Below are 55,518 nucleotides of genomic sequence, written 5' to 3'. Positions count from 1 at the left end.
GAACTGCTGGACGTCCTGGTGCGCGCTTTTCCTACGCCGGCTGAGCGCGGGGTCCCGACAGCCACGGACCTCGACGGCGTGGCCGCCGGCCCGCTGGCCTGTGACCCCGAAGGGCCGCTGCTCGGCGAAGTGGTGCGCACGACGATCGACCCATTCCTCGGCCGGGTCTGCCTGGTACGCGTCTTCTCCGGCGTCGTGCGGGAGGACACCGCCATCCACGTGGGCGGCCGCGGCATGGCGGCCCGCGGCCACGAGGACCACGATAGCGACGAGCGCATCACGCACCTGTACTCGCCGCTCGGATCTGGTCTGCGGCCGGTAGCGTTCTGCGTGGCCGGGGATATCTGCGCGCTGACCAAACTGGGCACCGCGGAGACCGGCGACACGATTTCGGCCAAGGAGTCGCCTTTGCTTGTCGCCGCCTGGGACATGCCGGATCCGCTCATGCCGGTGGCCATCGAAGCGGCCACGCACGGCGATGAGGACGTCCTGGCCAGGAACCTGGGCAAGGTCATCGCCGGGGACCCTACGCTGCGGGTGGAACGCAACGCCGAAACCCACCAGCTGATCCTGTGGTGCATGGGCGAGGCCCATGCCGACGTCGTCCTGGGCAGGCTGCGGGACCAGGGAGTGAACCTGCAGACCGTCCCGGTGGTCACCCCGCTGCGCGAGACGTTCGCCGCGCCGGCGGCCGGCCACGGGCGGTATGTCAAACAATCCGGCGGCCACGGCCAGTACGCCGTGTGCGACATCGAGGTGGAGCCCCTCGAGCGCGGCGCCGGATTCGAATTTGTCGACAAGACGGTGGGCGGGGTGATTCCCGGGCCCTTCATCGCCTCGGTGGAAAAAGGCGTGCGGGCGCAGATGCAGAAAGGCGTCTCCGCCGGATTCCCCGTGGTGGATATCCGGGTGACGCTGGTTGGCGGCAAGACCCACAGCGTGGACTCCTCCGACGCGGCCTTCCAGGCGGCCGGTGCACTGGCCCTTCGCGAAGCCGCAGCGGCCACCCGGATTCAGTTCCTGGAACCGGTCTCGGCTGTGACCATCAGCGTTTCGGAGGACCACGTGGGCGCCGTGATGAGCGACTTGTCCTCCCGCCGGGCGCGGCTGACGGGAACAACGTCCGCCGCGGACGACAGCACCGAGATCAGCGCCGAGGTTCCGGACCAGGAGCTGCTGAAGTACGCGGTGGAGCTGCGGGCCTTGACCGCCGGCAGCGGCCGGTTCCGGCGCAGCTACCTGCGGCACGAACCCGTGCCGCAGGTAGCTGCGCCGGCCCCCAATAAGAGCGGTGTCAGCCGTTGATGACCTGGGGGACGCCGAGGGCTTTGAGTCCTTCGACGCCGAATTCGAGGCCGTAGCCGGATTGCTTGGCTCCGCCGAAGGGGATGCGGGGGTCCACGGCGCCGTGTTTGTTGATCCAGACGGTGCCCGCTTCGAGCCGGGCTGCGACGGTGCGGGCTGCGGCGGGGTCGGAGGACCAGACGGAGGCGCCGAGTCCGACGTCGAGGGCGTTGGCGTTGGCGACGGCTTCGTCGACGGTGCTGTAGCGGATGATCGGCAGGGCGGGCCCGAACTGCTCCTCGGCGACGAGCGGGTTGTCGTTGTCGATGTCCGCGATCAGGGTGGTGGGGTAGAAGTGGCCGGTCCGGTCCGGGTCGGGGTTGCCGCCGAGCAGGACCCGGGCACCGGAGGCCTTGGCGGCGTCCACGAGCCGGGCGACGATGTCGTATTGCTGGCGGTTCTGCAGCGGGCCGAGGACGTTGGCCTCGTCCAGGCCGATGCCCATGGGCATGGCTGCGGCGACGTTGGTGAGTTCCTCGCAGACGGCGTCGTAGATGTCGGTGTGGACGTAGAGGCGTTTGAGGGCCGCGCAGGTCTGGCCGGTGTTGATGAACGCGCCCCAGAACAGGCCTTCGGCGATGGCTGTGGGGTCCGCGTCGGGCAGCACGATGCCGGCGTCGTTGCCGCCGAGTTCCAGGGTGAGGCGTTTGACGGTGTCGGCGGAGGATTTGATGATGGCCTTGCCGGTGGCGGTGGAGCCGGTGAACATGATCTTGCCGATGCCGGGGTGCCCGGCCAGGGCCTCGCCGACCTCGCCGCCGCCGGAGACGGCCGTGAGGAGGCCCTCCGGGAGCTCCTGGTTCAGGACATGGACGAGGGCCAGGACGGAGAGCGGGGTGTATTCGGAGGGTTTGACCACGACGGCGTTGCCCATCCGCAGGGCGGGGGCGAGCTGCCAGACCGTGATCATCATGGGCCAGTTCCAGGGGCCGATCGCGCCGACGACGCCGATGGGCCGGTAGTGGAGTTCGGCGCGGGTTTCGCCGTCGTCCACCACGGTTTCCGGCTCCAAGGCTGTGGTGGCGGCGACGCGCAGCCAGGCGGCGCAGGCGCCGACTTCGAAGCGGGCGTTGGGGCCGTTGAGGGGCTTGCCCTGTTCACGGGAGAGCAGGCGGGCGAGTTCCTCGGCGGAGCGTTCGACGGCGTCGGCTGCCCTCAGCAGGGCCGCGGACCGGGCGTCGTGGCCGAGGGCGGCCCAGGCCGGCTGGGCGGCGGCCGCGGCATTGATGGCCTGCTCCAGGTCCTGGACGGTGTGGACCGGGGCCTGTCCGACCGCTTCGCCGGTGGCGGGGTCCAGGATGGTCCGGGTTTCCCCGGACGTCGGGGCGATCGAGGCGAGAAGGGCGTCGTAGGTTTCCATGGGTGTACTCCACATCGAGTAGTTGAGGCGCTGGTAGTTAAGGCAGAGGTAGTTGAGGGCTAGGGCATTGAAGCGCTGTGTTGTTGAGGCACTGCACGCGGCGCAAGATGGTTCCAGAGCGCCCGTACTGTCATGTCCGAGTTTCCTCCGGCGCCGGACCTGCAGTCTTGTCTTTGCGCGAACTGCAGTTGACCCGCTGCGAATGATCGCGAGGGCCCGGGATTCCATTGCGCTGGGGAACAACAACCGATCGCTGAGCGACAAGAGGGTGACGCGCGCCACCTGCCATGCTGGATTTCACGGTGCAACGCACCCCCCATATTCCCAGACCGAAATTTCCCAGACTCATGACCGATAAGAAGGATCCGATGAGTATTTCAAAATCCGAGTCCCCGACCGCAGAGGCCAGTCCTCGCACGGAGCACTCCACCGCGCTGCGCGCCGGAAGCGTCGGCGTCATGGGCATTCTCTTCTTTGTGTTGTCCGCCCAGGCGCCGTTGACCGGAATCGTCGGCGCATCACCGCTGGCCGCGGCCCTCGGCAACGGTCCCGGCGCGCCCGGCGCGTATCTGGTGGTGGGCATCGTGATCGTGATCTTCGCCGTCGGGTTCGTCGCGATGAGCCGCAAGATCCAGGCCAACGGCGCCTTCTACGCCTATGTCACCGCCGCCTTTGGGCGGAAGATCGGGGCCGGAGCGGCGTGGCTCGCGCTCCTCGCGTACAGCACGGTCCAGGCTGCGATGTACGGGCTGTACGGCGCCGCGTTCTCGGGCGTCCTCGGAACCGCCGGGATCGCGGTTCCCTGGTGGCTGCTGGCCATGATCACCATGGCGGGCGTGCAGGTGCTGGGATCCCTCAACATCGAACTCGGGGCCCGGGTCCTGGCGGTGCTCGTAGGCCTCGAGGTCGCGATCCTGCTCATGTTTGGCTTCACCGTGCTGCTGCGGGGCGGCGGACCGGAAGGGCTCAGCCTGGCTGCCTCCTTCTCTCCCGCGGCGATCGGCGCAGGCGCCCCGGGCGTAGCCATCATGTTCGCTGTCGCCTCGATGTTCGGCTTTGAATCCACGGCCATCTACTCGGCCGAGGCCAAGGACGCCCACCGCACGGTGGCCCGTGCCACCTATCTTTCGGTGGGGGTCATCGCGGTCTTCTTCTCCTTCATTTCGTGGATGCTGGTCAGCTACTACGGCCCCTCGCACGTCATCGACGCCGCGGGCGCGGCCCTGGAATCCGGCGACTCCACGTCCTTCGTGCTGACACCCATGGTGGAGCTGTTCGGGCCGTGGGCCGGAACCGTCACCGGCATGCTGCTCGTGACCTCCCTGCTGGCCGGCATCATCGCCTTCCACAACGGCATCAACCGCTACCTCCATTCGCTGGCCCTGCGCGGGTCGATGCCCCGCGGAGTGGCCCGGACCAACCGGCACAAGGCCCCCGCCGTCGCCGCCCGGATCCAGACCGTGGTCGCTTTCCTGCTCGTGGCGCCGTTCGCCGTGCTGTCCCTGGACCCTGTCCTGACCCTCTTCTCCTGGTTCAGCGGGTTGGCCGTGGCGGCGCTCCTGGTCCTCTACATGCTCTGCTCCCTGGCCGTCGTCGCGTACTTCCGGCGCGAAAGGGTGCCCGGCCAGCTCTGGCAGACCGTGGTGGCACCGGTGCTCGCCACCGTGCTGCTTGGCTGGGTCCTGTCCCTCGTGATCAGCAACTTCACCGCACTGATCGGCGGCAGTGCCGAAACGGCCGTGGGCCTGCTGCTGACTGTGCCCATTGTGTTTGCCGCCGGCGTGCTGGTGGAAGTTGCCGTGGAACGCAGGGCCGCGCGAGCCGAGGTCTCCGCCTAGCTGTCGGCGCTGGACACCAGCCTTGGACACAGAAGGGGCGGTGCCGGACACATCCGGCACCGCCCCTTCCGCGTCCGAATCCGGGTGGAAGGCCAGGCTCAGGCGCCGCGCCGCCAGTCGCTGGGGGATTCGCCGAAGGCATCACGGAAGGTACGGCTGAAGTGGGCGGCATCCAGGAAGCCCCAGCGCGCGGCCACGGCCCCTACCGGCATGCCGGCCAGGAGCGGATCCCGCAGTTCGCGGCGCGTCCCTTCCAGCCGCTGGGTCCGGATCCAGCTCGCCACGGTGGTCCCGGATTCATGGAAGACGTTATGCAGATGCCGGGTGGAGATGAAGTGGGCCGCCGCGATGGACGCCGGCGAGAGCATGGGATCGGCCAGGTTGGCGTCGATGTACTCGCGGACGGAGGCCGCGAGTAGGGCCTGCGGCCGCATCCGGTCCGGGGACATGTCCAGTTCCGAGTGCAGCATCGTGGAGACGAGATCGAGGGCGTTCGTCGCAAGGCGCGAGCCGCTCGGGCCGCTCAGCGCATCCAGGTTCTCCGCGAGGTGGGAGATGAACGGCCCGACGATCCCGGCGAGGCCGCTGTCCGCCGCCATCCGCACGGCCGAAAGCTGCGCGATGCAGTCCGGCGGCAGGGACAGCGCATCCCAGGGGAACATCACCACCATGAGCCGGGCGTCCCCCTCGAAGGCAAGCGTGTACGGGCGGCTGGTGTCGTAGATGGAGAGGTCGCCAGGGCACAGGAGGGCCTCGCGGTTGTCCTGGATGAGGAGTCCGGTGCCCTGCAGTTGGAGATTGAGCTTGAAGTAGCGCTGGTTGGACTGGGCAATCAGCGCCGGCGTGCGGTGGACCTCATGGCTCGTGGAGGAGACTTCGACGATCGCCACGCGGTCCAGCCTGCGGGACCGCATGCGGCCGCGGAAGTTGTCCGCATCGCGGCTCGAGGCGCCCAGGGGAACGAAGGACTCCGCGATGAGGTGCCGCCAGTGCTCGAAGGAGGCTGCCGTGCTGATCTGGACGTCCTGCCCGGCGGGACTGGACGATGGTCGGGCTGCAACTGCGGTCATCGAAGATCCTGACGCCGTCGTATTCTGGGGACTGTGTCATGGGACACACTCCTTTTAGGGTAGCCCCGCAGCCCGCCGATGTCATTTTTTTCGACAGCTGGCGAAAAAAGACTGTTGCAGGCGCCTAGCAGCCGAGCAGGGTCAGGAATCCCTCCAGCTGCTCGTTCAGCCCGAGTTCCACCTGGCCTTCCGGGGCGAGTGCCGCCGCGATCTGCGCGCCGAGGAGGAGGTTGAGCAGCTGGCCGGCCAGGGCGGCGTCGTTGACGGCGGTGGTGACGGCCCCGGCGTGCCGGGCCTCGGCCAGGTACCGCCGCATGGCCGCAAGCCACTGCTCCATCGAATCCCGGTGGATCCGGGCCTTGTCGGGGTCGTTGATGGCCTTCTGCCAGAACGGGATGACAATCCGGGCCTCATTGATCCGCTCCTCATCAAGCGGCAGCACCTCGACGCAAAATGCCCGCAGGGCCGCGAGCCCGACCTGCCCGGCGGTGACTTCCGCAATGCGCTCGTTGGTGCGGTTGAAGACGTGCCCGAACGCGAAGGTCAGCAGGTCATCCTTGGTGGGAAAGTACGGCTTGAGGGCGCCGTTCGCAAAGCCGGCCTCGAGGGCAATTTCCCGCATGGTGGCACTTTCGATCCCGAGCCGGGCGATAATCCGCCATGTGGCGTCGACGAGTTCGAGCCGCCGCTGGTCGTGGTCGACAATCTTTGGCACCGGACAGCTCCCCAATTATTTTGCGTCGGACTCTTGTGGCACAGCTTACATTTCCGTATTCTCTACAAGTATAGAAAATAAAGTTCTGACCCGCCAGGGTCCCCGATCGAAGGCCGTCATGATGACCGCACAAACTGACACCCGCACTCCGTATGGCCCGTACAGTCTGGCCGCGGACGTCGAAATCACCGCAGTCCAAGGCATCCTGCGAGCGGCGGGCCTGCTGGGCGAGACCAAGCGCATCGCGTACCTGGGCCTGGTGGACCCCGCCAGGAACGCGCCGGAGGCAAGCGAGGACCGCCGGTTCCGGGCCTTCGTCCACGACGTCTCGGGAGGGCGCCCGGCCGACGTGACCGTCTCGGTGTCCAGCGGTGCGGTGGTCTCCGTCGTCGAGCTGGACACAGCGGTGACCGGCGAGCTTCCTGTCCTGGAAGAGGAGTTCGAGGTCGTCGAGCAGCTCCTGGCCGCGGACGAGCGGTGGCTCAAGGCGCTGGCCAGCCGCGGCCTGGACGTCAGCAAGGTCCGCGTCGCCCCGCTGTCTGCCGGTGTGTTCGAATACCCGGAGGAAAAAGGACGCCGAATCCTGCGTGGCCTGGCCTTCGTTCAGGATTTCCCGGAAGACAGCGCTTGGGCGCACCCCGTGGACGGTCTCGTGGCGTACGTCGACGTCGTCAGCAAGGAAGTCACACAGGTGCTGGACACCGGCGTCGTCCCGATTCCCGCCGAACACGGCAACTACACGGATCCTGAGCTGACCGGGCCACTGCGGACCACGCAGAAGCCCATCAACATCACCCAGCCAGAGGGGCCCAGCTTCACCGTCACCGGCGGGAATCACATCGAGTGGGAAAAGTGGAGCGTCGACGTCGGCTTCGATGTCCGCGAAGGCGTGGTGCTCCACAACCTTGCGTTCCGGGACGGCGACCGGCTGCGTCCCGTCATCAACCGGGCGTCGATCGCCGAAATGGTGGTCCCGTACGGGGACCCGTCGCCGATCCGGTCCTGGCAGAACTACTTCGATACCGGCGAATACCTCGTGGGCCAGTACGCGAACTCCCTGGAGCTTGGCTGCGACTGCCTCGGCGAGATCACGTACCTCAGCCCCGTCATCAGTGACGCCTTCGGCAACCCCCGCGAGATCCGCAACGGCATCTGCATGCACGAGGAAGACTGGGGGATCCTGGCCAAGCACAGTGACCTCTGGACGGGCATCAACTACACCCGCCGCAACCGCCGCTTGGTGATCTCCTTCTTCACCACCATCGGCAACTACGACTACGGCTTCTACTGGTACCTCTACCTCGACGGCACCATTGAGTTCGAGGCCAAGGCCACCGGCGTCGTCTTCACCTCCGCCTACCCGGAGGGCGGATCGGCCAACATCTCCCAGCTCGCCCCGGGCCTGGGCGCCCCGTACCACCAGCACCTGTTCAGCGCCCGCCTGGATATGGCGATCGACGGCCTCACCAACCGGGTTGAGGAAGAAGACGTGGTCCGGCAGGCGATGGGCGAAGGCAACGAACGCGGCAACGCCTTCTCCCGGAAGCGCACCGTGATCGCCCGTGAATCCGATGGCGCCCGCGAGGCCGACGCCCGCAGCGGCCGGACCTGGGTCATCTCCAACCCGGAATCACGCAACTGCCTCGGCGAGCCCGTGGCCTACAAGCTCCATGCCGAAGGGCAGCCCACCCTGCTGGCGGACCCGGAGTCTTCCATCGCCCGGCGTGCCGCCTTTGCCACGAAAGACCTCTGGGTGACCCGGTTCGCCGAAGACGAGATGTACCCCACGGGCGACTTCGTGAACCAGCACGCCGGCGGAGCCGGTCTGCCGGCCTACATCGCCCAGGACCGGGACCTGGACGGCCAGGACATCGTTCTCTGGCACACCTTCGGCCTGACCCACTTCCCGCGGCCCGAGGACTGGCCGATCATGCCCGTGGACACGGCCGGCTTCAAGCTGCGCCCCGAGGGCTTCTTTGACCGCAGCCCCGTCCTGGATGTGCCCGCCAACGCCCAGCAGTCCTCCGGTTGCCATGGCGACGCCGGCGGCCACTGCCACAGCTAGTCCGACGCCGTGAGTGTCGCCCTCAGATGGGGCCGCCGGTCCGGCATCGTGCTCCATCCCCGGATCTGCGCCGCCGTGACGGCGGGGTCGTGCCTCGCGCACCTGTGGCTTGTCGCCGGGAACCAGCACGGGACCTGGCTAAACGTGCTCATGCTCGCCATGGTGGCGGTGTGCCTGCCGTGCGCCGTGCACATCTGGCGCCACGGACGGGTCAGCTCCCTGCGCCAGGTCATGGCCTCGGCACTGGTGATGACCGGGGTCCACGCGGTTCTGCTCCTCGGCGTCGGGTCCGGCGCCGAGGGCCACAGCCATCATGGTGCCGCGGCCGCTGCCTCCGGTGCGGCGCCGTCCGGTGCCGGTGCGCTGCTGGCGGTCATCGTGCTGGAAATGACGACGGCGCTGCTCGCCGCGACGCTCCTGGCCCGGCTCCGGACCCGGCCCCGCGGCTGAAGTTCGGGCCGGGGACCCGGCCGCGTTGCGGGCCAACCGTGTCAGTCGTTGAAGAGCCCCGCCAGGTCCTCGGCGGTCAGGGCGCCGCCGCTGAGCGCGTCGCCTTCCATGACGTCGGCGAAGAGCTGGGATTTCTTCGCCTTGAGGGCCATGACCTTCTCCTCGATGGTGTCCTTGGCGACCAGCCGGTAGACCATGACGTTCCGCGCCTGGCCGATCCGGTGGGTCCGGTCCACGGCCTGGGCCTCCGACGCCGGGTTCCACCACGGGTCCAGCAGGAACACGTAGTCGGCCTCGGTCAGGTTCAGGCCGAAGCCGCCGGCCTTGAGGCTGATGAGAAACACCGGTGCGGCGCCGTTCTTGAACTCGTTCACGACGTCGGAGCGGTTGCGCGTGCTGCCGTCGAGGTAGCAGAACTCGATGTTCTCCTCGACCAGGCGCTCCCGGACCTTGCCCAGGAAGCCGGTGAACTGGCTGAAGATCAGGGCCCGGTGGCCCTCGGCCACGAGGTCCGCGAGCTGCTCGAACAGGACATCAAGCTTGCTGGCCCGTACCCCGGAGAGCGAGGGGTCGATCAGCGACGGGTCCAGGCTGAGCTGCCGGAGCAGGGTCAGCGACTGGAAGATGGTGAAGCGGTTCTTGTTGACGTCGTCAATCAGGCCCAGGATCTTTTGGCGTTCCCGCTGTAGGTGCGTCTGGTAGACCTTCTGGTGCCGCGGATTCAGCACGACTTCCAGGATCTGCTCCTGCTTGGGCGGCAGGTCCCGGATGACCTGTTCCTTGGTCCGCCGCATCATGAGCGGCCGGACCCTGCGCCGGAGCTTGTCCAGCTGTGCCTTATCGCCGTTCTTTTCCACCGGTTTCTGGTAATACTCGGCGAACCGTTTGGGGCTGGAAAAGAGCCCGGGCGCCACGATCGAGGTCAGCGCCCAGAACTCCATCAGGTTGTTCTCCAGCGGGGTGCCGGTGATGGCGAGTTTGAAGGCGGCCGGCAACTTGCGGGCGCACTGGTAGGCCTTGGACTGGTGGTTCTTGACGAACTGGGCCTCATCCAGGACCAGGCCCGCCCAGGTCCGGGACGCATAGGCCTCGTAGTCGATCCTGAATAGGGCATACGAGGTGATGATGATGTCTGCGCCGGCCATCGCCTCGGCCGGGTCCGCACCGTTCTTGGCGAAAGTTTCGCCAATGGCACGCACCGTCAGTCCCGGCGCGAACCGCGCCGTCTCAGCCTCCCAGTTGCCCACCACGCTGGTGGGGGCGACGACGAGGAAGGGTGCGGTCCCGGCGTCGGACTGGGCTTCATCTCCTGTGGCCGCATCCTTCGCGGCGCAGATCAATGCCAGGGCCTGGACGGTCTTGCCCAGGCCCATGTCGTCAGCCAGCACGCCGCCCAGCCCGTGGCGGTACAGGAAGCTCAGCCAGTTGAAGCCTTCCAGCTGATACGGGCGGAGCTCGGCGTTCAGCGTCGCGGGTAGCGGCAGCCCCTTGATGTCGCCTTCCAGCAGGCCGCCAACGGATTCGCGCCAGGCAGCCGCCTGTTCGTCGACGATGCCGAGGTGCGCGAGCTCGTCCCACAGTCCGGCCTGGAAGCGGCTGATCTGCAGGGGCGCGTCTTTGTCGCCCGGGTTGTCCTGCAGCGAGCGGGCCTCATCGATCAATGCCCGCAGCTGGTGCAGCTCCGGCAGGTCCAGGGAGAAGTACGCCCCGCTGGGCAGCAGCATGCGGGTCTGCCCGGCCGCGAGGGCGGAAAACAGCGCCGCGAAGGACACCGGCTGGCCTTCCAGGGTGATGACAATGCCCAGATCGAACCAGTCGCGGCTGTCCGTAGCCTTCGTGGAGATCGCGACCACGGGCGCTTCCTCGGCTTCGCGGTAGTCCGCGATTTCGCCGGAGGTGTCCACCGCGACGCCGGGGAGGTCGCGGAGCCGGGGGAGCACGTCCTCGGTGAAGGCGAGCGTGTCCAGCCCGGACAGTTCCGCCGTGGCCGCCAGGCGCGGCGTGCCCCAGCCTCCGGTCGCGGATTCGCCCAGGGCCGGGACCACGTCCCAGGGTTGCCCGACGGCTTCCAGGATGCGGGCCTCGGCGGGGTCGTCCCGGTAGCCGTGGTCGCCCGGATGCCGCCACAACGGCTGCGCCGTGACGAGGTTCCCGGACTTGTAATGCCATTCCCAGTGCAGCCGGACCCGGTGGTCGGCACCGTAGTTGGCCAGCAGGGACAGGGTGGGGACGGCAAGCGCGGGCAGTTCCACGGACTCGTCCGAGGCCGTTACCCGGGCGGTCTGCTTGAGTTTGGGATAGAAACCGGTCAGGAAGCGGCTTTCGTCCCGGGCAGGGATGTGCAGGGTGGTCCCGCCCGTGACGAAGGTCAGCAGTTCTTCGCTGAGCCCGCTTTCCAGCGGGGCGAGCGTGATGATGGGGTCGGTCGGGGCGACGCCGGGCAGGGCGCCGCCGTCGGACGTCAGGAAGATTCCATGCGCCGGGCGGCCGATGGTCCCCACCGACGCCGGATCCACCACTTCGCCTTCCACCGTGATGGTCGGCGCGAGTTCCAGCCCGCCGTCGTCCCCGCCAGTGCCGAACCGCGCCAGGTTGAGCCCGACGGCGGCCGGCTCCTGAACGAACCGTACCGGCTCCGTCCCGCGGCTGTGCACCAGGGCGAGGCCGATCTTCTGGGCCTGGGACAGCAGGCTCCACAGGTTCTTGCCGGCGTAGGTGTTGAGCCCCAGCCACAGCCCGGTGCCGGCATGCTGGCGGTTCGCCACGGCGGTGTGCGAGGCGAGGAACTCCTGCATCCACTCCACATGCGCCTCGTTGCATTCACGCCGGTAGTTCAGGTAGCTCAGCGTGCTCCAGGAGACGTCGCCGCGGATCCACTTGCCCTTGGCCCCCATGATCACGGGCCGTGCCTTGAGCTGGCGGACGCTGCGGAGCGGATCGCGGCGGCCGGTGTAGGAAAAATGCGGGGCGGGTTCCTCGACGTCGAACTGGAGTGCCAGGGGCGTGCCGTTGGCGGACGGGGTGATGCCCGGGCTGGCGATCAGCGGACTGAGCGCCTGCTCCCAGTCGGCCAGCTCCGGCGGCGCGCTCTGGCGGGACAGCCTCGTGGACTCCGCCGGGGCCAGCAGCTGGATCCGGATGGCCGGGTTGTCTTCGGCCGAGAACAGCAGGGCCGCCACGTGCTTGCAATCCTTGCGTACCGGGCAGCTGCAGACGCCCACCGTGCAGCTCCAGCCGCCGGTCTTCCGCACGAGCTTGGCCGTCGTGGAGTAGGGAACGTCGGCGCCGCCCCGCACCTTGCCCAGGAGCAGCCCGGTGGCGGCATCGAAGGACATTCCGGAAACGCGGCTCCCCATGGCGTAAGCAAGTCCGGCCGCAAGGGAGCGGTCGTTGATCGCGGGAGTCTGAATTGCCAGTGCCGCACTCTCGTCCGGATGGGATGGCATGTGCGCGCTACTTTCGGCAGGAGGTCATCTGATCCATCTTAGCGAGCCTTTAAGGTCCCCGGAACTTCGCCGGCCGCCGGGGAACATCCCCCAAACTTCGCCTGACGTTCAACTGGGGCACGGCTCCCGGCAGGGACGACGGACCTACCGTGGAGGGGTCCGGAGTATCAGCAGTTCCAGCAGTAAGGATTTCGCATGACCAACGGTGAGCCCACCAGCCAGTCCGCCCACAGCTACCCGACCGTGCTGACAACGGAAAGCCTCAGAGGTGGCAACGAGGACGTCGTCGACGCAAACGTCAACGTGGTCAACGCCATGTTCGAGGAGTTGCTGGATGCGGACGAGATCTCCCCGACCGCGCTGCGCAGCTACTACGTGGACTTCTACCTGACGCAGGCGCAGGCTGGCGGCTTCGCGCAGTACGTGTTCACCGTGCCGGAACGCGAGGAAATCGATCCCTATGTCCGGGAAGGGCTGGCGGGCATGGGCGCAGCCGCGCATCTGGACCTCTTCAACCGAACGGTGGCGGCTTTCGGTGCCCTGACCGACACCGACGTCGACACCTACCTCGACGGCGGCAGCAGCTGGGTCGCCGGAGGCGACGCGGAGGCCGACGACCCGGAGGGTGACGTCTCCGACGCCGTGCGGCGCATCGAAGAACTGGACGGGGAATTCGAAACGGTCCTCGAAGCGGAGGACATCGTGGCACTGAACGCCGCGTGGCTGCGCGGCCAGCCGGACCTGCTGGTCCTTGACGACGATGACCTCGATGCCCACATCGCCGGCAGGGTGGCCCGCATCCCCGACCTCGCAGAGCGCCAGGCCGCCGCAGCGGCCGAAGCCCTCCTGGACGCGCCCGAGTTCGAACAGATTATCCGGGAGCTGTGCGACATCGCCGGGCACAGCCTGGAACGGATCACCATGGGCGATCCCAACTACGAGCACAACGGGGAGACCACCCTGGCCTGGCACTTCACCACCGAACAGGGCGAATTCCTCATGCTCGAAGACGACGACGAGGCCTTCATGCTGAACCCGCGGACCAACGAGATCCTCGCGGCCGTGGAGTTCGAAGAAACCGTGGAGTTCGACGAGGCCGACGCCTAATCGGCTTTCCCTACGGTCTCGGCGGCGGCACCGCTGAGCGCTGCCGCCGAGACCGCCGCTGCCGCTCGGCGCATTGCCCGGGTGCCTCTTAGTAGCCGCCCGCCGCGCTCTTGATCATCTCCCCGGACGGTGCCACGAGGTACCAGGCCCCGCCGACGCCCTGGCCCGTGATGTCTCCCGCGGCCTGGTCCTTGGAGTAGTAGTAGATCGGCATCCCGTTGATGGTCACCTGCAGCTTTCCGTCAGCCGTGGGAATGGTTCCGACCTTGCCGGTCACGCCGTCAACGGTGGGGGTCGCCGACGTCGATGTGACCGGGGGCCACGTCGTCGCGCACCCGGCGGTGCAGGTGCTGGTTCCGGAGTCCTTCGTGTCCTTAGTGAAGGAGTAGACGCTCAGTCCCTTGCTGCCCACCACGATCGCACCGGCCGTGGACTGGGCCACCGTGAGGTCCGCAGCGGACGTGGACGCCGGCGCCGAACTGGCCGCAGCGCTGCTGGAGGAGGGAGCCGGCGCTGCCGACGTTGACGTCGTTGTGCTCGCGCCGCCACATCCGGACAATAGCGCGGCAAGGGCGAACGCGGACAAGCCTAGGCTGAGGTGCTTCTTCATTGCTGCTCCTTGACTCGAGCCAGCCCGACTCGCCAGGCCGGCGCTACCCCCTAAGACGTATGTGGGGCGCCAAATGGTTCACGTAGGGGCAGCCCTGTTCACGCCGGTGCAGTCCTGGGGCACACTGAACTATCGGGAGCGCCCGTACGTCTTACAGGGGGCAGAGCACAACTCCCGGGAGGTGGGATATGCCGCTGGACGAGGACGTCGTGGCCGCCATCTACCGCGACCACGGTGCTGCCTTGAAGAGGTTCGTCCTTAGCGCTTCCCGGGATCCGCAGCTCGCCGACGACGTCGTCCAGGAGACAGTGCTGCGGGTCTGGCAGCAGGCGCCGCAGATCACAGGCAGCCTGCGCAGCTACCTGTTCCGGACGGCCCGGAACATCATGATCGACAACTACCGCAGGGCCCAGCGGCGCCCGCAGGAAACCGGCGAACGTGATGTCCCGGCCACCACCGACGGCACAGGCGCCGCCGGACGCATCGACGATCTACTCAACAAGGTCCTGATGGAGGAGGCGCTCCTGCGGCTCAGCGCGGAGCACCGCGACGTCCTGGTGGCGCTTCATTACCGCCGCTGCACGGTCCAGGAGGCAGCCGCCCAATTGAAGATCCCCAGCGGCACGGTGAAGTCCCGGGCGTTCTACGCCGTGCGGGCCCTGCGGACAATTCTCGACGAAATGGGGGTGCAGCGGTGAACGGCGGCGGACTGCACGAGCTCCTCGGCGCGTATCTGCTCGGCGGGCTGGAACCGGCCGAGGCCGCCGACTTCGAACAGCACCTGGCCGTCTGTGCGGACTGCCGGCAGGAACTGGACGAACTCGCCAGTCTCCCCGCGCTGCTCGACGCGGTCCCGGAGCCCGACGCCGTCAGACTCACCGCGGCGGCTACGGCCGCCCGGGACCGGGCTCTTGTTCGGCCGGAACCCATGCCGGTCCCGCGCAGGCTGCTCGACGAGCTCGCCCGCCGGCGCCGGACTGTGCGGCGCCGGTGGGTGGCGGCCGTGGGCGGCGCCGCCGCCGCATGCCTGGCGCTGGGGATCCTGGCCGGTCCGCTGCTGAACCAGCCGGCCAAACCTGACGCGAGCTACTCTGTGACGGCAAGCAGCGGGCTGGAGGTCACGGTGGGACTCGTCAAGAAAACCTGGGGCACCGAACTGGCGGTGGACGCCCGCAGCCTGCCCGTCGACGGGACCCTCTCGCTGTGGGTGAAGGACCGCGACGGCGGCGAAGACCGCGCCTGCGCATGGACGGCCACGCCCACCGGAAAGGTCCGGATCACCGGGGCGACGCCGGTGCAATTGGCCAAGATCACCAGCGTCGAGATGCGCAATGAGCAGCAGCAGACCGTGGCCGTCATCGCCGTGCCGCAGGACTAGCGGACACCGTTCCGGCATGAGCCCCGGCAGGTCACGCCCGGGCCACTTAAGTTCGCGGACCTACATCTTCGCGAGCTTGGCGCGCAGCGCCATGAAGATGCCGTAGCAGATCAGGCCGACCCCGACGGCGGCCAGCAGATACACACCGAACGGCTGTTCGCGCAGGGCCTTGAGGCTGCCGTCGAGCCCGGTTGACTCTTCCGGGTGGGCCTTCACGGTGGCGATGATGATGAGCAGGCCCACGAGCAGCAGAGCGAAGCCCTTGGCGGCGTAGCCCACGACGCCGACCACCGTCACCGCGGTGCGTGCCTGCTTCTGGGACGGCATGCGCAGGTACTTGATGAAGGACTTCCGAAAGCCGCGGATCGCGTAGACGATCCCCGTGACGGCCACCGCGGCGCCGATGACAATCAGGAGCGCGACGCCACCGGGAGCCTTCATCAGGTTGATGGTCAGATCGCTGGTTGACTGGCGGTGGTCGGCGTGTGCGCCGGTGGCGACCGAGGCCAGGGTGAGGGCAAACCCGGTGTACACCACGGCCTGCAGGCCGGCTTTGAGCTTCTTGCCGACCTTCTTCTTGGTGGGCAGGTGCTCGAAGTCGAAGATGGCGTCGCTGGCCTGCCAGATGGCCAGCGCCACGCAGGCGGCAAACGAGGTCCAGAGCAACAACGGCCCGGCCGGCTGCCCGGCGAGTTCTTCCACAGCGCCGCTCACGTCGGCCTGGCCCTGGCCGCCCATGGCGAGCCGGATTGCGACCAGCCCGATGAGGAAGTGCAGCAGTCCCGACACGGCGAACCCCGCCCGAGCCACTACTTCAAGCGGCTTGGAATTGGTGACTTCCTCGGCGACGTCCGCGGCGTCCTTCATTTCTTCTTTGATGATGGTTCCTTAGTACTAACTGGCAAGCCCCGTCCGGAGCCCCGGCAGCCCCGATAACCGAACTTCTCCCGTAATCGTGCCACGCGCAGGCGTTCAGCAACAGATTCCCGCGGGCCGGTCTTTGCTAACGGCGGCGGTAGCTGAGATCGAAGATCAGGCGCCCGGCTTCGTGGGCCTTGTTCTCGAAGCTGGTGAGGATCCGGCCCTCAAACCGAGGCGCCCAGCCGCCGGTCCCGTCGACGCCTTCGTTGGGCCCGGTGTGTTCGGTGCTGACCGGCGCCCGGCCCTCCTTGACGGGCGCTCCGCCCACCCGGGATTCGACGCCGGATTCCCATACCTGGGTCAGGGGGCTGTCCGCGCCGGCGCGCTCACCCTCGTGCAGGTTCTCGAACTCTGCGGAGCCCGCCATGACTTCGCGGACGTGGACGGCGTAGTTGGACCAGTCGGTCGCGATCCGGAAGATGCCGCCGGGCCTGATGGCGCGGGCCGCGAGGTCGGCGAAGGCCGGCTGGATGAGGCGCCGCTTGTGGTGCCGGGACTTGTGCCACGGGTCAGGGAAGAACACCCACAGTTCCGTGACCGAGCCGGCCGGCAGCATGGTGGCGAGCACCTCGGGGGCGTTCGCTTCCACCACCCGGACGTTGCTCAGCTTGCGGCTGTTGATTTTGATCAGGGTGTTGGCCAGGCCGGGGGTGTAGACCTCCACGGCCAGGAAGTCCTTGTCCGGGTTTTCCTCGGCGGCGTGGCAGACGGCGTCGCCCAGCCCGGAACCGATCTCCACAATCAGCGGAGCCTTGCGGCCGAATTCGGCTTCGGCGTCGAAGACGTAGTCCGGGTGCACGGAGGTGTTGGCGACGTGGCGCGGGACCTCCACCGCCCAGCGGTCCGCGTGTTCCTCCCAGGCGGCCTGGCGGCGTCCCTGCAGGCGTGTGCCGCGGCGGACGAAGCTGACCGGACGGCCCCCGTATCTGCCGAACGAGGCCTGGCTGCCCGGGGTCACGGGGCGGGGCAACTGTGTCTCGTCCGGGGCGCCGGGCCGCGAGGATTCCGGCGTGCCGGGGGATTCTGGGGATTCGCTCATCCTTTCCAGAATAGTTGAGTTTGCGGGCCGGACCGCCCGGCGAATCCGGCGGCCCCGCCAAAGAGGCTACGGGGCCGGGGGAACTGCAAGAATGGGTCGGGTGACCTCAGCTGGGAAAACTGACGAGCAGGATCTTTCGGAAAGCTTGGTTGTCCGGGACGATTCGGCCGGGCCGCCGCACGCGGCCAGCCGCCGCATGCTCGCGTACTTAGGCGTCTGCCTGGTCCTGATCGGGCTTAACCTCCGCACGGTGTTCTCGAGCTTCGCCGCGGTCCTGCCCGAGGTGACGGCCGACGCCGGGCTTCCGGCCTGGGCGGTTATGGTGCTCACCACCGTGCCGGTGACGCTGCTCGGCGTGTTCGCCCCGCTCGCCCCCGGACTGGCACGCCGGTTCGGTGCCGAGCGTGTGCTGCTCGGTGCCATGGCCGTGCTCACGGCAGGGCTGCTGCTGCGGCCCGTGGAGCTGCCCGGAGTGGGGCACCTGCCGGCCCTGCTGGCCGGAACCGCCGCGTGCGGTGCCGCGATTTCACTCTGCAACGTGCTGCTGCCCGGCGTCGTCAAACGTGACTTCCCGCACCGTCTGGGCCTCATGGGCGGGCTCTACACCACGGCGATCTGTGCCTCGGCCGCCCTCGGTGCAGGCTTCACGTTCCCGGTCTTCCGGGCGACCGGGCAGTGGACAGCGGCGCTCTGGTTCTGGGCGGTGCCGGCCGGCGTCGTGCTTCTCTTGTTCCTTCGCCCGGCGCTCCGGGCCCGTCCGGGCGGGCAGCCCCGCACGGGCGCCGGGGTCAACGTGTGGCGCTCCGCCGTGGCCTGGCAGGTGACGTTGTTCATGGTCCTGCAGGCCATGATGTCCTTCAGCGTCTTTGCCTGGCTGGCCCCGATCCTGCGCGAACGCGGCGTGGACGGCGGCACGGCCGGACTGATCGTCTCGGCCTCGATTGTGCTGCAGATGCTGGGCTCGCTGTTCGCGCCGGCGCTGGCCACCCGGTTCCGGGACCAGCGCGCCATCAACACGGTGGTGGCCCTCATGACCGGGGGAGGGTTCGCGCTGAGCATCTTCGGTCCCACCGAATTCCTCTGGCTGTGGACCGGCCTGCTCGGCCTGGGCCAGGGCAGCCTGACCGCCGCCGCACTGACCCTGATCATGGTCCGCACCCGCGACGGGCACACGGCCTCCCACCTCTCCGGCATGATGCAGGGCGTCGGCTACGGGCTTGGCTCCAGCGGCACCCTCATGGTCGGCCAGCTCCACCAGGCCACCGGATCCTTTGCCGCGGCGGGCGTGCTGTTCCTGCTGGTGGGCTCGCTGGCCGCCGTGTTCGGGTACCGGGCCGGGCGGCCCCGCTTCGTCGGCGGCTGACCCCCTCAACACGATGCGCTGGCAGTTATGGCTGTTCTGGGCCCGCCAGAAGAGCCATAACTGCCAGCGCATCGGGAGCCGACCCTGCTACGGAGGGTCAACCCTGTTTCAGAGGGTGAGGTCCTTGCCCTTCGTTTCCGGGATGGTGAAGACGAACACCGCGGAGATGGCGAGCAGAAGCACGGCGTACACGTTGAACAGCTGCGGCATCTGCACCGTGGTGCCGAGCCACTGCTGGAGGTAGGGTGCGGTGCCGCCGAAGACCGCCACGCAGATCGAGTACGGGACCCCGACGCCCACGGTGCGGATGCTCGTGGGGAACAGCTCGGCGTAGACGGCCGGCACGATCGCAGCGCTGGCGGCGATGAAGATCAGCATGACGGACATGCTGACGGCCAGCTGCCAGGCGGAGTCCTTGAGCAGGGCGGTCATCGGGAAGTGCATGATGCCTGCGCCGATCGCACCGGCCCACAGAACCTTCTTGCGTCCGATGCGGTCCGCCAGTTTGCCCCAGAAGGGCAGCGCCGCGATGAACACGATATTGCCGATCACGCCGGCCCACAGGGCCTCGCCGCGGTCGATCTTCAGCGCGGTGGTGGCGTAGCTGGGGGCGACAACACCCCAGATGTAGTAGATGACGGTCAGGCCGACCGTCAGGCCGATCACCTGAAGGGCCTGCTTGCGGTGGCGGACAATCTGCGGCCAGATCGGGGCGCGCTTCTCCGCCGAGGCTTCGCCCTCAAAGACGTCCGTTTCGTGCAGCCGGGACCGCATGATCAGCGCGTACAGGCCCATGGCCGCGCCGATCAGGAACGGGACGCGCCAGCCCCACGCGTTCATGACTTCAGTGCTCAGGGTCATGTTCAGCACGGCGCCCAGCAGGGTTCCGAACAGGATTCCCACCGTGCCGGAGGTGTAGATCAGGGTGGCCCAGTAGCCGCGGTGTTCCTTCGGCGCCATCTCGGACAGGTAGGTCTGCGACGACGGCAGCTCCCCTCCGTGCGCCAGTCCCTGGATCAGGCGCGCCACCAGGAGCGTCAACGAGGCCCAGGCCCCCACCGCGGCGAAGGTCGGCGCGATGCCGATCATCAGGCTGCCCACCGACGCCAGCCCCACGGCCAGGGTCATGGAGGCCTTGCGGCCGATCCGGTCGCCGATCCAGCCGAACAGGAAGCCGCCGAACGGGCGGGCAACGAAGCCGACGGCGAAAATCGCCAGCGTGGACAGCACCGCGGACGCAGGGTCCGACTTGCTGAAAAGCTGGCTGGCGATGAACGGCGTGAACGTGGCGTAGATGGCCCAGTCGTACCATTCAACGGCGTTGCCGATGCCGGTGCCGATGATCGTCTTGCGGGTGGATGTCCGGGTTGCCGGCGTCGTGGACGCGGTTGTAATCATGGTCTTCTCCCTCGGGGGTGGGGCTAGGAAAGGGTGGAGGCAGCGGCGACAGGGGCAGCCGCGGCGGGGGCGTGTGCTGCCGCAAGCGCGGCCAGCCTCGATATGGCGAGCTCCGCGTAGAGTGCGGCGCCGTCAGCCAGCACGCCGTCGTCGAACGTGGCGTATGGGGAGTGATTGAACGCGGACGCGGTGGGGTCGGCGTCCCGGGGGACGGCGCTGAGGCCGATGAACGTCCCGGGGACCTCGGCGAGCACCCTGGAGAAGTCTTCGGAGCCGCTCAGTGGGGTGGCCCAGCGGGCGAGCCGGGAATCGCCGAACAAGCCCTCAATGACGTTCTCCGCGGTGTGCGTTTCGTCCTCGTCCGTGATGGTGAGCGGGTACTCCTGCTGATAGTCGACGTCGACGTCGAGGCCGTGCGCCGCTGCGATGCCCTTCAGCAGGCGCGGCACGGCATCCATCATCTTCTGTCGGGATTCCTCGGAGAAGGTCCTGATGGTGGCCTCGATGCGTGCGGTTTCCGGGATGATGTTGCGCTTGGTGCCGGCCTGGAGAACCCCGACCGAGAGGACGACGGGATCGAACATGTTGAACTGTCGGGTGACCATGACCTGGAGGGCGGTGACCATCTCCGCCGCCGCCGTCACGGGGTCCTTGGCCGAATGCGGGGCCGAGCCGTGGCCGCCGGCGCCGAGTACCGTGACCACCAGCCCGTCGGACGAGCTGAGCATGACGCCGGGTTTGGTGCAGAACGTGCCGTGCGGTTCGAGGGCGGAAAAGACGTGCATGCCGTAGGCGGCGTCCACGCGCCGGCCGGCGGCATCCAGCACGCCTTCGCGGATCATGTGGCTGGCGCCGTCGAAGCCTTCCTCGCCGGGCTGGAACATCAGGACGACGTCGCCGGCCAGCCGGTGCCGGCGTTCGGCCAGGAGGGTGGCGGCTCCTGCCAGCATGGACGTGTGGAGGTCATGGCCGCAGGCGTGCATGGCGCCGTCGATCCTGGACGTGTAGTCCACGCCCGTCTTCTCCTGTACCGGCAGACCGTCCATGTCCGCGCGGAGGAGGACGGCGGGGCGGGAGCAGGCGCCCGTTCCGGGAGCCTGCCCGCGCAGCACCGCGGTGACCGACGTCGTGGCCTGGCCCAGCGTGATCTCGTAGCCGAGCCCGTCGAGCGCCTTCAGCACTTTTTCCTGGGTCCGCGGGAGCTCCAGGCCGATCTCGGGCTCCCGGTGCAGTTCATGGCGGAACCGGGCCAGGTCCGCCTGCATTTCCCGGGCGTCTGCGGTGATCGGCACGTTTTCTCCTTGCTTGTCGTTTGTCGGAATCGCGTGATTGACGAATTGGTTTTGTCGCTGCGGCTTGGTTCGGGTCCGGTGAGGACTGCCTGCGTCTATTCTCAAGTGACATGGTTCACATGCTGCTAAAGGCCTGAAAAAATGCAAAAACCGGCTGGAGTCGCAGTTTTCGTGCACGAATGAGGGGAAGAATAATGGAACTCAGCGAGGATGACCTCGCCCTGATCAACGTCCTGCAGATCGCTCCGCGCCTGAGCTGGGCGGATGCCGCGGAGGTGCTGGGTGCCCACGCCACCACCCTCGCCGCCCGCTGGGAACGGCTGCGGGCCTCAGGCGTCTCCTGGGTCACCGCCCACCTGATCGGCGACCCGCACCAGATGTGTCTGGCGTTCGTCGCCGTGGATTGCGAAATGAACCGGCGCGAGGACGTCACCGCCCGGCTCGCCGAGATGCCGGAAATCGTCACGGTAGAGGAGGCAGCCAGCAACCGGGACCTCATGCTGACCGTCATTACGCCCTCCCTGGATGACTTCAGCCTGAAGGTCATCGCGCGATTGAAGGAGATCGACGGCCTCGTCAAATACCAGACCGCACTGTGCACCAGGCTGCACGCCAGCGGCGGCTCCTGGCGGCTCAACGTGCTGAGCCGGGCACAGCAGGCCGCCGTGCGGACATCGGCCGGCGCCGAGACCGCCGGAGCCGCCCAGGCCGCCGCCCTCGGACCGTTGCCGGAAAGCCACTTGGCGCTCCTGCCGTTCCTGGCCAGGGACGGACGCGCCACGGCGGCCGACATTGCCCGCGGTCTGGGCCGGCACCCTGCGACCGTCCAGCGGCAGCTCAACCGGGTGCTCGCCAGCGGCATCCTGTCATTCCGGTGCGAGGTGGCTCAGAAGTTCTCGGCTTTCCCCGTGACCTGCCAGTGGTTCGTCAACGTCCCCGCCGGCCGGCATGAGGCAGCCGCGGCCGAGCTGAAGACCATGCGGAACGTGAGGCTCAGCGCCTCCACCACAGGTCCGACGAACTTCGTGATCATCATGTGGCTGCAGTCCCTGGCCGACGTCATGACGATCGAGCTCGCGTTGCAGCAGAAGGTGCCCGGGATCGAGCTCGTGGAAAGCGTCGTCATGCTGAGCACCGTGAAACGCGTGGGGTGGATGCTGAATCCTGACTCGCGGGCGAGCGGCGCCGTGGTGGTCCCGGCCCAGGGACTCGATGCGGCCGGCTGACCCGGCCGGCTGACCCGGCCGGCTGACCCGGCCGGCTGCCGGGGCCGGGGCACGCAGCTGATGTGCGCGGCGTGCCGCTCTTGTAGGCTGTGGCACGTGCCCCGAACCGACCCACACGATAGTCAGAAACTCAGTCGGAAATCCAGTCAGAAACCTAGTCGGACCTCCAGCCAGAAATCCAGCCAGGAATCCGTCCCGGAATCAGCCGGCATCTTCCACCGCAGCTACCTGCTGGTGACGCTCGGTGCCTGCGCCCTGGTGTTCCTGGCGGCCTTCGAGTCCCTTGCGGTGACCACCATCATGCCGCTCGTCAGCCGGGAGCTGGACGGCGCCAGCCTCTACGCGTTGGCCTTTGCCGGGCCGCTGGCCACCGGGGTGATCGGTATGGTGGCCGCCGGCAGCTGGTCCGACCGCAAAGGACCTGTGGCGCCGCTCCTGGCCGCGGTGGGCATGTTCGTGCTGGGCCTGCTCATCGCCGGTACAGCCGGGACCATGCCGGTTCTCGTGTCCGGCCGGCTTGTCCAGGGGCTGGGCGGGGGTGCGCTGACGGTGGCCCTGTACGTGGTCATCGCCCGGGTCTACCCGCCGGTGCTGCATCCGAAGATCTTCGCCGCCTTTTCCGCGGCCTGGGTCATCCCGTCCCTCGTGGGCCCGTTCGCTGCCGGCGTCGTGGCGCAAGTGGCCGGCTGGCAGTGGGTTTTCCTCGGCGTGGTGGGACTCGTGGTCCCGGCCCTGCTCCTGACCGTCCCGGCCCTGCGCGGCCTGCACGGAACCCCGGCCGCCGCCCCGGCCGCCGCAGCAGCCCCAGGGGCGGCATGCGGTGAGGCGGCAGCCGTGGAGACTGCCGGGGGTGCCCGTCCGCCGGGCGGTCCGGCCAAGTTGGCGTTGGCAGCCCTGGCAGCGCTCGCGGTGCTGGGCCTGAACCTGTCCGCCGAGGTCCCTGGGGCCGGCGGCGTGCTGGCGGCGGCCGCCGTCGCCGTCGCACTACTGGCCGTCCGTCCCCTCATGCCACGCGGAACCCTGACCGCCCGGCGCGGCCTGCCGAGCGTCATCCTCACGCGCGGGCTCGCGTCCGCCGCATTCTTCGGCGCCGAGGTCTATCTGCCGTACCTGCTCGTGGAACGCTATGCCTTTGCCCCCACTTTTGCGGGCCTCACGCTCACCGGCGGTGCCATCGCCTGGGCGGCGGCCTCGGCCATCCAGGGCAGGCTGGGAACCCGGCTGGAGCACCGGCGGGCGGTGCGGATCGGCTCGGCCCTGGTCCTCGGTGCCGTTGTCCTGGCGTTCGTGACGACGGTACTGGCCTGGCCGGCCGCTGTCGCGATCGCGGGCTGGATCCTCGCCGGGGGCGGCATGGGACTGATGTATCCGCGCCTGAGCGTCATGACCTTGGCCCTCTCCACCAGGGACACAGAGGGTTTCAACAGCTCGGCCATGTCCATCTCGGATTCGCTCGGCGGCGCCCTGGCCCTCGCCGGCACGGGAGTCGTGTTTGCCGCGTTCTCGACGGCGACGACGGCGGCGGCGTCGTTCGCCGGAGTCTTCGCGCTGACGGCGGTGATCGGCGTCGCCGCCGTGGCTGTCTCGCCGCGCGTCGCCGTCGTCCCGGCTGCCGTCAGGACGCGGGAGTAAAGGCGCCGCAGGCGATCGCACGATCAAGGGCAGGAGCCCCGGCCGGAAGAATCCGGTCGGGGCTCCTGCGCATCCCGGCGTGTCCGTGCCGGGGTGTCTCTGTCGAGGCTTAGCGGAGGCTCAGGGGTCAGACGGTGGTGCGGGCGACTTCCTCCGTGCGGACGGCCTGCCATTCCACAATCCGCGCCTGCTGCAGCGGTGTCTTCCGGTTGAAGTGCCAGGCGGCACCCAGCAGGAGGAACCAGATGGGGGCCACGAAGAGTGCCAGGCGGGTGTCATCGGCCTGGGCCAGCGCCACGAGCATGAAGACGAAGAACGCGAGGACCACGTACGGCATGAAGGCGGAGCCGGGCATCTTGAACTTCGACGCCGCGTGCAGGGCCGGCCGACGGCGGCGGAAGACGATGTAGCTGATCAGGATCATGGACCACACGAACATGGTCAGCACGGAGGCCACGGAGGTGACGATGGTGAACGCGCCGATCACGGAGTCGCCGGCGTAGAGCAGGACGAGTCCGGCCAGCAGGAAGATGCAGGAGAACAGCAGCGCGTTCTGCGGGACCTTGCGGCTGCTCAGCTTTCCGAAGGCTTTCGGCGCGTTCCCGTCCTGGGCCAGGCCGTAGATCATGCGGGAGGTGGAGTAGATCCCGGAGTTGGCGCTGGAGGCCGCGGAGGTCAGGACCACAAGGTTGATGACCACGGCGGCGATCCCCAGCCCGGCGAGCGTGAACATGCCGATGAACGGGCTGCTGGCGGGATCGATGGTGCGCCAAGGGTTGACGGCCATGATGACCACCAGGGCGCCGACGTAGAAGAGCAGGACGCGGACCGGGATGGAGTTGATGGCACGCGGCAGGTTCTTCTCCGGGTCCTTGGTCTCGGCGGCGGCAGTGCCGACCAGTTCGATGCCGGCGAAGGCGAAGATCGCGATCTGGAAACCGAGGATGAAGCCGAACATGCCGTGCGGGAACATGCCGCCGTCGTTCCACATGTTGGCGAGGTTGGCTACCGCGCCGTTGGGGGACGTGAAGTGGGTTGCAATCATGATCGCGCCGGTGGCGATCAGGGCCACGATGGCCACTACCTTGATGATGGCAAACCAGAACTCCGCTTCACCGAACGCCTTCACGGTGGGGAGGTTCAGGAGGACCAGCACCACGGGGGTGAGCAGCGCCGGGATCCACAAGGGGGTGCCGGGCGCGAGCTTGTCCACGTAGCCGGAGATGGCGACGATGTCCGCCACTCCGGTGACAACCCAGAAGAACCAGTAGGACCAGCCGGTGAAGAAGCCGGCCCAGGGGCCCAGGAGGTCGCCGGCGAAGTCACTGAAGGATTTGTAGTTCAGGTTGGAGAGCAGGATCTCGCCCATGGCCCGCATGACGAAAAACAGCATGAAGCCGATGATCATGTAGACGAAAATCACGGACGGGCCGGCGAGGGAGATGGTCTTGCCGGACCCCATGAACAGGCCGGTGCCAATGGCGCCGCCGATGGCGAGCAACTGGATGTGGCGGTTGCCCAGGGCTCGGGCGAGGTGCGGCTCGCGGCTCCCGGCGCCGGATGCGCCGTGGGCGGAGGCGGCGGTTCCAGCAATTTCAGATGGTGCAATGTCGGATTCTGCAGTGGCCGGAGCGGCCGTGGTGATGCGTTCAGACATGAGGCTTCTTCCTTGTCACAGGCGGTCGCAGCGGGCGGGGGTTCCGCGATGCGGTCCGCACGGATCCGTCAGAGTGTGACGGAGGTAACAGTTTTGGCGGGTAGATCAAGATTAGGGCCGGTATTTGGCCGTCCCTGTTGCCGCGGGGGTCCGCGTAGGTGAACCAGCCGGTCGGTGATACGCCGTGCTGATGCCCGCCGCACGGAGGTCCGGCGAGGTGCCGGAACGGGCCCGGAACCCCCGTCTTTCCGGGGCTTTGGGGGAAGAGGCGACGCCGGTGCGGCCGTCCGTCGCAGCCGTCGGCGCCGCTCTTCCGCCACTCGTCCATTCGCAGGCGCCTTCGACAACTGTCGAACATCTTAGCCTCAGTTGTCGTCCGCTGTCTTTTGTCACATTTTTTGCGCTGCGAAGGCGGCTCCGCCGGCGCCTGCAGCCTAGTTGGTGCCGATTTGGTCGCCGCCGATGTGGACGATGGCGACCTCGACGGACACGGGCTGCGGGCTGAAATGCTGCCGCACTGCGGCGGCCACCGCCCGGGCCACGTCCGGCGCCGGGTACGCCCCGCTCACTCCGATGCGCGCCTTGACCGTCGTGACCGCTGTGCCGGTGCCGGCCTCGGTGACGTCCACCGGAGACGGTGTTGCTCCGCCCAATGCGGACCGGGCCGCCCCGGCAATCGTCTGCCACAGCGGGCGTGCCGGATACACCGTCGTCACGCCGTCGACCGCCAGGATGATCTCACGGAGTTGTGCCGGCAGCGACGCCGCGGAGAACGCTGTGGGAGCGAGCACTCCGGAAGAGCGCGCTGCAGCGGGTGGCGCGACGGGTGTTCCGTTCCCGGGAAGCAAGGGCTCGGTCATGGTTCCTCCTGTGGAGTCGGCGGGGCGCCGGGCCCGGGGGGCTGCTCCGGATGCCGGGGTTCGGGGTTCAGGGGTTCCGGCTTTCGGGGCTCCAGGACATCGGTGATGGTGACGTCGATCGCCGTGATGTTCAGTTCGGTCTGCCGGGCAAGAGCCGTTGCCAGCTTCCAGCGCAGGGTGGCGGCGCGGTCCTCCAGCGGATGCCCGTACACGACGGCGAGGTCGACGCCCACGGTGATGGGCGCCCCGGGCCGGGTAACGTCCCCGTACAGGCGGCATTTTCCGGCGGCGGTGCCGGGAAGCGAATCCGCCACGGAGCGGATCAGCGCCGAAATTGAGCCCTCTGTCTCGGTGAGGACGTCCTCGGGTGAGTCGGACCGCAGGGGAATGATCCGGCCCGGCCGCAGTTCCAGGCGCAGGTTGCCCAGGATGGTCTTCATCCAGTCATCGCTTCCGCTGCCGGCGGTGGCGGTGTCGGCGTCGAGCAATTCATGGCCCAGGGCCGAGAGCCTTCGCAGGGATGCCAGTCCGGACTGGCATTCGGGACAGTCCGCAAGGTGGCCCGGATCGCCGATCCGTCCGGTGTCCAGATATTCGCTCAGGTCTGCAAGGCTGTGCCCGCAGCTGAGCATGTCGCCGGGAGCGCTCATCGCCAGTCCTCCATTTCGCGGGCCAGGGTGATGCGTGCCCGGGCAAGGCGGCCGCGGACACTGGCAGTGCTGATGTTCAGGGTTTGCGCAATTTCCTCATAGCTCTGGTCATTGAACTGCTTCAGCACCCAGCAGCGGCGCTGCTCCTCGGGCAGGGCGGCGAGGGCGGCCTTGAGGGCGTCCATTCGGGAACCGCTCAGGGCGGCGCTTTCCGGATGGTCCTGGTGAGCGGTCCCCGCGCCAGCCTCTACCCTATGGTCCAAGTCCCCGAGGTTGGAATGGTTTCTCCGCTTCCGCAGGTGGTCGATGCTGCGGCTGCCGGTAATGCGCAGCAGCCAGCTCTTCACCGCGTCGCCGTCGCGCAGGGTATCGAGCTGTTTCCAGGCCTGCATGAGCGATTCCTGCACGACGTCGTCGGCGTCGGCGAGGGAGCCCGTCAGGCGGCGGGCGCAGGCCCGCATGAGGGGGCCGTGCCGGCGGGCCAGCGCCTCAAAGGCTGCCGTGTCGCCGTCGGCGGCCCGTCCGGCCAGCAATGCGTCCGGTACGAGGTCCAATTGATGTGGCGCCGAGGGTGAACCAGTCACGAGTCTGTCGCTTTCCTCTGCTTCCATAACGGGCCTTCCGTGCGCGGAGTCCGGCCCTACTCCTTGCTGAAGCCTTCCTTGAGCTTCCGCGCGGCGTCCTTGAGGTTTTCTCCGATGTCGGCGGCGGCGTCCTTAAACCGTTCGCTGGCCTCCTGCAGCTTGGCGCGGGCCTGCTCCTGCTGGCCTTCGCGCTTGAGGTCCTCGTTGCCCGTCAGCCTGCCGGCACCTTCTTTGGCCGCACCGATGTGGTGGATGACCGTGTTGTTGGCCTTGTCGTCGGTTCCCATGATGTTCCTTTTTCTGTCATTACTAGGTGACGCGGTAGAGCCGTAGGTCCGCCCGGGTTAGCGGGCGCGATCAGGTCCAGCCACCATTGTCTTGGTGCCACTGGTGATTCGGACCAGAACCGGAAGCGGATGGCCCAGCAACGCGTCGATACCCTGGACCAGGTCCTCTGCGGTATCCGCGATCTCCCGGGGGGATGCTCCCTGCCGGGCCTGCAGCCGCAGCCGGAGCCCCGTTTTGCCCCTGGATTCCCAGGCTGAGACGGATGTCCCGAGTACCAGGCGGTTACCCTCGAGCGCTTGCTTGACGGCCGCCGCGATGAGCCCCGTTTCGACCACGGTGGTGCCGCGGTCGCCGTCGGCCTGCCGGCCGACCCTGGGTGTCCGGCCGCCGCCCTGCGATGCCAGCCAGGCGATGCTCAGCCCGGCCGCCACGATGAGCGCGGCGACTCCCGCCACGGCCCACCAGGAGCGGGCCGGGCCCGGAAGCGGTGCCGAGTCGAGGAGACTTCCGGCATGGTCCATGAGGGACGATCCCGTGGCCGCCCAGCTGGCCGCTACGCCAGGCATCATCCCGGCGGCAGCCGTTGCCGCCCCGGCTGCGAGCAGCACGAGCCCGGCCAGTGCCAGTAGGATCCGGTTCAGCGCCCTGTTGGTTTGACTCATTGCCCCAGGGCTCCTTCCTTTGAGACGTGGATTGTGGGGGCGATCCGGCGGTCCAGGGAGTACGCGGCGAGTTCGTCGTGGACCGCAGTGACGATCGCGTCGCGGTCCACGGCAACGCCCGACGTCGGACGCACCTGGACCCGGACGGCCCGTTTGCTAACCGTGGTGGTGACCTGCCCTGGTGCGAGCCCCGCGCTGAGGCGCGCCCGCCGGGACACTGCCGATGCGATGACCTCGCCATCGACCACCACGGCGCTCCGGTCGCTGTGGAAGGCATGCCGAGACCGGCGGCCGCCCGCCGTTGCGGCGGCGAGCAACACCAGGCCAAGGACCGCCAGAGCTGCTCCGGCGGCAACCAGCCCGGCAGGGATTGTCTTGTCCGGAACGCCGGCGAGCCAGTGCCCCAGTTGGCCGGGGCTGGCGAGGACCGGGTTATCCCGGAGCAGCGCCAGCACTGATTCGAGCGCAAGCCAGAGGAAGACGACAGCGAGAACACTCGCCGTCAGTACTGACGCTGTGGCCCGGGAGGAGTGGATTTCCCGGCGGACCAGGCGCCGGAGGGATCGGTCCTGGTTCATGTGACCCTCCTCTGGCGGTTCCTGCCGCCCGGCGCGTCCACCATGGCCGTGTCGGAGGACTGTTTGGCCCCGCTGAGTCGGATGTCGACCCTGCCCAGCGTCCTGCCGGTGAGGTCCAGTCCGCGGGCGATGATGGTTGTCCGGGCCGCCCGGGACCGGTCGAACAGTGTGCCGCCGTCCTTCCCCTGGCGGCCCATCCCCTGGTGGTCCAGCAGTGGCGCGAGCGCCAGCTGCACGGAGACCGTTGCGGCGAGCCGGCCCGAATCGTCGTCCAGCGTCGCCGCGACGTTGGATCTCGGAACGCCGAAGGCGCTGGCGGCGATGGTTTCGACGGTGTGCTTCAGGGCTGCCGGGGTGATGCGTGTCTGCCCCGCCCGCGTCATGAGGAGGAGGAGCGCTTGCCGCGCAAGGCGTCCATTACGCCGCCGAGGTCCAGCCGGCCTTCGGCGGCGCGGCCCAGCACGGCCCCTGCCCCCATGAAGAGCCCGGTGAGCAGGAAGCCCCAGAACCCGAAGGCCAGCGCCGCTGCGGCCAGGACGGCTCCGATGGCCACGCCGGCCGCCGTGGGGCTCAAGCCACCCTCGGCTCAGTCCGGGCGTCCTCGGCATCCTCGTCATCGGACGGCACGTGGATATCGGTGATGGTGATGTTGACCTCCGTCACCTCCATGCCGACGAGGTCCTCGATGGCCGTGTAGACGGCGTCGCGGGCGTTGTCCGCAACTTGCTGGAGCGGGTGCGGATATTCGACCACAAGGGTGATGTCCACCGCGACCTGGGTCTGGCCGACTTCCACGCTGACGCCCTGGGTGAGGTCCTTCTGGCCGACCTTTTCGCGCAGGGTTCCGAGCGCGCGGGCCGCTCCGCCGCCCAGGGCGTGCACTCCCTCGATTTCCTGGATCGCGATGCCGGCGATCTTTGCCACGACGCCGTCGGCCACAGTGGTGGCGCCCCGCCCGTCGTGGCCGGCTGGCTGCGCAGAGCTCTCCAGCGCAGAGCTCTCCAGTGCAGGGGTCTTCTGGGCAGGGTTGTTCAGCCCGGGCGCCTCCGAGGTGGCTGCCGGGCCGGTCTGGCCGTGGACGTCTGCCGGGGTGTGCGTCTGGGTCGTCAATGCAATCACTCCTGATCGGTTGGGGAAGGCGCTCCGTGGCGCCGTCATAAGCAAGACGGGTCCGGAGCGGACTTCCTCACGGTCGAATCAGGGTGAGCTGCATCACATGAGGTTTGGGGGCAAGCCGCGCTATTGGGCGGCCAGCCGGGTGGCGCGCAGTACCGCGTCGGTGAGGGACGCCGCCTCGCCTTCGGGGCCAATGACGCTGCGATGCCGGCTGTCGAGGACTTCCAGGCGCCATTGGGGCTCCTCGATCCGGAGCTCATGTGCAAGCTCCTCGGCGGTGAAGAACTTCTCCGGCGTGTGGTGCCCGCCCCACGGCGGCAGGCCGTCGGGGTGGTGGCCGACGATCAGCAGGGTGCCGCCGGTACGTACCGCGGCCGCAGCGAGCTGCAGCGCCTGCTGCCACGGCATCTGGGTGGAGTGCAGGAACTGGGCCGTGACGAGGTCGAACAACCGGTCCGGGACCCACGTGGCCAGATCCTGCTGCACCCACTCGATCTTGGCCGAATGGCCCCGTTCCTGGGCGTGGGCGGCCGCGCGTTCAAGGGCGACCGCCGAGACGTCCAGGGCAGTCACGGACCAGCCGCGGGCCGCTAGCCAAATGGCGTCCGCGCCCTCGCCGCAGCCCAAATCCAGGGCCTCGCCGGGACTCAGATGCGCAACCTCCGCGATCAGCTGTGGATTCGGTTGCCCGCTCCACATCCGCGGGCGGCTGCTGTACTTTTCGTCCCACATCCGGGCGGTGCTGGCCGGCTCCACAGGATCGGCGTGATGCTCGTGGCTGTGTTCCGTCATGGTTTCCCCTCATCGTGGTGGGCGGCCGCGTTAGGAAGGCCGTTTTCCGATTGGCTGTTTGCCGGCGCTCCGGTCTCCGGCGCAACGGTTTCCTGCGGACTGTGCCCGACGGCGGCAGGCACGACGGCGGTGACGAACCCGGCCGGCGCGGACCGCCGTCGGGTCTCCCGGCCGAAATTCCTGTGTTCCTCGAGGACCAACCCGAAGGACCCGACAAAGTCCGCGGCGCTCTTCCTGGCCGGGGGAGTGTTGTCGATGCCGAAGGTCAGGGGCTCGCCGACAAAATTCGTCGCAGCCCGCGCGTACCGCATGTAAGGCGACCGCGAGGCGACGATTTCCTGAGAGAAGTAGTCAAAAGCCACGACGCTACCGGGGGCGGTCCCGGCGATCCTGCGCAGTGTCGCCTCGACGGAGGCCCGGTCCAAGTACATGGTCACCGCCTCCCAGAGGAAGAACGCGGGCCTGCCGGGGTCAAACCCCGCGGCCACCAGCTTCGCCATCCAGTCCTCGGTCTCGAAATCGGCGGACACATAGGTGGCCAGGTTTGTGGGTAGGCCCGCCTTCTCGAGCATTGCGATTTTGTGGGCCTGGGTTCGGGGCATATCGATTTCAAAGTAGCGCACGCGGTTCTCCGGTGACAGCCTGAACACCCGGGTGTCGAATCCCGCCCCGAGGACCACGAGCTGGTCCACACCGGCAAGATGGCGCTGGATGGCGGCGTCGTAGTAACTGGTCCGCGCTGTCGACTGGTGGTGCATGGGCGCGCGCCCCCGGTAGGGATAGCGGTAGATCCTGGGAACGTAGCCCGTCAGCAGGTGGCCCATCAGGGTGGGTGCCGTCTCCAGCCGGAACCCTTCCTGGGACACATTCGGCATGACCGCCATGAGCCGGTCCGCAGGGTCATCCGGCCTCGTCTGCAGCCGGTGCTGCATACAGCGGGTGTAGAGAGAGGCGAACACGGTGGCCGAGACGCCCGTGCGCCGGCTGTACGCGAGCATTCTGGGGACGGTCGCGACGTAGGCCGCCACCCCCAAGGGAAGCAGGGCCAGTTGGATGACCCTAAAGGTTCCAGCGGCAACTATTCCCGGCATCGTTGCCCGTCTCCTCTCGCCGCCCCATCCGCCCACCATGCTCCTCCGGGACCGAAGCGCGGTCAACAACGACGCGGGTCAAGGGCGGACGGACCTGCGGACACATGGAAATCACGCTCCGGAAACCATTCCGAAACCTCCATCGTGAATGCTGGGCCCAGGACGTTGGACCGCTGGGGAAGGCACTGATCATGGACGTTGAAGAAGCACGGCACATCCGCAGCTCAAGTGAGCTGAACGTGGGGGACGAGATCGAGGCCTGGCACAACGGCAAACTCTTCCACCGGGGCACCGTAACGCAGACGGTCACGGCCGTGGACCTGTTCTGGATCCTGGACTCCCGGACGGGGACGCGTCGCCTGATCGACGCCGAGGCGCTCGTTATCCTGCGGGCAGCGGACCCGGGCACAGCCAAGGCGGCGTCCCGGGCAGCCGCCCGCACGCCCGCCCAGCCGTCCCACATGCCGCTGTTCCAAGCGCCCAGCCTGGCCGGCTAGGAGCTGCACCAAGGTCACGGAAACGGGATCCGGCCCGGCCGGATGCTAGACTGGTGAAACTTGATGTGCAGTGATGCCCACTGATATTCGGTTGACCGGCTTCGGTCCATCAACCGGATCTCCTGCCGGATTCCTTCGGGGTCCGCCCGCAGGGAGTGGGTTTTTTCATGTGAGAGGCACATCCTGCGTCGATGAACGCGTTCCATTTGGTCCTGGCCGCCGCTAGCTGAAGTTTGGCAGCAGCCCGGTTGACCACCTGACTTTTCTTCGGCGAACCCCTGAGCCAACCGGCGCCGGGGGCCGATATCCGCATGGATACCGCCTGAAAGACCCTGAACTTATGACTACTTTTGCTGCCCTCGGCACGCCCAAGGCCCTCGCTGACACCCTCACCGCACAGGGAATCGTTGAACCGTTCCCCATCCAGGTCAAGACCCTCCCGGACACCCTGGCCGGACGCGACGTCCTGGGCCGCGGCCGCACCGGCTCCGGCAAGACCATCGCCTTCGCCATCCCGCTCGTGGCACGGCTCGCAGAGCGCGAAGCCAAGCACTTCCGCAAGCCAGGCCGCCCGATGGGCCTGGTCCTCGCGCCGACCCGCGAGCTGGCCACCCAGATCAACGCGACCATCGAGCCGATGGCCAAGGCCATGGGCCTGAACACCACCGTGATCTACGGCGGCATCTCCCAGGCCCGCCAGGAAAAGGCCCTCCGCGCCGGCGTCGACATCGTCATCGCCTGCCCGGGCCGCCTGGAGGACCTGATCCGCCAGCGCATCCTGACCCTCGAGGGCGTCGAGATCACCGTCCTGGACGAGGCCGACCACATGGCCGACCTCGGCTTCCTGCCCGTCGTCAAGAAGCTCATGGACATGACCCCCAGCCAGGGCCAGCGCCTGCTGTTCTCCGCCACCCTGGACAACGGCGTGGACAAGATCGTCCAGCGTTACCTCTCCAACCCGCTGACCCACGCGGTGGATGAATCACAGGCCGCGGTGACCACCATGGAACACCACGTGCTCGTGGTCAACGACCAGACCGTCAAGAAGCAGCTGATTGTCGAGCTCGCCTCGGGTGCCGGCCGCCGGGTGCTCTTCCTGCGCACCAAGCACCACGCCCGGAAGCTGGCCAAGACCCTGACCGACGCCGGCATCCCCGCCGTCGACCTTCACGGCAACCTCTCGCAGAACGCCCGTGACCGCAACCTGGCCGAGTTCGCCTCCGGCGAGGTCCGCGTCCTGGTCGCCACCGACGTCGCCGCCCGCGGTGTCCACGTCGACGACGTCGAGCTCGTCATCCACGTGGATCCGCCCACCGAGCACAAGGCGTACCTGCACCGTTCAGGCCGTACGGCCCGCGCGGGCTCCGACGGCACCGTGGTCACGTTGACCCTGCCGGAGCAGCAGTCCGACGTCAAGAAGCTCATGAAGGCCGCCGGCGTCGAGGTTAACTTCGAGCGCGTTACCGCCAACTCGCCGCTGGTGGCCGAGCTCGTGGGTGAGATGGCCGACAAGATCGATCCGCGCACCCGTGCCGCACTGCTGGCCGCCAAGGCCGCCCAGCACGGCGGCGGCACCTCGACCGGCGCCAACGCCGAGCGCAAGCGCGCCCGTCGCACTACCCAGGCTGCACCCACCGCGGGTGGCCGGGGCGGCCGTGGCGGACGCGGACGCGTCGGAGCCGAGGCTCCCCGCACCGATCTGCCGCGTGCCGAGCGCCGCGCCGTCGCCTATGAAGGCCAGGCCGCTGCCCGGAACGCCGCAGAGCGCGTCGCGGAGAAGAACCAGGACCGCGCCGACGCCGAGCGCGCCGAGCGCCGGAATGCGCGCGGCCGTGGCCGCGTGACCGCTTACGGGCACCACAACGATGTCCCGGCCGCCGGCGGACGTGCTGCTGCAGGCCGCGGTTCGGACGGACGCGCCGCAGAAGGACGCAGCGACGCCCGGGGCGCCTCGGCTCCCCGCAGCGGTGCTCCCCGGACCGGCGGTGCTCCCCGCACGGGTGGCGCTCCCCGCACGGGGGCTTCGGCTGGCGGCCAGCGCAGCGGACGTCCGGCAACGGGCCAGCGTGCCGCTGCCGGTGCCAAGTCCGGCGCAAACTCGGCGGTCTGGTCCTCCAACACCGGCGGAACCTCCGGCGGATCCTACGCAGGCGGCGGCAACGGCCGCTCCAGCGAAGGCCGCCCGGCACGCAGCGGCGGCCCCCGCCGCGCGTCGGCCCCGGCCTCGAACGAACGCCGCAGCCGCTAAGGTTTCGCCTGCCCGCTACCTAAAGTAGCTGGCGAGGCGCGAAATGCCGGTCGCTACGGGAATTCCCGCAGCGACCGGCATTATGCGCAGCGCAATCCACGAGGCGCAGCGCCGGCTACCAGCCGCGGGCGCGCCACTCTTCCAGGTGCGGGCGTTCCGCACCCAGTGTGGTCGGCTTCCCGTGGCCCGGGTGCACCACGGTGTCATCCGGATACACGTCGAACAGCCGCTCACTCACATCGGTGATCAGCTGGGTAAACCGCTCCGGATCCTTCTGGGTGTTGCCCACGCCGCCGGGAAACAGCGAGTCTCCAGAAAAAATATGAGCCGGGCCGTCCGGGTCCTGGTACACCAGGGCCACCGAGCCCGGCGTATGACCCCGCAGATGGACCGCCGTCACGTCGAACCCGTCGAAGTTTCCGACGTCGCCGTGGTCCAGCAGCACATCGACCTTCACCGGCAGTTCAGGGGCGTCCTCCGTCCCGGCCGCCGTCTTCGCCCCGGTTGCTTCCGCCAGTCCCGGCAGGGCACGGACATGATCCCAGTGCTGGTGGGTGGTGGCAATCAGCTCCAACTTCGGCGTCGCGGATGTATCCGCGGCGGCGTCCGCGAGGAGCCCCTGGATGGCGGCCAGATCATCGGCCGCATCGATCAGGAGCTGCGCGCCGGACGCCTTGGCCGTGAGCAGATACACGTTGTTGTCCATCTCGCTGACCGAAATCCGGCGGATGGTGATGTCACGTAGCGAGTGAATGAGTGAGTCCATGGGCTTCAGTCTAGGACGCGCTATTCCCGGCCCTGGGACACCCAGCTGGGGTCTGCGGAACGGGAACCGACGACGGCGTCCGCGGCGGCGTCCAGCGTCTCCAGTTGCGCCGGCGTCAGGTCCAGCGACAAGGCGCCGAGGTTCTCATCGATCCGGTCCGCCTTGCGCGTGCCGGGGATGGGGACCACCGGAAGCCCGAGTTTTCGGCCCTGGGCCAGGAGCCAGGCCAGCGCCACCTGGGCCGGCGTTGCCGGTTTCCCGGACACGGAGAGCTCAGCGGCGACGGCCCGTACTGCGTCCACCACGTCCTCGTTTGCCGCGGCAGCGTCCTGGGCGAAGCGGGGGATGTTGCGGCGGAAGTCGTTGCTGCCCAGCGTCGCGGCGTCCACGGTGCCGGTGAGGAATCCCCGCCCCAGCGGCGAGTAGGGCACGAAGCCCACCCCGAGCCCGGCCGCGGCAGGAACAACGTTGCGTTCCACATCGCGGCTCCAGATGGACCACTCGCTCTGGACAGCGGCGATCGGGTGGACGCTGCTGGCTTCACGCAGCTCCTCGGCCGTCACTTCGGACAGGCCCAGGTGCCGCACCTTGCCGGCCTGCACAAGCTCCGCCATGGCCTCCACGGTTTCCACAATCGGAACGCGGAGGTCACGGCGGTGCATGTAGTACAGGTCGATGGTGTCGGTACCGAGCCGCTGCAGGCTGCGATCCACTGCCTGTTTCACGTAGGCCGCATCGCCGCGGATATCCGTGTAGCCGGCCGACGGCGTGCCGACCAGGCCGAATTTGGTGGCCAGCTGGACGTCGTCCCGCCGCTCCTTGAGCAGCCGCCCGATCAGCTCCTCGTTGCTGCCGCCGCCGTAGATGTCCGCCGTGTCCAGGAACGTGACGCCGGCGTCGAGGGCGTGGTGCAGGGTTTTCAGGGCCTCGACCGGGTCCACATCCCCGTAGACAGGGGTCAGGGCCATGCCGCCGAACCCCAGGGGGCTGACCGTGAGGCCGTCGCCGAGCTGGACTTGTGTTGCCGTCATCTGGGTCTCCATTCGCACTGTGAGTGGTTCCGTCCTTGCCAAGAACCCCTGAGTGCGCGCGGCTATTCCGGGCCCCGCCGGAGGATCTTCCCCACCTTTGATGCTTGCGGGGCCAGTCCGACGGCGCGTCCCGGGGGCGCGCCGTCGTCCTGCCTCAAACGTGGGGAGATTCCGCGGGGGACGGTGACAGCTCAGCCTCCGGAGCTGCCGCGTCCCCGGCCGGCAGCAGTTTCAGTCCCGCTGCGCAGCCGACAATCCCGGCGATGAATACCAGCTTGAGCGGACTGGCCGGTTCGACGCCGGTGGCCATCGCCCAGCCGACCGTCAGCGCCGCGCCGATCCCCACCCAGACCGCGTAGGCGGTGCCGAGCGGGATGCGCTTCACGGCCGTGCCGAGCCCCACCATGCTGAGGGTGGCCGTCAGCGCGAACACGAGGGTGGGCAACGGCCGGCTGAGCCCGTCGGACAGTCCCAGGGCCGTGGCCCAGACCGCCTCCAGCACGGCGGAAGCGAGCAGGATCAGCCATGCGGCTGGTGATCCCGGTGCCCTTTTCGTGCCCATCCTCACGCCACCAGCTTCAGGCCGACGACGCTCGCGGCAATCCCGCCGAGCAGCAGGAGGCGGGCCGCCGTCGGGCGTTCAACCTTGGTGATGATGGCGTACGCGGAGGTCAGAACGACGCCTACCCCCACCCAGACGGCGTAGCCGGTGCCGGTCGGGATGGACTGCAGGGCGACGGCGAGGCCGCCGGTGCTGGCGAGGACGGAGACGAGGAAGATGATGGCCGGGACCAGTCGGCGGCGGCCCTTGGCCTGCGAGGTGCGGTGCAGGGCGGCGGCCCAGACGGCCTCCAGGGCCCCGGAAAGGATGAGTATTAGCCACGACATGACAGCTCCTGTGGCCAGTCTTGTCGCGTGCCGGGTACTGAACCGTCGTCCGGAGGCCCGGAAAAAGGGGGCCTTGGAATCCAAGTTTAGCAACTTCGGCGTCACGGCCCGGCGGCGGAGCCCGGCGTCACAGTCCGTTCTCACAGTCCGGTGGCGTCGCTCCAGACCGTGAACGTGCGCCCCACAGGGTAGTGCCTGCACGGCTCGTCCGGCGCGGTGAGGTCTCCGGCGTCGATGTCGGACGCCGCTGAGGCCACGGCCCGGCCGTCGGCGTTGACCAGGGTGGCCCGGTCTCCGATGCGACGCAGGGCCGGCATGGCCCCGCGTTCAAGGCGCTGAACCGTGACGTCAATGCCCACGATTCCTGCGACCGGCCCGTCCGGATGGGTGAACACTGGGTGCGTGAAGGTCAGGACGTACTCATCGCTGCACAGGAAATCCACGTAGGGCCCGGTGACATGAGCCTGGCCTGTTTCCACCGGGATCCGGAACCATTCGGCCTTGACGTAGCGGCTGATGGAGTTGGGACTGAAGTTCGCCAGGGCGTCCACGGGTTCCAGGTCCGGACCCTGCCACCAGGCGATGTAGCTGCGCTCCGGGCCGAGCAGCCCGGCGTTGGCAATGAACCCCGCGCCTGCCGCGTAGCCGTCGGGCAGTTGCACCAGGTCCTCGACCACCGGCCGGATGAGCTTGTCCACGGCGGTGCCCGTAACCTTGCCGGACATGGCGGCCAGGGCTGCCCCGGCATCGGCGGCCCACGCCGCAAGCCGGTGCTCGATGCCGGCGATGGTGGAATCGAGCTCGGCGACGGCCCGCTCGGCGGACGCCTGGGCCGGGCCGGCCCCGGCTGGCGCGGCGGAGGGACTTGCTGCGGAGGGACCTGCGGTGGAGGTGGTGTCGGACATGGTTGCTGCCTTAGCTCGAGGTTGCCGGTGCGGTTAGGGAAAGCGCTCAGTGGGGTGAAGTCAATAGCGTTTGGCCTGCTCGGTCAGCAGCCAGTCGGTGGTGGCGGCAATGAGGGCCTTGACCCCGGTTTCGGCAGCCGCCGGCTGGTGGGCTTCGATGGCTGCCGCCACGTCCTCGAGGATCAAAGTGGTACGCCCGCGGTAGCCGGAGTCCGCGCAGGGCAACAGCGTGAGGGTGCCGAGATCGGCCTGCAGCCTTATCAGCTCGCGGGCCAGCCGCGCGGAGCGGGCAATCGCCGCGACTTCCAACAGGAACTCGGACAGCGCCAGGCGCCAGCTCAGGGAGTCGTCGTCCGCCGCCGGGATGAACGAGCGCAGCGTGGCGACGTCGGCGGCGTCGGAACGCCGGGCCGCGACACCTGCGCAGGCCGCCGCGATCGCCTGGTAGTGCAGAGCCAGGTCTCTGATCTGCAGCCGGCTCACCTCGTGCAGTTGGGCCAGGGCCCGTTCCCTTGAGGGCAGCACGTTGTCGGCGATGAAGCTCCCGCCGCTGCGGCCGCGCGCGGTCCGGATGATTCCCGAGGCCCGCAGCTGGGACAGCGCTTCCCGTGCCGTCACGGCGGACACCCCCAGGGCCGCGGCAAGTTCGGTTTCGTTCGGGAGCCGTTGGCCGCTGGTCAGCAGCCCTGTCTCCACCGCCTGTTCGATCCGGGCGCACACTTCGTCCACGAGCCCGCGGGATTTGATCGGCGTGAACACGGCCGCCAAGCTGCGGGAGGCGCCCTTCGGCGACAACAACATCAGGGCCTCCCTTCCCTCCGGCGGTCCGCGGCCGCCCCGGCTGAAGCATCCGTGCAGGAACCGAATGCAGCGTCTAAGTGCAGCGTCCGAGACCGTCTTCCGGGAGCGGTGCCGCCGTGCGCCGTCCGGGCTGATGTCATCCTAATCCGGGCTTTGCCGGAGGGTCTATACATAAAACCTATGAAGTAATAGCATTTTGGCCAGCAGCCCAGTGTGGACTGGATCACATGCCGCTGCGTGGCTTTCCCGTGGACGATCCGGCAACGAAGTAAGGCGCACCGTATGACCGAAACACTGGCCGCTGGCACCTCCACCGGAACCGACGAGGTCCCGGCGATCCGGCTGCGCAAGCTCACCAAGGTTTTCGGGGATACCGTCGCGGTCAATGCCGTGGACCTGGACATCCGCCACGGGGAGTTCTTCTCCATGCTCGGCCCGTCCGGCTCCGGCAAGACCACGGTGCTGCGGCTGATCGCCGGCTTCGAACTGCCGACCTCCGGCACCATTGAACTCGAGGGCAAGGATGTCACGGCGAAGGCGCCCTTCCAGCGGGACGTCAACACCGTCTTTCAGGACTATGCCCTGTTCCCGCATATGTCCCTCGTGGACAACGTCGCCTACGGGCTGCGGGTGCGCGGCATGCCCGGGAACCAGCGCCGGGAGCGGGCCCGGGAGGCCCTGGATCGCGTCCAGCTGGGGAAGTTCGTCGGCCGCAAACCCGCCCAGCTCTCCGGCGGCCAGCGACAGCGCGTTGCCCTGGCCCGGGCGCTTGTTGTCGAGCCGAAGGTCCTCCTGCTGGACGAGCCGCTCGGTGCCCTGGACCTGAAGCTGCGGCAGCAGATGCAGGTCGAACTCAAGGAATTGCAGCGCTCGCTGGGCATCACCTTCATCTTCGTCACCCACGACCAGGAGGAGGCCCTGACGATGAGCGACAGGATCGGGGTGTTCAACAACGGCAGCATCGAGCAGATCGGTACGGCACACGAAATCTATGAGCGCCCCGGCGACATTTTCGTGGCTAATTTCGTCGGCACCTCCAATATTTTCGACGCCGGCCAGGCCCAGTCCGTCTACGGCCGGGCCGAGCCGCTGTGCATCCGGCCCGAGCGGCTGCGCGTCGCTTGGGCCGGGGAACCGGAGCGCCGGGCCGGCGTCACGTCCCGGTCCGGATCGGTGACGTCGTTCGTGTACGTCGGGCACGCCACCCAGGTGCGCGTGCAGCTCGACGGCGGCCCCGCCGTCGTCGCGCTCGTCCCGGAAAAGCTTCCCGGCAGCGACGCGGAGCTGGTGAACCGGCCCGTTACCGTCAGCTGGGACGACGACGCCGTTGTCTGGCTCCCGGCGCACGGCTCCTGACTCCGGGGCGTGGAGGGCAGACACCCGGCCGTCCGCGCGGCGTTTTCAGCCCGCAGATTTTCGCTCCCAGCGATTTACCCCTACATCGATTCACCCCATCGAAAGGTAAGGATCATGGCACCAAGAACTAAGGCCTCCCTCGTGGTCGGGGTGGTTGCCGCGGCAGCGCTCGCGCTGTCCGGCTGCGGAACCAGCGGCGGTTCGGGTTCCTCCCCGTCGGCGCAGCCGACCAAGACCGAGATCGGCACCGGCGAAGGCCAGCTGTCCATCCTCGGATGGCCCGGGTACGTCGAGGACGGCAGCAACGACCCGGCGGTGGACTGGGTGCATCCGTTCGAACAAGAGACGCAGTGCAAGGTCAGCTTCAAGCCCTTCGGCACCTCGGACGAGGCCGTGACGCTCATGCGCACCGGGCAGTACGACGTCATCTCCGCCTCCGGCGATGCCTCGCTGCGCCTGATCGCCGGCCAGGACGTGCAGCCGGTCAACATGAGTCTGCTGAAGAACTACCCGGACATCTATCCGTTCCTGAAGGACAAGGCCTGGAATACCGTCAACGGTGTGAACTATGGAATGCCCCATGGCTGGGGCGCCAACCTGCTGATGTACTCCACGGACAAGGTCACCCCGGCGCCCACTTCCTGGAGCGCAGTGTTTGACGACGCCGCCAAGAACACCGGCAAGGTCACGGCCTACGATTCGCCCATCTACATCGCCGATGCCGCCGTCTACCTCATGGCGCATAAGCCGGAGCTGGGCATCAAGAACCCTTACGCCCTGGATAAGGACCAGCTGGCCGCTGCCGTCGATCTGCTCAAGCAGCAGCGCACGCACATCGGCGAGTACTGGAGCGATGTGGTCAAGGAGGTCCAGGCCTTCACATCCGGAAGCACCGTGGTCGGCACCACCTGGCAGGTGGGGGAGAACATCGCGGTCGCAGGCGGCGCCAAGGTTGCGACCCTCCTTCCGTCAGAGGGTGCCACCGGTTGGTCGGACACCTGGATGATCGGGTCCAAGACCAAGAATCCCAACTGCGCCTACAAGTGGCTGGACTACATCGCCAGTCCCAAAGTGAACGCCCAGGTGGCCGAGTACTTTGGTGAATCCCCTGCCAACGCGAAGGCCTGCGATCAGACCAAGGATCCCAAGCACTGCGAGACGTACCACTCCGGTGATGCCGCCTATGCCGGAAAGATCTGGTACTGGACCACTCCGGTGGCCGAATGCCTCGATGGCCGCAAGGACGTCAAGTGCACCGACTATTCGGAATGGACCAAGTCCTGGACGGAAATCAAGGGCTGACTCCGGCAACGGACCGCACCGCATCCGGAAAAGAACAGCCGGCCCCGACGGCCGGCAGAAACTAAGGCGAGATGGCACAACAGATGCAACAGCGTCCGCCCGGCGCACCCCGTGACGCCGGGGCTGTACCGCGGGCGAAGGCCCACGCGTTCTCGGCGCTGCTTCACCGCTCACCCCGGCTGAGGCTGGCCGCGCTGCTCACAGCCCCGGCAGGCTGGCTGGTGCTGGTCTACATCGCCGCCCTGGCGGCGCTGCTGATCACCGCGTTCTGGACGGTGGACACCTTTACCGGAGAGGTGTCCACCGTCTGGACCACCGAGAACATCGTCACGGTCCTGACCGATCCGGTCTATCAGCGGATCACCCTGCGGACCTTGTGGATCGCCGTCGCGGTCACTGTGATCGACATGATCCTTGCGTTGCCCATCGCGTTCTTCATCGCCAAGGTGGCCAGCGCCCGCTGGGAGAAACTGCTCGTGGTGGCCGTGCTGATGCCCTTGTGGGCCAGCTACCTCGTCAAGGCCTACGCCTGGCGGAACGTCCTGGCCGAGGGCGGCCTGCTGGAGTGGCTGGGGGCTCCGATCGGCCTGTCGTCTCCGGGCTACGGCGAGACCGCCGTGATCCTGACCCTGTCTTACATCTGGCTGCCGTACATGATCCTGCCGATCTACGCGGGCTTTGACCGGGTGCCCGACTCCCTGCTGGAAGCCTCCGGGGACCTGGGCGCGAAGCCGCTGACCACCATGCGCCTTGTGATGCTTCCGCTGCTGGTCCCCTCCATCATCGCGGGCACGATCTTCACGTTTTCCCTGTCGCTGGGCGATTACATCACGGCGCAGATCGTCGGAGGGACCACCCAGATGCTCGGCACCGTGGTCTACGCGAACGTCGGCGCCGCGAACAACCTTCCGTTTGCCGCCGCGGTGTCGCTGGTTCCGATCGCCATCATCATGTTCTACCTCTTCATCGTCCGCCGCACCGGCGCCCTGAACAACCTGTAGCGCGAGGAGCATCATGAGACTTTCCCGTAGCGCCAAGGCGGTCCTGGGCGTCGTTTCCGGGCTGGTGCTGTTGTTCATCTACACCCCGCTGATGCTGGTGGTGGTGAACTCGTTCAACGCGGACCGGACGTTCGGCTGGCCGCCGAAGGGCTTCACCCTGGAGTGGTGGGGCAAGGCTTTTGACTCGCCCGGCGTCAGGGATGCCGTCGTGTCCTCCCTGTGGGTGGCGGTGGTGGCGACCGTCATCTCGCTGGTGCTGGGGACTCTGCTGGCGATGTCATTGCAGCGTTACAAATTCTTCGGCCGCGACATCATCAGCCTCCTGGTGATCCTGCCGATCGCGCTGCCCGGTGTTGTCACGGGCATTGCCCTGAACAACATGTTCACCACCATCCTGGGCGTGCCGCTGAGCCTATGGACGGTGGTGATCGCCCACGCAACGTTCTGCATGGTGACCGTGTTCAACAACGTCATTGCGCGGCTCCGGCGAACGAGCGCCGGCCTGGAGGAAGCCTCCGCCGACCTTGGCGCCGGCGTTTTCACCACTTTCGGCCTGGTGACATTCCCCCAATTGCGCTCAGCCCTGCTGGCCGGCGGTCTGCTGGCCTTCGCGCTGAGCTTCGACGAGATCATCGTCACCACGTTCACGATCGGGGCCGGCGAGACCACGCTGCCGATCTGGATCCTGCAGAACCTCTTCCGCCCGAATCAGGCGCCCGTCGTCAACGTCGTGGCCGTCGTGCTGATCGTGGTCTCGATCGTTCCCATCTGGCTCGCGCAGCGGCTCTCGGGGGACTCGGTAGGCGTCAGCGGTGCCCGCGTGAAAGCGGACTAAGGCTTGTCCCTTCCTCGTTAGACCGTCGCGTCGATGGAGACGACCGCCAGGAAGCCGCGGCCCAGGATTTCTGGCGTCGCGGTATCGGAGCCGACGACGGCGTCATAACGGTTCAGCTCGACGGGCACCGTCTCCGTCCCGGTCCCGGGGCTGACGGTGGCCTGGCCCTGCAGGAGGATGCCGAACTGGCTGGCGAACAACGGATGGGCGCGCTTCTTGGACAGCTCGATGATGGACGTGTAGCCCTTGAAAGCGCCGTTGCGGGTGATGACGTTCAAGTCCCGGATGTCGCCGGTGGGCAGTGCCCCGGCAGAATCCGCGTCGCCGGAGAACCGGAACGGACGGTACTTCTCAAGCGGATGCTCGGCACCGTCCACGGTCAGGAGCAACAATTCGCCGTCAATTACCGTCAGCACGCGGTCCATCCCGGCGAAGGCCGAGAATGCCCCGGCTTTGGAGACCTCGGCAATGCTGACGCGCCAGTCCCACCCGCTGTCATCCGCTGTGTTTTGCAGGGCGGTTCGCGCGGACGCGGTCCGGGGATGGCGTGCCAGTTCGCGGGTCACCCCGCCGCCGTTGCGCCAGGGGTGGGCTTTGAGCTCGGCATAGCGGATGATCTCCATGGCTTCAGCCTATCGGCCCACCCCGGCTGCGGGCGCTGACGCAAAGTCGGCGCTCGCTGTCCGGTCTTGCTACCGTCAGAGGCAGGAAGCGTGCAGAAGGAGCCCGAATGTTTGTCAAAGTGTGCGGTCTCAGCACCCCCGAGTCGGTCCGCACCGCTGCCGAGGCCGGCGCGGACGCGGTCGGCTTCGTCCTGACCCGCAGCCCCCGGGAGGTCACCCCGGATCAGGTCAGGGGCCTGCTCACCCACGTCCCGCCCGGGTTGCCGGCGGTGGGGGTGTTCCGGCACGAACCGGCGGCCGACGCCGTCGCCGCGGCCCGTGAGGCGGGCCTGGCCTGGGTCCAGCTCCACGGCGACCGCTCACCGGCGGACGTCCGGACGGTGCACGACGCCGGGATGAAGCTGATCCGGGCCGTCACCATGGGTGCCGCCCCGGAAGCCTTCGACAACTGGGGCGAGGAGCTGCTCCTGATCGACGCCGCCGTCCCCGGCTCCGGCGAGGCCTGGGACTACGGCTCCGTCCGGGCGAAGGCTCTTGGCGGGCGGACATGGCTCCTCGCCGGCGGCCTCGATCCCGCCAACGTGGCCCGGGCGGCGGCGGAGGCCGGTGCCTGGGGCGTCGACGTCTCCTCCGGCGTCGAGTCCGCCCGCGGCGTCAAGGATCTGGCCAAGATCAAGGACTTCGTGCGGGCCGCCAAGTCCGCGGAATAAGGCCGGCCCGCCCCGCACACGCAGCGTCGGGCACACAACACAGGCATGCACAACACGGGGCACGCACCACAGCGCACATGCGGGAGAGTGGCAGCCGGGGAGGGTTCCCTGTCTGCCACTCTCCTGGCGGGCTGGCATCCAACGATGCTCCCGCCGGCTCACCTGTCCGCGTAGGGTCAGTTCCTATGAGCGTTTGATGATGACGTCGTCGATGTACTCGTCGCCCTTCTGCCGGTAGTGCTCGGCGCCCAGCTGAACCTTGCTCAAGCTGCTGCCCAGCATCTTGACGCTCGTGCTGCTGTACCTCTGCACGCCGTCGAACCACACCTGGATTGTCGACGTGCTGCCATTGGCGGTCACCCGCATGCTGACGTGGTGCCAGGCGCTCAATGTGATGCTCGAAGAGATCAGCTTCGTGTAGACAAAAGTGCCGTCCGGTGCGGTCACGCGCAGCCACAGCTGCCCGTTGCTGTTATACCGGTAGATGTCCGCAACCCGGGTGGAGCCTGAGAAGAACCGGAAGTACGGAACGTCATTGCCGGACACGCCAGCCACGGTGATCTTAAACCAGCCGTCTGCGTAGGAGGTCTTCGTCCCGGAGGGAAATGCCGGGGCGGAGAGATTTGCCAGCGAACCGGAGTCCGTGGTCACGTGCAACTTGGCTGAATGAGTGCCGGAATGTGACAGCGAACTGGAAATAGTTGCCGTGCCTGTTCCCGAGACTTGGGGCACGAGCCCGCACCAGCCGCCCGCCTCAAAACCTGTGGCGAGTACGAGGGTGCCCGGGTACGAGTTCGTCGGGGCGGGACTGCAGGTCGCGGCGGTAGCCGCCTGGGCGGAACCGAAAACAAGGGAACCGGCTACGAGCAATCCGAGCGTCCCCACCGTGCTGAGTGCTTTGAGTTTTCTCATTGACGATACTCTCCGTGCTTGGTTCGACTTGTTTGGGTGGGCTTGTGCCGCTGCGCCGAGCGGTCCGGCTTCGTTCACGCCAACTGCGCCAACTGGACCAGCTCTACGACGGCCGAGATGCCGACTACGGCCAGCAGCGCTGCAGTGATGATCACTACGGCTCGCGGCAGCGCCTGGTCCGGCTTCAAGACGCGCAGTACATCGCAACTCACGAGTGCCGCCACTGTGGCCAGTCCGATCACGACGATAATCATTTTGCACGCACCAGGACGCGCTTTGGCCTCTTGAGCTCGATGCCCAGGAAGGCGAGGGTCAGGATCGACAGGATGCAGACGCCCGCCGGAGGTGACCAGAGCCGCGCATAGATCATCGCCGTCGCCACCAGGGTGGACATCGCGAGGCTGAAGGCAATTGCGATGGCGATGCTGAGGGGAAGCGCGCCAGTAGCCTGGGCTGAGCGCGGGGGGTCGAAGCGGAGCAGCAGCACCAGCGCTGTCCCGGGACCGGCCAGCATCAACAGGCCAATCACCGCCAGGCGCAGGCCCTCGGGGCCGACGAACGAGAGCGGTATGGCGGCCACGGCGACGGCTGCCGTCGCGTAGCTCACGTAGCTGCGTTCACTTGGCATTGCTAACTCCTTCGATGTGAAAAATCACGCCGCCGGCGTTCTCGTAAACCTTCGTCCAGCCCGGAGTGGTGGCGCAGGTGGCGACAAAACGTTGAAGATCGCCCGCGGGAGTGGAGCCGCGAAGATCGGCGGCCTCCTGCTGGCTTTCGGTCACGATGAGGTACGCGCCCGCTTTGCGGGCGATCTGGCTTGCCGCGTCGCAGGTAAGCGGCGCCGCGTTGGGGACGGGCTCGGCAGCAACGAGCGCCCGGTAGTCATAATCCGCGTAGTGCTGGAATCTCCACGGGGTGTTTCGAACTGCCTCGATGAGGATGGAGCCGGTGGGCGCCATCGAATAGAGGCGGTTCACTACAGCGATTTCATCGTTATTGAAGCTCTCCATGCTGTCATTTCCGTAGCGGGAAACGACTGTGGACGTCGCCAGCACCGCGCCCATGAGCAGCAGCCCGATGGCTCGCCGCATGCCCAGCCCGGCGGACTTGTCCGACATCAGCGGCAGCACCACCAGGCACACGGCAAACGGCAGGCTGAACAGATACAGGCGCAGGAGTAATTCGCCGCCATACGGCTGGAGAGGAATCAACACCAGCGGCGCAAGGGCCCCGGCCGCTGCGGTCAGCCACGGCGCCTTCCGCCGGTAGCCCACAAAGGCGCCGACAGCGGCGAGAATCCAGACCAGCGCAACCTCGGCCATGCGCGTATACACGACGAACACGTGGGCATCACTGCCTGAGACCCTGGTACTCAGCGCACCGAAGCTGTTTGCGCCGATGTCACCGAGCGAGCCGAACAGTTGGCCGAAGTGCCCCTGCAGGAAGGCTGACGCCGCAAAGAGCAGCCAGCCGACCGGCAGGACCACGGCAAGAACCGGCAGGAAGCGCAACCGGAGACGGCCGGTCAGGAGCATTGCGGCCAGGATGGGGATCACGGCAAAGGGGGTGAGCTGATGTGAAGCCGTCATGGCGAGCAGGATCAGCCCGCAGACCACAACGAGCACTGCCGTGTCCGTCCGGGGCGGTTCCATGACGCCCTGCCGGGGGACCGCGCCGTCCAGCTTGCTGACATTGCGGGAAAGCCATCGCGAGAGCCGGGTGCGTTCCGTGGGCCACGCCCACCCGCCAAAGACGCTCAGCAGGCAGGCAATCAGGGTGAGCAGGAGGAAGAACGAATAGGCCTGCGGCGACAGATAGTCTTGTCCAATCCAGCTTGCCAGGTAGAAGATCCAGACGGCCGCCCAGGCCTGGCGCGGATTCGCCGTCAACCGCCGGGCCAGGGCCAGCAACGGTGCCAGCATGAGGATGTTGATCCCCACCGGCGCCCACGTTGCGATACCCATGAGGTCCTTGGCTCCCGACGCGCCGGAGAGCATTCCCAGAAGGTTGAAGAATCCGGGCCAGTTGAAGTACGCGTCCAGGCTGGGATCCAGCTGACCCGTTTGGGCAATGTTGTCGGCAATGCCCAAATGGCGGAAGCTCGCCTCAAGGCGGGGCAAGCCGTGGATGACGGGATCGGCACCGTTCAGGACAACCGCCGTGACCAGAAGTTGCCAGGTCAAGAGCGCCGGAACGAGCCTGCGGAGGCTCAGCGAGGCGACGAATCCGACCAGGCTGAGTGCGAGTGCGACAAAATAGGCTGGCGGGAGGACGTCGATGAGTCCGGCCCCGCCGATCCTCAGGGGGTCGACCTGCGTCATGCTCCAGACGCCGAGGACGAGGGCGGCCGCGGCCACCGCAGCCAGGGCGCCGACATGCCACGTAGGAGTCAGGCCGAGGTTGCGGTGGGTGGGCGGTTTGGCACCGCCGTCCCGAAGCCGCGCATCATGCCGGTGGGGGGTGCGCACAGGGGGGCTTGCTGCCATGTCGTGTGTCATGATTTCTCGATTCAGGTCGGCTGGTGGCGCGCCGCTGAAGGAATCTCGCCTGCGGTGGCGGCGGGCTTCACTCGGGTCAGGGTGACCAGACGCCGAGCAGCGATCACTGACGCTGTCGCTTGGGCGACGGCCCAGAGCACGGAGACGCCGGTGAGGCCGTAGTTGACGGCCACGGCCGCGGCGGGAGCCACGACCAGGACGGCGGCCAGAGTGGCGACCACTGTGGCTTCGAAGAGTCGCCCTTGGGCCCGGCACAGCCCGTAGTAGACCTGCGTAACGCAGCTCAGGAGAAGTGCCGGAACGAGTACGGGAAGAAGAACCCACGCGGACGCATACTGCGGCCCGAGGAAGCTCAGGAGCAGGGGCCCGGCAACCACCAGGATCAGGCCGGCCACGAGAGTCAGGACCAGGCTGGCCCGGAGCGCTGAGGCGACGAGGCCCGGCCGCGCCCGCGTTCCCGCTAGGGCCGTCTGCAGGGTGAAGCCCGCTGACTGCGGGACGAAGAACACCGCCGAGGCCATCATCCACACTATGTACCAGGCGGCAGTGGAGGAGGGGCCCAGGGTGGATGCGACGATGAGCGGAAGCACGTAGCCGGGCGCACGGTCGGCGAGCATGAGGGCGTGGTTGGGGAGCCCCGGTTTCAGGAGTTTCAGGGCCGGGCCGGGCCGGAGACCATGCCTCCAGTCCGGGGATACCTTGGCCCGGGCAAGCTGGCGAAACCCCACGAGGACGCTAGCCAGCGCACCGGCCGCAACGGCGCCGACAACGACGGACAGGTCCCGGATTCCGACGGCGAACCCGGCGGCCAGGAAGGCAAGCTGCACAAGGCTCTGCACCAGGCTCCGGACCAGGGTGCGGTCGGCGCGTTGCTGGGCCACGCCCACATGATCCAGCTGGTACGCGCTGGCGGCCAGGAGCGCCGTGGCCAGGAACAGGACCGTGACCACGGGATCGTTCCAGGCCTCGCCCACGCCCGTGCCGAGCCACCGCGTGACCACGACCAGCAGGCCCGCGCCAAACAGGGAAGACGTAGCGACGGTGAGCAGGCTTGTGGCGACGAGGCGCCGGCCGCCGTCAGTTTCCGTCGGAAGCAGTGTGAGCGTGGCGGGGCCGACGCCGAGCATCCCCAGCTGAACGGTCAGGAGGGCGGCAGACACCACCGCGGATCCGAGGCCTATTTGCTCCGGGGGCAGGACGAGGGCCGCCAGCGCCCAGAACAAAAAACCCGTGACCATCGGCGCGATCCGCGCGGCGGCAAGCCAGGCCGCGTTCCCTCCAACCGAGATGGGCTTATGGGCCGGGCGCAGGATCTCGCCGAACATGGCGCGGTAGTTGTAGAGGAAAAACCCCATCCAGTACGGCAGGAAGCGGGGAGCCTTGAAGAGGGACAGGCCCACGCCGCGCACTGTGGCCAGCAGGGGCAGCATCGCCATCCAGCCGGCACGGCCCGGATGCTTTCGGACGGTTCGGGCCATCCCGGCCCCGTCCTGGAGCCACTGATCGCGGGCGTAGTCAAACGTGTCATCGAACCGGTGCCTGACCACGACGGAATCGGAAACGCCAAGCCGGTACCCTGCCTGCTCCAGGCGGATCCTGAGCTCCACATCCTCCCCGGAACGGAATTCGTCGTCGAACCCGACCGAAAGCAGCACGTCGCGGCGCATCAGTGTGGCGCTCACGCCGAACCAGCCGCGCACCCGGCTGTGGTTGTGGTGCCAGGCCAGCGCCGCCCCCCAATACCCGGGGCCGTCGGCTTCGCTGGCCAGACCGAACTGCAGGCCGTCGTAGCCGCCGGACTCGAATTCGTCGAGCAACCGGCGCAGGCTGTCCGGCGGAAGGACGACGTCGGCGTCGATCAGGGCGACTACCTCACCAGTGGCGGTTCGGGCTCCGAGCATGCGCGCGGCCGGCAAGCCGCGACCTTCGTCGGAGATGACGGTTGCCCCGCACTCGCGGGCGATTGCGGCGGTGTCATCCGTCGAACAGCCGTCGACGACGATCATCTCGTGCGGATGTTGGCTGCGGATTGACTCGAGGCACTCGCGCAGCCAGGCTGCGGCATTGCGCGCCGGAACCACGACCGACACCTTCAGATCGCTCACCTGGACTCGCCTCACTCATCCAGTTTTGAGCGGACCAGGTTCGCGATGTAGTCAGAGGCCTGGTCCGCGGACCAGGCGGCGGGCAGCCGGAGCAGCCAGCAGGGAACGTCCTCCAGGGCCCGTCGCACCACGGCCGCTTTTTGGCCGAAATGATCCTCCAGCGGGACGAGGCTGGTGGCACCGAGGGCCTCGACGAGCCGCCGCGACACCATGGGCAGTTCCGAATGGAAGTTGCCGACGATCCGGGACGTCATCCACTCGGCGCTTCGTGCTTCCAGCCGTGCGTCCGCGCCGTCAAAGCGTTCAAGGAAGATGGCGAGCTGGGTCGGCGCCGCGGAGGAGATCCGTTGCGCTCCGAAGACATGCTCCGGCTGCACCATGCGGTGTTCGGGGGACCATCGCCGCGTGAAGGCGGCCGTTTTCGGATAGCGGACAATGACCGGGTGGACTGCCGTGGCCAGGTGGGCCACTGGTTTTGTCATCCATCCGGGGGCCAGGGGCTTGCGGGTCCCCCGGAACATGTCCGGGTAGATGGCACGGTGGTGGGGTTTGATGAACATCGGTTTGGCGTAGCCCATGAGCATTCCGCCGGCGCCCATGAAGGCCCAGTCGTCGGCCATGAACCGCACATCGGGCATCGCGACCAGCTTCGCCACCGTGCTGGTCTTTCCGACCCCGCCCCAGGCCGGCAGGAGAACCCCGGAACCGCGGAAGTCCACCACCGCGGCATGGATCATCGCCGTCTCCTCCTGAACGCACAGACGGTCCAGCAACGGGATAACAGAGGTCAGGAGTTCACCGGCGCCTTCGACCCGGTAACCGTCCTTCGTCTCGAGGATCTGGACGTGGTCTGCCGGAATGTAGAGGGAGTCTCCCGTGAAACGGTAGGCATCCTCCGCGTGCGACTGGCTGGAAATCGGCGATATCTGTCCGCCGACGGTTATCCGCCGTGGCGCACTGGAGTCCCCCAGGAACGGGGCGAACATATCCCGCAGTTGCGGTTCACCCGGCGTCCCGGCCTCGACATCTATGCCTACGATCCCGTGGACGTCGAAGGAGGCTCCTGCAGATGCACTAATCGGCTGTTTCACGTCGCGTTCAGACTGGCTCATGATCCAAGCTTTCTGGGGTCGGGGTCCTGCGGTCAGGTGGTTCAGGGTGCAGATGATGCACCGGGCGGTGTACGGGGACGGATGCGTCATCTGCTCGTGTCACTGGACTTCCCTCCAGGCATCTTCCGCCGACACCGGGGCCGGTTTCAGCGGGACGGGTGCGGCAGGCAGGCGGCGCCCGCGTACATAGCCGGTCGCGGTGGCCGCGAGGACGGCGATGATGACTGCCGCCCTGCCGAGTCCGGCCGGGTCTTCGCCGCGCAGCCAGCCGCGGATTCCGGCAAACACCGCCCGGGGCAGGACCTGCCGCACGTAGCGCCGTTCGGGGCCTAGTGCCCGCTTGTGGCCGACCACCCTGCTGACCTGCGCTTTGGAGATCCCTTCGGACCAGGAGCGTGCCAGCATGTAGCGCAGGGTGCCGCGGGTGGCAGGGACGTGGTGGTGCACCAGGGCCGCGGGTTCATAGACAACCCGGGAGCCGGGAGCGCCGATTACGGCGCGGATGCATAGCTCGGTTTCTTCGCAGCCCAGCGGGGTGGCGTCCTGGCGTCCCAAGGCTGTGTTGAATCCTCCGACGCGGCCGAGGACATCGGCTCGGAAGGACATGTTCGCGCCAATGACGTTGCGGACCTCGGCGGCGACTTTAGGCATTCCCCGGTACGTGCACCCGACAATCCAGTCGAGCTCGTTGGCGAAGTGGCCCGGTCGCCCTGCTTCCCAGAGCGGTTCCACCCGGCCGCCCACGGCCAGGACGTCGGGGTCGTCGTAGAGGGCGACGAGCCGCTCGATCCAATCCGGCGCGGCCTCGGCGTCGTCGTCGAGGAAAGCCACGATCTCTGCCTTGGCAACGGAGGTTCCGGTGTTTCGTGCGCCCGAGAGGCCCTTGGGGCCGCTATTTTCGACAATTACCGCGTCCGGGACGGTGAAGATCAGCCGCTTGTACAGGTCCACGTTGTAATCGACGACGACGATCGTCTGCTTGGGCGGGACGGTCTGGGTGCGCACCGAGTCCAGGGCGCCCATCAGCATGTCCCACCGGTCCTCGGAATAGGAGCAAATCACCACAGATACTGCCGGCAAGGCTGAATGCTCGGACATCTTATTCACCTGCCCTTATGCCCAGAACGCTGCTGGGATCGGTGGGGACGTGTGGGAACACCACGCTGGGGTACTTGTACTTGACTCTTCGCAGGGCCTCGGGGCGGGCTCCGGCGGTGGGCGCCTCCCAGCTCACGCGCTCGCGGGCAAGGGTGCGCAGGACCCGCCAGCCGTCCCGGAAGGTGTGCAGGTTCGACTGTCCCGAGATGCGCGACAACTCGTGGCTGGGGACCTCGGCAATGCGCAGGCCGGCACGCGACGCCCGCACAATCAGTTCCGTCTCGATCTCGAAGCCGTCCGACTCCAGTTCCAGAATGTCAACGCATTCGCGGCGGAGGGCGATGTAACCGTAGCAAAGGTCCGAGTAGTCGCTGTGGAGAACGGCATTGGCCAGCCCGGTGAGCACCTTGTTTCCCCCGCTGCGCAGCCACGTGAGATCGTCCGAGCCGCCGCCCGTCACATAGCGTGAGCCTTTCACGAAGTCGTATTCGTGCTGGAGTGGAGTCACCAGCCAGCCGATCTCCTGGGGGTCCATGCTGCCGTCGCCGTCAAGCATGACGATGATGTCGCCGGAAGCCGCGGCAAAGCCGGCCCGCACCGCGTTGCCTTTGCCCGGGCGGGGTTCGGCCACCACCACTACGTCCAGGCGCAAGGCCCGCGCGACGTCGACTGTGGCGTCCAGGGAGCGGCCGTCAACGATTACCACCTCATCCACGTAGGAGGGCATTCGCCGGAGCACCCACGGCAGGTTCATTGCCTCGTTCAGAGTGGGAATGACCACGCTGACGGAGGGATTTGCCGGAGGGGGCGTCGTTTGGGGGCGCGCGTTCGGCTTGAGATTCGGGATGGACACTGGCCTCACCACTCAATGACGTATTTCTGCTCGCCTCAACTGCAGCGCTTCCCGGCCGCTCGCACCGGAAACTAGACCCAACGCTGACGCTTTGCAGTTGCCGACAACTTAGTGAATTACCCCAGGGTTAAAGTCTGGTCACGGCACCTTGCATTAACCTTGGATTAACTTGATGATTCAACTAAAATGGTCGGAAAACGGTTGATGGACCGATGCCTCCATGCGACACTGGCCGGATGCGGACATACGTGCGTAGGGGGCGCGTGCCGATGAATCGCCGTCGCTCCCTCACTTCCCGGGTCGTGCTGTTTCCCGCCATGGTTCTTGCCTCCGCCCTGGCGCTGGCCGGGTGCGGCTCCGATGCCGCTCCCCGCGTTGAGCGGCCGCTGTTCACGTCTGTTTCACCCTCGCCGGCCGCTCCGTCAGGCGCCCAGCCGACCGGGTCCCCATCCACCGGCTCCCAGCCAGGGGTCCCGACCGGGTCTGCCGAAGGCGGCGCCGCGACTGAGCCGGCTCCGGCGGCGGCCAGCCAGCCCGCTCCCGGGGCGGGAACCGGCCAGGCACCGCTCCCGGCCCGGACCACGGATGTGTCCATGACGGCCAATCTGCCAGGCTGGAAGCAAGTGTTTGTCGAAGACTTCTCCGCTGGCGACGTCCCGCTGGGCGGCTTCCCCGGCCCCCTCTACAGCGCACGATGGAGCGCCGGCTACAAGGACGGGACCCCGGACACTGCCGGGCAGAAAAACCCCGGAAAAACCGGCTACTACCCGTCGAAAGTCCTCAGCGTCCGCAACGGCTCGCTGGACTGGTACCTGCACACGGAAAACGGGATCACGATGGGGGCGGCGCCAATGCCCAAGATCCCAAACGCCAGCTCCAATCCGCCGCGGGCCAACAGTCTCCTCTACGGCCGGTACTCGGTCCGCTACCGGGCTGACGCGCTGCCGGGCTTTAAGACGGCCTGGCTTCTGTGGCCGGACAGCGGCATCTGGCCTCGGGACGGCGAGGTCGACTTCCCGGAAGGGGACCTCGCCAAAATCATCTACGGCGCCGTACATTACGACCGCAACGGCGCGGACGCCTTCGATAAGCTGGATTCGGACCAATCCGTCACATCCTGGCATGTGGCCACCATGGAATGGAGCCCCGGTCGGATCGAGTTCTTCCTGGACGGACGGTCCTTGGGCGTCAGCACCAACGCGCCGACGACACCCATGCACCTGATCCTGCAGACCGAGTCCTGTCTGACCGGCTGCCCTGCCCCGGAGGCCCAGGGCCACGTGTCCCTCGACTGGATCAGCGTCTGGGTGCCGGCCTGATATTCACGGCTGTACCGGATCGTGCAGGGGCCGTAACCCGAAGCGCGCCCGGCACCGGGCCTTCACCTGCGGCGGAGGGTGAAGGAATCCGTGAAGGTGTATCCCTCGGCCGGAACGAAGCGGGCC

55 protein-coding genes and 1 riboswitch (2 of these 56 running past the window's edge) are annotated in these 55,518 nt (G+C 67.7%); of the genes, 18 read left to right on the top strand and 37 right to left on the bottom strand.

The window, feature by feature from the left end:
- On the top strand, positions 1–1,305 hold the 3' portion of the coding sequence (locus tag C9424_RS13165) for an elongation factor G-like protein EF-G2 (protein ID WP_116767260.1). 888 nt of this gene lie to the left of the window's left edge; 1,305 of the gene's 2,193 nt are visible here — the last part of the coding sequence; its start codon lies off the left edge, out of view; the stop codon is at positions 1,303–1,305.
- Here C9424_RS13165 and C9424_RS13160 read toward each other — a convergent pair.
- Positions 1,295–2,704 (bottom strand): aldehyde dehydrogenase family protein, encoded by a 1,410-nt coding sequence (locus tag C9424_RS13160; protein WP_116767259.1) that lies wholly within the window; start codon positions 2,702–2,704, stop codon positions 1,295–1,297. The genes C9424_RS13165 and C9424_RS13160 overlap by 11 nt on opposite strands.
- 368 nt (positions 2,705–3,072) lie before the next feature.
- Here C9424_RS13160 and C9424_RS13155 point away from each other — a divergent pair, with 368 nt between their 5' ends.
- Complete coding sequence (locus C9424_RS13155; RefSeq protein WP_116767288.1) at positions 3,073–4,542, top strand: APC family permease; 1,470 nt, start codon at positions 3,073–3,075, stop codon at positions 4,540–4,542.
- A gap of 98 nt (positions 4,543–4,640) precedes the next feature.
- Here the strand turns inward: C9424_RS13155 and C9424_RS13150 are convergent, their stop codons facing one another.
- Both C9424_RS13150 and C9424_RS13145 read right to left on the bottom strand, forming a co-directional pair.
- On the bottom strand, positions 4,641–5,612 hold the full coding sequence (locus C9424_RS13150) for a helix-turn-helix domain-containing protein (RefSeq protein WP_116767258.1): 972 nt from the start codon (positions 5,610–5,612) through the stop codon (positions 4,641–4,643).
- A 124-nt stretch (positions 5,613–5,736) separates the two neighbouring features.
- Entirely contained in the window at positions 5,737–6,327 is a 591-nt protein-coding gene (locus C9424_RS13145; protein ID WP_116767257.1) for a TetR/AcrR family transcriptional regulator, read from the bottom strand.
- A 118-nt stretch (positions 6,328–6,445) separates the two neighbouring features.
- Here C9424_RS13145 and C9424_RS13140 point away from each other — a divergent pair, with 118 nt between their 5' ends.
- Together C9424_RS13140 and C9424_RS13135 are read left to right on the top strand one after the other, a co-directional pair.
- Positions 6,446–8,392, top strand: coding sequence for a primary-amine oxidase (locus tag C9424_RS13140; protein WP_442862034.1), 1,947 nt, complete (start codon positions 6,446–6,448; stop codon positions 8,390–8,392).
- A 9-nt stretch (positions 8,393–8,401) separates the two neighbouring features.
- Positions 8,402–8,842, top strand: coding sequence for a hypothetical protein (locus C9424_RS13135; RefSeq protein ID WP_116767256.1), 441 nt, complete (start codon positions 8,402–8,404; stop codon positions 8,840–8,842).
- A gap of 41 nt (positions 8,843–8,883) precedes the next feature.
- Here the strand turns inward: C9424_RS13135 and C9424_RS13130 are convergent, their stop codons facing one another.
- Positions 8,884–12,288: a DEAD/DEAH box helicase gene (locus C9424_RS13130; RefSeq protein WP_116767255.1), complete on the bottom strand. Its 3,405-nt coding sequence runs from the start codon at positions 12,286–12,288 to the stop codon at positions 8,884–8,886.
- 195 nt (positions 12,289–12,483) lie between these two features.
- On the opposite strand from C9424_RS13130, the gene C9424_RS13125 reads away from it, so the two are divergent.
- Positions 12,484–13,395 (top strand): DMP19 family protein, encoded by a 912-nt coding sequence (locus C9424_RS13125; protein ID WP_116767254.1) that lies wholly within the window; start codon positions 12,484–12,486, stop codon positions 13,393–13,395.
- Between the two features lie 88 nt (positions 13,396–13,483).
- On the opposite strand, the gene C9424_RS13120 is transcribed toward C9424_RS13125, so the two are convergent.
- Positions 13,484–14,005, bottom strand: a complete 522-nt coding sequence (locus tag C9424_RS13120; protein ID WP_116767253.1) for a COG4315 family predicted lipoprotein — start codon at positions 14,003–14,005, stop codon at positions 13,484–13,486.
- 188 nt (positions 14,006–14,193) lie between these two features.
- Here C9424_RS13120 and C9424_RS13115 point away from each other — a divergent pair, with 188 nt between their 5' ends.
- Positions 14,194–14,703, top strand: a complete 510-nt coding sequence (locus C9424_RS13115) for a sigma-70 family RNA polymerase sigma factor (protein ID WP_116767252.1) — start codon at positions 14,194–14,196, stop codon at positions 14,701–14,703.
- On the top strand, positions 14,700–15,383 hold the full coding sequence (locus C9424_RS13110) for an anti-sigma factor family protein (RefSeq protein WP_116767251.1): 684 nt from the start codon (positions 14,700–14,702) through the stop codon (positions 15,381–15,383). The genes C9424_RS13115 and C9424_RS13110 overlap by 4 nt, the downstream gene beginning before the upstream one ends.
- Before the next feature lie 60 nt (positions 15,384–15,443).
- On the opposite strand, the gene C9424_RS13105 is transcribed toward C9424_RS13110, so the two are convergent.
- Positions 15,444–16,250 (bottom strand): DUF1206 domain-containing protein, encoded by an 807-nt coding sequence (locus C9424_RS13105; protein ID WP_116767250.1) that lies wholly within the window; start codon positions 16,248–16,250, stop codon positions 15,444–15,446.
- 136 nt (positions 16,251–16,386) lie between these two features.
- Positions 16,387–17,343: a tRNA (guanosine(46)-N7)-methyltransferase TrmB gene (gene trmB / locus C9424_RS13100; protein WP_237563443.1), complete on the bottom strand. Its 957-nt coding sequence runs from the start codon at positions 17,341–17,343 to the stop codon at positions 16,387–16,389.
- A 145-nt stretch (positions 17,344–17,488) separates the two neighbouring features.
- On the opposite strand from trmB, the gene C9424_RS13095 reads away from it, so the two are divergent.
- Positions 17,489–18,706, top strand: coding sequence for an MFS transporter (locus C9424_RS13095; RefSeq protein ID WP_442862036.1), 1,218 nt, complete (start codon positions 17,489–17,491; stop codon positions 18,704–18,706).
- Positions 18,707–18,814: 108 nt separating this feature from the next.
- On the opposite strand, the gene C9424_RS13090 is transcribed toward C9424_RS13095, so the two are convergent.
- Positions 18,815–20,104 (bottom strand): MFS transporter, encoded by a 1,290-nt coding sequence (locus C9424_RS13090; protein ID WP_116767248.1) that lies wholly within the window; start codon positions 20,102–20,104, stop codon positions 18,815–18,817.
- 23 nt (positions 20,105–20,127) lie between these two features.
- Positions 20,128–21,396, bottom strand: a complete 1,269-nt coding sequence (locus C9424_RS13085; RefSeq protein WP_116767247.1) for a M20 metallopeptidase family protein — start codon at positions 21,394–21,396, stop codon at positions 20,128–20,130.
- Positions 21,397–21,590: 194 nt separating this feature from the next.
- On the opposite strand from C9424_RS13085, the gene C9424_RS13080 reads away from it, so the two are divergent.
- Both C9424_RS13080 and C9424_RS13075 read left to right on the top strand, forming a co-directional pair.
- On the top strand, positions 21,591–22,622 hold the full coding sequence (locus C9424_RS13080; protein ID WP_202615862.1) for an Lrp/AsnC family transcriptional regulator: 1,032 nt from the start codon (positions 21,591–21,593) through the stop codon (positions 22,620–22,622).
- A 300-nt stretch (positions 22,623–22,922) separates the two neighbouring features.
- Positions 22,923–24,254: an MFS transporter gene (locus C9424_RS13075; RefSeq protein ID WP_237563446.1), complete on the top strand. Its 1,332-nt coding sequence runs from the start codon at positions 22,923–22,925 to the stop codon at positions 24,252–24,254.
- A gap of 127 nt (positions 24,255–24,381) precedes the next feature.
- On the opposite strand, the gene cycA is transcribed toward C9424_RS13075, so the two are convergent.
- The 12 genes from cycA to C9424_RS13015 form a co-directional block, all read right to left on the bottom strand.
- Positions 24,382–25,911, bottom strand: a complete 1,530-nt coding sequence (cycA, locus tag C9424_RS13070) for a D-serine/D-alanine/glycine transporter (protein WP_202615861.1) — start codon at positions 25,909–25,911, stop codon at positions 24,382–24,384.
- A 434-nt stretch (positions 25,912–26,345) separates the two neighbouring features.
- Positions 26,346–26,771 (bottom strand): hypothetical protein, encoded by a 426-nt coding sequence (locus tag C9424_RS13065; protein WP_237563442.1) that lies wholly within the window; start codon positions 26,769–26,771, stop codon positions 26,346–26,348.
- Positions 26,768–27,421: an Asp23/Gls24 family envelope stress response protein gene (locus C9424_RS13060; protein WP_237563441.1), complete on the bottom strand. Its 654-nt coding sequence runs from the start codon at positions 27,419–27,421 to the stop codon at positions 26,768–26,770. The genes C9424_RS13065 and C9424_RS13060 overlap by 4 nt, the downstream gene beginning before the upstream one ends.
- The gene (locus tag C9424_RS13055; protein ID WP_237563440.1) at positions 27,418–28,005 is read right to left on the bottom strand and encodes an RNA polymerase sigma factor; all 588 of its coding nucleotides are present in this window, start codon (positions 28,003–28,005) and stop codon (positions 27,418–27,420) included. The genes C9424_RS13060 and C9424_RS13055 overlap by 4 nt, the downstream gene beginning before the upstream one ends.
- A 56-nt stretch (positions 28,006–28,061) precedes the next feature.
- Positions 28,062–28,292, bottom strand: coding sequence for a CsbD family protein (locus C9424_RS13050; protein ID WP_116767244.1), 231 nt, complete (start codon positions 28,290–28,292; stop codon positions 28,062–28,064).
- 57 nt (positions 28,293–28,349) lie between these two features.
- Positions 28,350–28,955, bottom strand: coding sequence for a hypothetical protein (locus C9424_RS13045; protein ID WP_116767243.1), 606 nt, complete (start codon positions 28,953–28,955; stop codon positions 28,350–28,352).
- Positions 28,952–29,533, bottom strand: coding sequence for a DUF6286 domain-containing protein (locus C9424_RS13040; RefSeq protein WP_116767242.1), 582 nt, complete (start codon positions 29,531–29,533; stop codon positions 28,952–28,954). The genes C9424_RS13045 and C9424_RS13040 overlap by 4 nt, the downstream gene beginning before the upstream one ends.
- Entirely contained in the window at positions 29,530–29,916 is a 387-nt protein-coding gene (locus C9424_RS13035; protein WP_202615860.1) for a hypothetical protein, read from the bottom strand. The genes C9424_RS13040 and C9424_RS13035 overlap by 4 nt, the downstream gene beginning before the upstream one ends.
- Positions 29,913–30,107, bottom strand: coding sequence for a hypothetical protein (locus C9424_RS13030; RefSeq protein ID WP_116767241.1), 195 nt, complete (start codon positions 30,105–30,107; stop codon positions 29,913–29,915). Before C9424_RS13030 ends, C9424_RS13035 begins: the two co-directional genes overlap by 4 nt.
- A complete protein-coding gene (locus C9424_RS13025) occupies positions 30,104–30,538 on the bottom strand; it encodes an Asp23/Gls24 family envelope stress response protein (protein ID WP_442862035.1) in 435 nt (144 codons plus the stop codon). Before C9424_RS13025 ends, C9424_RS13030 begins: the two co-directional genes overlap by 4 nt.
- A gap of 234 nt (positions 30,539–30,772) precedes the next feature.
- Complete coding sequence (locus C9424_RS13020) at positions 30,773–31,441, bottom strand: SAM-dependent methyltransferase (protein ID WP_116767240.1); 669 nt, start codon at positions 31,439–31,441, stop codon at positions 30,773–30,775.
- A complete protein-coding gene (locus C9424_RS13015; protein WP_161958230.1) occupies positions 31,438–32,532 on the bottom strand; it encodes a class I SAM-dependent methyltransferase in 1,095 nt (364 codons plus the stop codon). The genes C9424_RS13020 and C9424_RS13015 overlap by 4 nt, the downstream gene beginning before the upstream one ends.
- A 191-nt stretch (positions 32,533–32,723) precedes the next feature.
- Between C9424_RS13015 and C9424_RS13010 the strand changes: the two genes are divergently transcribed.
- A complete protein-coding gene (locus tag C9424_RS13010) occupies positions 32,724–33,029 on the top strand; it encodes a hypothetical protein (protein WP_202615858.1) in 306 nt (101 codons plus the stop codon).
- Between the two features lie 340 nt (positions 33,030–33,369).
- Entirely contained in the window at positions 33,370–35,277 is a 1,908-nt protein-coding gene (locus C9424_RS13005; RefSeq protein WP_116767238.1) for a DEAD/DEAH box helicase, read from the top strand.
- Positions 35,278–35,392: 115 nt separating this feature from the next.
- Here C9424_RS13005 and C9424_RS13000 read toward each other — a convergent pair whose 3' ends face one another.
- The 6 genes from C9424_RS13000 to C9424_RS12975 form a co-directional block, all read right to left on the bottom strand.
- The gene (locus C9424_RS13000; RefSeq protein WP_116767237.1) at positions 35,393–36,043 is read right to left on the bottom strand and encodes an MBL fold metallo-hydrolase; all 651 of its coding nucleotides are present in this window, start codon (positions 36,041–36,043) and stop codon (positions 35,393–35,395) included.
- Between the two features lie 20 nt (positions 36,044–36,063).
- Positions 36,064–37,086, bottom strand: a complete 1,023-nt coding sequence (locus C9424_RS12995; RefSeq protein ID WP_116767236.1) for an aldo/keto reductase — start codon at positions 37,084–37,086, stop codon at positions 36,064–36,066.
- Between the two features lie 142 nt (positions 37,087–37,228).
- Positions 37,229–37,636: a DMT family transporter gene (locus C9424_RS12990; protein WP_116767235.1), complete on the bottom strand. Its 408-nt coding sequence runs from the start codon at positions 37,634–37,636 to the stop codon at positions 37,229–37,231.
- A gap of 2 nt (positions 37,637–37,638) precedes the next feature.
- Positions 37,639–37,962 carry a DMT family transporter gene (locus tag C9424_RS12985; protein WP_116767234.1) on the bottom strand — a complete coding sequence of 108 codons (324 nt, stop codon included), beginning with the start codon at positions 37,960–37,962 and terminating at the stop codon, positions 37,639–37,641.
- A gap of 9 nt (positions 37,963–37,971) precedes the next feature.
- Positions 37,972–38,040: riboswitch (guanidine-III (ykkC-III) riboswitch) on the bottom strand.
- A 62-nt stretch (positions 38,041–38,102) separates the two neighbouring features.
- Positions 38,103–38,867 carry a cache domain-containing protein gene (locus C9424_RS12980; protein ID WP_116767233.1) on the bottom strand — a complete coding sequence of 255 codons (765 nt, stop codon included), beginning with the start codon at positions 38,865–38,867 and terminating at the stop codon, positions 38,103–38,105.
- Between the two features lie 60 nt (positions 38,868–38,927).
- Positions 38,928–39,668: a FadR/GntR family transcriptional regulator gene (locus C9424_RS12975; protein WP_116767232.1), complete on the bottom strand. Its 741-nt coding sequence runs from the start codon at positions 39,666–39,668 to the stop codon at positions 38,928–38,930.
- A 282-nt stretch (positions 39,669–39,950) separates the two neighbouring features.
- Between C9424_RS12975 and C9424_RS12970 the strand changes: the two genes are divergently transcribed.
- The 4 genes from C9424_RS12970 to C9424_RS12955 all read left to right on the top strand — a co-directional run bounded on the left by C9424_RS12970 (position 39,951) and on the right by C9424_RS12955 (position 44,162).
- A complete protein-coding gene (locus C9424_RS12970; protein WP_116767231.1) occupies positions 39,951–41,024 on the top strand; it encodes an ABC transporter ATP-binding protein in 1,074 nt (357 codons plus the stop codon).
- 114 nt (positions 41,025–41,138) lie between these two features.
- Positions 41,139–42,326, top strand: coding sequence for an ABC transporter substrate-binding protein (locus tag C9424_RS12965; protein WP_116767230.1), 1,188 nt, complete (start codon positions 41,139–41,141; stop codon positions 42,324–42,326).
- A 71-nt stretch (positions 42,327–42,397) separates the two neighbouring features.
- A complete protein-coding gene (locus C9424_RS12960; RefSeq protein WP_202615857.1) occupies positions 42,398–43,327 on the top strand; it encodes an ABC transporter permease in 930 nt (309 codons plus the stop codon).
- 13 nt (positions 43,328–43,340) lie between these two features.
- Positions 43,341–44,162 carry an ABC transporter permease gene (locus C9424_RS12955; protein ID WP_116767229.1) on the top strand — a complete coding sequence of 274 codons (822 nt, stop codon included), beginning with the start codon at positions 43,341–43,343 and terminating at the stop codon, positions 44,160–44,162.
- 17 nt (positions 44,163–44,179) lie between these two features.
- Here C9424_RS12955 and C9424_RS12950 read toward each other — a convergent pair whose 3' ends face one another.
- Positions 44,180–44,785: a HutD/Ves family protein gene (locus C9424_RS12950; RefSeq protein WP_116767228.1), complete on the bottom strand. Its 606-nt coding sequence runs from the start codon at positions 44,783–44,785 to the stop codon at positions 44,180–44,182.
- Positions 44,786–44,892: 107 nt separating this feature from the next.
- Here C9424_RS12950 and C9424_RS12945 point away from each other — a divergent pair, with 107 nt between their 5' ends.
- Entirely contained in the window at positions 44,893–45,495 is a 603-nt protein-coding gene (locus C9424_RS12945) for a phosphoribosylanthranilate isomerase (RefSeq protein ID WP_116767227.1), read from the top strand.
- A gap of 183 nt (positions 45,496–45,678) precedes the next feature.
- Here the strand turns inward: C9424_RS12945 and C9424_RS12940 are convergent, their stop codons facing one another.
- From C9424_RS12940 to C9424_RS12905, 8 genes are all read right to left on the bottom strand, one after another.
- Positions 45,679–46,407 carry a LamG domain-containing protein gene (locus tag C9424_RS12940; protein ID WP_237563439.1) on the bottom strand — a complete coding sequence of 243 codons (729 nt, stop codon included), beginning with the start codon at positions 46,405–46,407 and terminating at the stop codon, positions 45,679–45,681.
- Between the two features lie 74 nt (positions 46,408–46,481).
- Positions 46,482–46,661, bottom strand: coding sequence for a hypothetical protein (locus tag C9424_RS12935; protein ID WP_116767226.1), 180 nt, complete (start codon positions 46,659–46,661; stop codon positions 46,482–46,484).
- Complete coding sequence (locus C9424_RS12930; protein WP_116767225.1) at positions 46,658–47,035, bottom strand: hypothetical protein; 378 nt, start codon at positions 47,033–47,035, stop codon at positions 46,658–46,660. The genes C9424_RS12935 and C9424_RS12930 overlap by 4 nt, the downstream gene beginning before the upstream one ends.
- Positions 47,025–48,893 carry a hypothetical protein gene (locus tag C9424_RS12925; protein ID WP_237563438.1) on the bottom strand — a complete coding sequence of 623 codons (1,869 nt, stop codon included), beginning with the start codon at positions 48,891–48,893 and terminating at the stop codon, positions 47,025–47,027. The genes C9424_RS12930 and C9424_RS12925 overlap by 11 nt, the downstream gene beginning before the upstream one ends.
- Before the next feature lie 23 nt (positions 48,894–48,916).
- Positions 48,917–51,010: a glycosyltransferase gene (locus C9424_RS12920; protein WP_116767224.1), complete on the bottom strand. Its 2,094-nt coding sequence runs from the start codon at positions 51,008–51,010 to the stop codon at positions 48,917–48,919.
- A gap of 11 nt (positions 51,011–51,021) precedes the next feature.
- Positions 51,022–52,122, bottom strand: a complete 1,101-nt coding sequence (locus C9424_RS12915; protein WP_116767277.1) for a hypothetical protein — start codon at positions 52,120–52,122, stop codon at positions 51,022–51,024.
- 99 nt (positions 52,123–52,221) lie between these two features.
- Positions 52,222–53,220 carry a glycosyltransferase family 2 protein gene (locus tag C9424_RS12910; RefSeq protein WP_202615856.1) on the bottom strand — a complete coding sequence of 333 codons (999 nt, stop codon included), beginning with the start codon at positions 53,218–53,220 and terminating at the stop codon, positions 52,222–52,224.
- A 1-nt stretch (position 53,221) separates the two neighbouring features.
- Positions 53,222–54,001, bottom strand: a complete 780-nt coding sequence (locus C9424_RS12905; protein ID WP_237563437.1) for a glycosyltransferase family 2 protein — start codon at positions 53,999–54,001, stop codon at positions 53,222–53,224.
- Between the two features lie 389 nt (positions 54,002–54,390).
- On the opposite strand from C9424_RS12905, the gene C9424_RS12900 reads away from it, so the two are divergent.
- On the top strand, positions 54,391–55,392 hold the full coding sequence (locus tag C9424_RS12900) for a glycoside hydrolase family 16 protein (RefSeq protein WP_116767274.1): 1,002 nt from the start codon (positions 54,391–54,393) through the stop codon (positions 55,390–55,392).
- Positions 55,393–55,454: 62 nt separating this feature from the next.
- Here C9424_RS12900 and C9424_RS12895 read toward each other — a convergent pair whose 3' ends face one another.
- On the bottom strand, positions 55,455–55,518 hold the 3' portion of the coding sequence (locus tag C9424_RS12895) for a metallophosphoesterase (RefSeq protein WP_237563436.1). The gene runs 1,043 nt beyond the window's last position; the window shows 64 of its 1,107 coding nt (coding positions 1,044–1,107); its start codon lies beyond the right edge, outside the window — the gene reads right to left on this strand; the stop codon is at positions 55,455–55,457.

This window comes from Arthrobacter sp. H-02-3 (assembly GCF_003097355.1).
GTDB lineage: Bacteria > Actinomycetota > Actinomycetes > Actinomycetales > Micrococcaceae > Arthrobacter > Arthrobacter humicola.
Note: the sequence above shows the minus strand (reverse complement) of the source record. Positions and strands in the feature narration are given on the sequence as shown.

Bases quoted from the DNA above. Each gene is read 5' to 3' on its own strand.
- C9424_RS13160 (WP_116767259.1), bottom strand. From the start codon at position 2,704: ATGGAAACCTACGACGCCCTTCTCGCCTCGATCGCCCCGACGTCCGGG.
- C9424_RS13155 (WP_116767288.1), top strand. From the start codon at position 3,073: ATGAGTATTTCAAAATCCGAGTCCCCGACCGCAGAGGCCAGTCCTCGC.
- C9424_RS13150 (WP_116767258.1), bottom strand. From the start codon at position 5,612: ATGACCGCAGTTGCAGCCCGACCATCGTCCAGTCCCGCCGGGCAGGAC.
- C9424_RS13140 (WP_442862034.1), top strand. From the start codon at position 6,446: ATGATGACCGCACAAACTGACACCCGCACTCCGTATGGCCCGTACAGT.
- C9424_RS13130 (WP_116767255.1), bottom strand. From the start codon at position 12,288: ATGCCATCCCATCCGGACGAGAGTGCGGCACTGGCAATTCAGACTCCC.
- C9424_RS13125 (WP_116767254.1), top strand. From the start codon at position 12,484: ATGACCAACGGTGAGCCCACCAGCCAGTCCGCCCACAGCTACCCGACC.
- C9424_RS13120 (WP_116767253.1), bottom strand. From the start codon at position 14,005: ATGAAGAAGCACCTCAGCCTAGGCTTGTCCGCGTTCGCCCTTGCCGCG.
- C9424_RS13115 (WP_116767252.1), top strand. From the start codon at position 14,194: ATGCCGCTGGACGAGGACGTCGTGGCCGCCATCTACCGCGACCACGGT.
- C9424_RS13105 (WP_116767250.1), bottom strand. From the start codon at position 16,250: ATGAAGGACGCCGCGGACGTCGCCGAGGAAGTCACCAATTCCAAGCCG.
- trmB (WP_237563443.1), bottom strand. From the start codon at position 17,343: ATGAGCGAATCCCCAGAATCCCCCGGCACGCCGGAATCCTCGCGGCCC.
- C9424_RS13090 (WP_116767248.1), bottom strand. From the start codon at position 20,104: ATGATTACAACCGCGTCCACGACGCCGGCAACCCGGACATCCACCCGC.
- C9424_RS13080 (WP_202615862.1), top strand. From the start codon at position 21,591: ATGGAACTCAGCGAGGATGACCTCGCCCTGATCAACGTCCTGCAGATC.
- C9424_RS13075 (WP_237563446.1), top strand. From the start codon at position 22,923: ATGCCGCTCGTCAGCCGGGAGCTGGACGGCGCCAGCCTCTACGCGTTG.
- cycA (WP_202615861.1), bottom strand. From the start codon at position 25,911: ATGTCTGAACGCATCACCACGGCCGCTCCGGCCACTGCAGAATCCGAC.
- C9424_RS13065 (WP_237563442.1), bottom strand. From the start codon at position 26,771: ATGACCGAGCCCTTGCTTCCCGGGAACGGAACACCCGTCGCGCCACCC.
- C9424_RS13060 (WP_237563441.1), bottom strand. From the start codon at position 27,421: ATGAGCGCTCCCGGCGACATGCTCAGCTGCGGGCACAGCCTTGCAGAC.
- C9424_RS13050 (WP_116767244.1), bottom strand. From the start codon at position 28,292: ATGGGAACCGACGACAAGGCCAACAACACGGTCATCCACCACATCGGT.
- C9424_RS13045 (WP_116767243.1), bottom strand. From the start codon at position 28,955: ATGAGTCAAACCAACAGGGCGCTGAACCGGATCCTACTGGCACTGGCC.
- C9424_RS13040 (WP_116767242.1), bottom strand. From the start codon at position 29,533: ATGAACCAGGACCGATCCCTCCGGCGCCTGGTCCGCCGGGAAATCCAC.
- C9424_RS13035 (WP_202615860.1), bottom strand. From the start codon at position 29,916: ATGACGCGGGCGGGGCAGACACGCATCACCCCGGCAGCCCTGAAGCAC.
- C9424_RS13020 (WP_116767240.1), bottom strand. From the start codon at position 31,441: ATGACGGAACACAGCCACGAGCATCACGCCGATCCTGTGGAGCCGGCC.
- C9424_RS13015 (WP_161958230.1), bottom strand. From the start codon at position 32,532: ATGCCGGGAATAGTTGCCGCTGGAACCTTTAGGGTCATCCAACTGGCC.
- C9424_RS13010 (WP_202615858.1), top strand. From the start codon at position 32,724: ATGGACGTTGAAGAAGCACGGCACATCCGCAGCTCAAGTGAGCTGAAC.
- C9424_RS13005 (WP_116767238.1), top strand. From the start codon at position 33,370: ATGACTACTTTTGCTGCCCTCGGCACGCCCAAGGCCCTCGCTGACACC.
- C9424_RS13000 (WP_116767237.1), bottom strand. From the start codon at position 36,043: ATGGACTCACTCATTCACTCGCTACGTGACATCACCATCCGCCGGATT.
- C9424_RS12995 (WP_116767236.1), bottom strand. From the start codon at position 37,086: ATGGAGACCCAGATGACGGCAACACAAGTCCAGCTCGGCGACGGCCTC.
- C9424_RS12990 (WP_116767235.1), bottom strand. From the start codon at position 37,636: ATGGGCACGAAAAGGGCACCGGGATCACCAGCCGCATGGCTGATCCTG.
- C9424_RS12985 (WP_116767234.1), bottom strand. From the start codon at position 37,962: ATGTCGTGGCTAATACTCATCCTTTCCGGGGCCCTGGAGGCCGTCTGG.
- C9424_RS12980 (WP_116767233.1), bottom strand. From the start codon at position 38,867: ATGTCCGACACCACCTCCACCGCAGGTCCCTCCGCAGCAAGTCCCTCC.
- C9424_RS12975 (WP_116767232.1), bottom strand. From the start codon at position 39,668: ATGTTGTTGTCGCCGAAGGGCGCCTCCCGCAGCTTGGCGGCCGTGTTC.
- C9424_RS12970 (WP_116767231.1), top strand. From the start codon at position 39,951: ATGACCGAAACACTGGCCGCTGGCACCTCCACCGGAACCGACGAGGTC.
- C9424_RS12965 (WP_116767230.1), top strand. From the start codon at position 41,139: ATGGCACCAAGAACTAAGGCCTCCCTCGTGGTCGGGGTGGTTGCCGCG.
- C9424_RS12960 (WP_202615857.1), top strand. From the start codon at position 42,398: ATGGCACAACAGATGCAACAGCGTCCGCCCGGCGCACCCCGTGACGCC.
- C9424_RS12955 (WP_116767229.1), top strand. From the start codon at position 43,341: ATGAGACTTTCCCGTAGCGCCAAGGCGGTCCTGGGCGTCGTTTCCGGG.
- C9424_RS12950 (WP_116767228.1), bottom strand. From the start codon at position 44,785: ATGGAGATCATCCGCTATGCCGAGCTCAAAGCCCACCCCTGGCGCAAC.
- C9424_RS12945 (WP_116767227.1), top strand. From the start codon at position 44,893: ATGTTTGTCAAAGTGTGCGGTCTCAGCACCCCCGAGTCGGTCCGCACC.
- C9424_RS12940 (WP_237563439.1), bottom strand. From the start codon at position 46,407: ATGAGAAAACTCAAAGCACTCAGCACGGTGGGGACGCTCGGATTGCTC.
- C9424_RS12935 (WP_116767226.1), bottom strand. From the start codon at position 46,661: ATGATTATCGTCGTGATCGGACTGGCCACAGTGGCGGCACTCGTGAGT.
- C9424_RS12930 (WP_116767225.1), bottom strand. From the start codon at position 47,035: ATGCCAAGTGAACGCAGCTACGTGAGCTACGCGACGGCAGCCGTCGCC.
- C9424_RS12925 (WP_237563438.1), bottom strand. From the start codon at position 48,893: ATGGCAGCAAGCCCCCCTGTGCGCACCCCCCACCGGCATGATGCGCGG.
- C9424_RS12915 (WP_116767277.1), bottom strand. From the start codon at position 52,122: ATGAGCCAGTCTGAACGCGACGTGAAACAGCCGATTAGTGCATCTGCA.
- C9424_RS12910 (WP_202615856.1), bottom strand. From the start codon at position 53,220: ATGTCCGAGCATTCAGCCTTGCCGGCAGTATCTGTGGTGATTTGCTCC.
- C9424_RS12900 (WP_116767274.1), top strand. From the start codon at position 54,391: ATGGTTCTTGCCTCCGCCCTGGCGCTGGCCGGGTGCGGCTCCGATGCC.